This window comes from Ruegeria sp. N10 (assembly GCF_056531545.1).
This window is the reverse complement of record NZ_JBQFLY010000005.1, coordinates 1-57,671: the sequence shown is the minus strand read 5'-3', so window position 1 is coordinate 57,671 and position 57,671 is coordinate 1. Positions and strand designations below refer to the sequence as shown.

Annotated in this window: 51 protein-coding genes and 1 pseudogene (1 of these 52 running past the window's edge); 36 read left to right on the top strand and 16 right to left on the bottom strand. The window is 59.3% G+C overall.

Features of this window, described 5'->3' with window-relative positions:
- Positions 1-1,820, top strand: partial view of a GcvT family protein gene (locus ACR0JI_RS09120; protein ID WP_480494091.1) — the 3' portion only. 601 nt of this gene lie to the left of the window's left edge; 1,820 of the gene's 2,421 nt are visible here — the last part of the coding sequence; the start codon falls outside the window, past its left edge; it ends in the stop codon at positions 1,818-1,820.
- Here the strand turns inward: ACR0JI_RS09120 and ACR0JI_RS09115 are convergent.
- From ACR0JI_RS09115 to ACR0JI_RS09105, 3 genes are all read right to left on the bottom strand, one after another.
- Positions 1,817-3,061: a molybdopterin molybdotransferase MoeA gene (locus tag ACR0JI_RS09115; protein ID WP_480494089.1), complete on the bottom strand. Its 1,245-nt coding sequence runs from the start codon at positions 3,059-3,061 to the stop codon at positions 1,817-1,819. The two genes, ACR0JI_RS09120 and ACR0JI_RS09115, sit on opposite strands and share 4 nt — an antisense overlap.
- 184 nt (positions 3,062-3,245) lie before the next feature.
- Positions 3,246-4,256, bottom strand: a complete 1,011-nt coding sequence (locus ACR0JI_RS09110) for a D-cysteine desulfhydrase family protein (RefSeq protein ID WP_480494087.1) — start codon at positions 4,254-4,256, stop codon at positions 3,246-3,248.
- A 139-nt stretch (positions 4,257-4,395) separates the two neighbouring features.
- Positions 4,396-5,088 carry a Crp/Fnr family transcriptional regulator gene (locus ACR0JI_RS09105; RefSeq protein WP_267365173.1) on the bottom strand — a complete coding sequence of 231 codons (693 nt, stop codon included), beginning with the start codon at positions 5,086-5,088 and terminating at the stop codon, positions 4,396-4,398.
- Positions 5,089-5,273: 185 nt separating this feature from the next.
- On the opposite strand from ACR0JI_RS09105, the gene hemA reads away from it, so the two are divergent.
- On the top strand, positions 5,274-6,497 hold the full coding sequence (gene hemA, locus ACR0JI_RS09100; RefSeq protein ID WP_480488712.1) for a 5-aminolevulinate synthase: 1,224 nt from the start codon (positions 5,274-5,276) through the stop codon (positions 6,495-6,497).
- Positions 6,498-6,549: 52 nt separating this feature from the next.
- Here the strand turns inward: hemA and ACR0JI_RS09095 are convergent, their stop codons facing one another.
- Genes ACR0JI_RS09095 through ACR0JI_RS09070 form a run of 6 tightly spaced genes read right to left on the bottom strand, consistent with a single transcriptional unit; the run spans position 6,550 to position 11,968 of the window.
- On the bottom strand, positions 6,550-6,837 hold the full coding sequence (locus ACR0JI_RS09095; RefSeq protein WP_480477353.1) for a cytochrome C oxidase subunit IV family protein: 288 nt from the start codon (positions 6,835-6,837) through the stop codon (positions 6,550-6,552).
- 5 nt (positions 6,838-6,842) lie between these two features.
- Complete coding sequence (locus ACR0JI_RS09090) at positions 6,843-7,391, bottom strand: cytochrome c oxidase subunit 3 (RefSeq protein WP_480477355.1); 549 nt, start codon at positions 7,389-7,391, stop codon at positions 6,843-6,845.
- Positions 7,388-9,310, bottom strand: a complete 1,923-nt coding sequence (locus ACR0JI_RS09085) for a nitric oxide reductase activation protein NorD (RefSeq protein ID WP_480477357.1) — start codon at positions 9,308-9,310, stop codon at positions 7,388-7,390. Before ACR0JI_RS09085 ends, ACR0JI_RS09090 begins: the two co-directional genes overlap by 4 nt.
- Positions 9,311-9,319: 9 nt before the next feature.
- Positions 9,320-10,129 carry an AAA family ATPase gene (locus ACR0JI_RS09080; RefSeq protein WP_480477359.1) on the bottom strand — a complete coding sequence of 270 codons (810 nt, stop codon included), beginning with the start codon at positions 10,127-10,129 and terminating at the stop codon, positions 9,320-9,322.
- A 5-nt stretch (positions 10,130-10,134) separates the two neighbouring features.
- A complete protein-coding gene (locus ACR0JI_RS09075; protein WP_480477361.1) occupies positions 10,135-11,502 on the bottom strand; it encodes a cbb3-type cytochrome c oxidase subunit I in 1,368 nt (455 codons plus the stop codon).
- A 16-nt stretch (positions 11,503-11,518) separates the two neighbouring features.
- A complete protein-coding gene (locus ACR0JI_RS09070) occupies positions 11,519-11,968 on the bottom strand; it encodes a c-type cytochrome (RefSeq protein WP_209597154.1) in 450 nt (149 codons plus the stop codon).
- A gap of 266 nt (positions 11,969-12,234) precedes the next feature.
- On the opposite strand from ACR0JI_RS09070, the gene ACR0JI_RS09065 reads away from it, so the two are divergent.
- Complete coding sequence (locus ACR0JI_RS09065; RefSeq protein ID WP_480477363.1) at positions 12,235-13,341, top strand: Hint domain-containing protein; 1,107 nt, start codon at positions 12,235-12,237, stop codon at positions 13,339-13,341.
- A gap of 27 nt (positions 13,342-13,368) precedes the next feature.
- On the opposite strand, the gene ACR0JI_RS09060 is transcribed toward ACR0JI_RS09065, so the two are convergent.
- On the bottom strand, positions 13,369-14,565 hold the full coding sequence (locus tag ACR0JI_RS09060) for an NnrS family protein (RefSeq protein WP_480477365.1): 1,197 nt from the start codon (positions 14,563-14,565) through the stop codon (positions 13,369-13,371).
- A 242-nt stretch (positions 14,566-14,807) separates the two neighbouring features.
- Between ACR0JI_RS09060 and ACR0JI_RS09055 the strand changes: the two genes are divergently transcribed.
- From ACR0JI_RS09055 to ACR0JI_RS08900, 32 genes are all read left to right on the top strand, one after another.
- Complete coding sequence (locus ACR0JI_RS09055) at positions 14,808-16,484, top strand: cytochrome D1 domain-containing protein (RefSeq protein ID WP_480477367.1); 1,677 nt, start codon at positions 14,808-14,810, stop codon at positions 16,482-16,484.
- Positions 16,485-16,608: 124 nt separating this feature from the next.
- Positions 16,609-18,396, top strand: coding sequence for a NapC/NirT family cytochrome c (locus tag ACR0JI_RS09050; protein WP_480494084.1), 1,788 nt, complete (start codon positions 16,609-16,611; stop codon positions 18,394-18,396).
- Positions 18,397-18,450: 54 nt separating this feature from the next.
- Positions 18,451-18,852 (top strand): cupredoxin domain-containing protein, encoded by a 402-nt coding sequence (locus ACR0JI_RS09045; protein WP_480477371.1) that lies wholly within the window; start codon positions 18,451-18,453, stop codon positions 18,850-18,852.
- 200 nt (positions 18,853-19,052) lie between these two features.
- Positions 19,053-19,814: a uroporphyrinogen-III C-methyltransferase gene (gene cobA, locus ACR0JI_RS09040; protein ID WP_480477373.1), complete on the top strand. Its 762-nt coding sequence runs from the start codon at positions 19,053-19,055 to the stop codon at positions 19,812-19,814.
- Positions 19,815-19,860: 46 nt separating this feature from the next.
- Positions 19,861-20,190: a c-type cytochrome gene (locus ACR0JI_RS09035; RefSeq protein ID WP_480477375.1), complete on the top strand. Its 330-nt coding sequence runs from the start codon at positions 19,861-19,863 to the stop codon at positions 20,188-20,190.
- Complete coding sequence (locus ACR0JI_RS09030) at positions 20,187-21,332, top strand: cytochrome D1 domain-containing protein (protein ID WP_480477377.1); 1,146 nt, start codon at positions 20,187-20,189, stop codon at positions 21,330-21,332. The genes ACR0JI_RS09035 and ACR0JI_RS09030 overlap by 4 nt, the downstream gene beginning before the upstream one ends.
- Before the next feature lie 3 nt (positions 21,333-21,335).
- Entirely contained in the window at positions 21,336-22,325 is a 990-nt protein-coding gene (ahbB, locus tag ACR0JI_RS09025) for a siroheme decarboxylase subunit beta (RefSeq protein WP_480494082.1), read from the top strand.
- Positions 22,322-22,771 carry an Lrp/AsnC family transcriptional regulator gene (locus ACR0JI_RS09020; RefSeq protein WP_480494080.1) on the top strand — a complete coding sequence of 150 codons (450 nt, stop codon included), beginning with the start codon at positions 22,322-22,324 and terminating at the stop codon, positions 22,769-22,771. Before ahbB (ACR0JI_RS09025) ends, ACR0JI_RS09020 begins: the two co-directional genes overlap by 4 nt.
- Positions 22,768-23,250 (top strand): siroheme decarboxylase subunit beta, encoded by a 483-nt coding sequence (ahbB, locus tag ACR0JI_RS09015; RefSeq protein WP_480494078.1) that lies wholly within the window; start codon positions 22,768-22,770, stop codon positions 23,248-23,250. The genes ACR0JI_RS09020 and ahbB (ACR0JI_RS09015) overlap by 4 nt, the downstream gene beginning before the upstream one ends.
- A 4-nt stretch (positions 23,251-23,254) precedes the next feature.
- A complete protein-coding gene (gene nirJ / locus ACR0JI_RS09010; RefSeq protein ID WP_480494076.1) occupies positions 23,255-24,469 on the top strand; it encodes a heme d1 biosynthesis radical SAM protein NirJ in 1,215 nt (404 codons plus the stop codon).
- Positions 24,470-24,560: 91 nt separating this feature from the next.
- On the top strand, positions 24,561-26,069 hold the full coding sequence (locus ACR0JI_RS09005; RefSeq protein ID WP_480494074.1) for a cytochrome D1 domain-containing protein: 1,509 nt from the start codon (positions 24,561-24,563) through the stop codon (positions 26,067-26,069).
- Positions 26,026-26,289 (top strand): hypothetical protein, encoded by a 264-nt coding sequence (locus ACR0JI_RS09000; protein ID WP_480494072.1) that lies wholly within the window; start codon positions 26,026-26,028, stop codon positions 26,287-26,289. Before ACR0JI_RS09005 ends, ACR0JI_RS09000 begins: the two co-directional genes overlap by 44 nt.
- Positions 26,290-26,833: 544 nt before the next feature.
- On the top strand, positions 26,834-29,011 hold the full coding sequence (locus ACR0JI_RS08995; RefSeq protein ID WP_480494070.1) for a 4Fe-4S binding protein: 2,178 nt from the start codon (positions 26,834-26,836) through the stop codon (positions 29,009-29,011).
- A gap of 14 nt (positions 29,012-29,025) precedes the next feature.
- Complete coding sequence (gene nosZ / locus ACR0JI_RS08990) at positions 29,026-30,933, top strand: TAT-dependent nitrous-oxide reductase (protein ID WP_480484303.1); 1,908 nt, start codon at positions 29,026-29,028, stop codon at positions 30,931-30,933.
- 2 nt (positions 30,934-30,935) lie between these two features.
- Positions 30,936-32,192 (top strand): nitrous oxide reductase family maturation protein NosD, encoded by a 1,257-nt coding sequence (locus ACR0JI_RS08985; RefSeq protein ID WP_480477393.1) that lies wholly within the window; start codon positions 30,936-30,938, stop codon positions 32,190-32,192.
- A complete protein-coding gene (locus tag ACR0JI_RS08980; protein WP_480477395.1) occupies positions 32,182-33,075 on the top strand; it encodes an ABC transporter ATP-binding protein in 894 nt (297 codons plus the stop codon). Before ACR0JI_RS08985 ends, ACR0JI_RS08980 begins: the two co-directional genes overlap by 11 nt.
- Positions 33,072-33,893, top strand: coding sequence for an ABC transporter permease (locus ACR0JI_RS08975; RefSeq protein ID WP_480477397.1), 822 nt, complete (start codon positions 33,072-33,074; stop codon positions 33,891-33,893). The genes ACR0JI_RS08980 and ACR0JI_RS08975 overlap by 4 nt, the downstream gene beginning before the upstream one ends.
- Positions 33,890-34,405, top strand: coding sequence for a nitrous oxide reductase accessory protein NosL (locus tag ACR0JI_RS08970; RefSeq protein ID WP_480477399.1), 516 nt, complete (start codon positions 33,890-33,892; stop codon positions 34,403-34,405). The genes ACR0JI_RS08975 and ACR0JI_RS08970 overlap by 4 nt, the downstream gene beginning before the upstream one ends.
- Complete coding sequence (locus ACR0JI_RS08965; RefSeq protein WP_480477401.1) at positions 34,402-35,295, top strand: FAD:protein FMN transferase; 894 nt, start codon at positions 34,402-34,404, stop codon at positions 35,293-35,295. Before ACR0JI_RS08970 ends, ACR0JI_RS08965 begins: the two co-directional genes overlap by 4 nt.
- A gap of 148 nt (positions 35,296-35,443) precedes the next feature.
- Positions 35,444-35,959 (top strand): ferredoxin-type protein NapF, encoded by a 516-nt coding sequence (napF, locus tag ACR0JI_RS08960; protein ID WP_480494067.1) that lies wholly within the window; start codon positions 35,444-35,446, stop codon positions 35,957-35,959.
- Positions 35,956-36,249: a chaperone NapD gene (locus tag ACR0JI_RS08955; RefSeq protein WP_480477405.1), complete on the top strand. Its 294-nt coding sequence runs from the start codon at positions 35,956-35,958 to the stop codon at positions 36,247-36,249. The genes napF and ACR0JI_RS08955 overlap by 4 nt, the downstream gene beginning before the upstream one ends.
- Positions 36,246-38,738, top strand: coding sequence for a nitrate reductase catalytic subunit NapA (gene napA / locus ACR0JI_RS08950; protein ID WP_480494065.1), 2,493 nt, complete (start codon positions 36,246-36,248; stop codon positions 38,736-38,738). The genes ACR0JI_RS08955 and napA overlap by 4 nt, the downstream gene beginning before the upstream one ends.
- 28 nt (positions 38,739-38,766) lie before the next feature.
- Positions 38,767-39,585 carry a ferredoxin-type protein NapG gene (napG, locus tag ACR0JI_RS08945; RefSeq protein WP_480494063.1) on the top strand — a complete coding sequence of 273 codons (819 nt, stop codon included), beginning with the start codon at positions 38,767-38,769 and terminating at the stop codon, positions 39,583-39,585.
- Positions 39,582-40,499, top strand: coding sequence for a quinol dehydrogenase ferredoxin subunit NapH (gene napH / locus ACR0JI_RS08940; RefSeq protein WP_480494062.1), 918 nt, complete (start codon positions 39,582-39,584; stop codon positions 40,497-40,499). The genes napG and napH overlap by 4 nt, the downstream gene beginning before the upstream one ends.
- Before the next feature lie 12 nt (positions 40,500-40,511).
- Complete coding sequence (locus ACR0JI_RS08935; protein ID WP_480477413.1) at positions 40,512-40,949, top strand: nitrate reductase cytochrome c-type subunit; 438 nt, start codon at positions 40,512-40,514, stop codon at positions 40,947-40,949.
- A 29-nt stretch (positions 40,950-40,978) separates the two neighbouring features.
- Positions 40,979-41,671, top strand: a complete 693-nt coding sequence (locus tag ACR0JI_RS08930; protein ID WP_480477415.1) for a NapC/NirT family cytochrome c — start codon at positions 40,979-40,981, stop codon at positions 41,669-41,671.
- Positions 41,672-41,684: 13 nt separating this feature from the next.
- Entirely contained in the window at positions 41,685-41,942 is a 258-nt protein-coding gene (locus ACR0JI_RS08925) for a hypothetical protein (protein ID WP_480477417.1), read from the top strand.
- A gap of 485 nt (positions 41,943-42,427) precedes the next feature.
- Positions 42,428-45,628, top strand: coding sequence for an adenylate/guanylate cyclase domain-containing protein (locus ACR0JI_RS08920; protein ID WP_480494061.1), 3,201 nt, complete (start codon positions 42,428-42,430; stop codon positions 45,626-45,628).
- Positions 45,629-45,680: 52 nt separating this feature from the next.
- Positions 45,681-46,565, top strand: coding sequence for an encapsulin (locus tag ACR0JI_RS08915; RefSeq protein WP_480494060.1), 885 nt, complete (start codon positions 45,681-45,683; stop codon positions 46,563-46,565).
- Positions 46,566-46,579: 14 nt separating this feature from the next.
- Positions 46,580-47,404, top strand: coding sequence for a DUF3237 domain-containing protein (locus tag ACR0JI_RS08910; protein WP_480494059.1), 825 nt, complete (start codon positions 46,580-46,582; stop codon positions 47,402-47,404).
- Complete coding sequence (locus tag ACR0JI_RS08905; protein ID WP_480494058.1) at positions 47,397-49,520, top strand: hydroxysqualene dehydroxylase; 2,124 nt, start codon at positions 47,397-47,399, stop codon at positions 49,518-49,520. The genes ACR0JI_RS08910 and ACR0JI_RS08905 overlap by 8 nt, the downstream gene beginning before the upstream one ends.
- A 4-nt stretch (positions 49,521-49,524) precedes the next feature.
- Positions 49,525-50,595, top strand: a complete 1,071-nt coding sequence (locus ACR0JI_RS08900; RefSeq protein ID WP_480494057.1) for a polyprenyl synthetase family protein — start codon at positions 49,525-49,527, stop codon at positions 50,593-50,595.
- Here ACR0JI_RS08900 and ACR0JI_RS08895 read toward each other — a convergent pair.
- The 4 genes from ACR0JI_RS08895 to ACR0JI_RS08880 all read right to left on the bottom strand — a co-directional run bounded on the left by ACR0JI_RS08895 (position 50,586) and on the right by ACR0JI_RS08880 (position 55,093).
- Positions 50,586-51,056, bottom strand: coding sequence for a hypothetical protein (locus tag ACR0JI_RS08895; protein ID WP_480494056.1), 471 nt, complete (start codon positions 51,054-51,056; stop codon positions 50,586-50,588). The genes ACR0JI_RS08900 and ACR0JI_RS08895 overlap by 10 nt on opposite strands.
- A gap of 75 nt (positions 51,057-51,131) precedes the next feature.
- Positions 51,132-51,911 carry a carnitinyl-CoA dehydratase gene (locus ACR0JI_RS08890; RefSeq protein ID WP_209597100.1) on the bottom strand — a complete coding sequence of 260 codons (780 nt, stop codon included), beginning with the start codon at positions 51,909-51,911 and terminating at the stop codon, positions 51,132-51,134.
- 3 nt (positions 51,912-51,914) lie between these two features.
- Positions 51,915-53,930 carry an acetate--CoA ligase family protein gene (locus ACR0JI_RS08885; RefSeq protein ID WP_480494055.1) on the bottom strand — a complete coding sequence of 672 codons (2,016 nt, stop codon included), beginning with the start codon at positions 53,928-53,930 and terminating at the stop codon, positions 51,915-51,917.
- A gap of 2 nt (positions 53,931-53,932) precedes the next feature.
- On the bottom strand, positions 53,933-55,093 hold the full coding sequence (locus ACR0JI_RS08880; protein WP_480477435.1) for an acyl-CoA dehydrogenase family protein: 1,161 nt from the start codon (positions 55,091-55,093) through the stop codon (positions 53,933-53,935).
- 80 nt (positions 55,094-55,173) lie between these two features.
- On the opposite strand from ACR0JI_RS08880, the gene ACR0JI_RS08875 reads away from it, so the two are divergent.
- Entirely contained in the window at positions 55,174-56,121 is a 948-nt protein-coding gene (locus ACR0JI_RS08875; protein WP_480494054.1) for a GlxA family transcriptional regulator, read from the top strand.
- 235 nt (positions 56,122-56,356) lie between these two features.
- On the opposite strand, the gene ACR0JI_RS08870 is transcribed toward ACR0JI_RS08875, so the two are convergent.
- Positions 56,357-57,334 carry an HpcH/HpaI aldolase/citrate lyase family protein gene (locus tag ACR0JI_RS08870; RefSeq protein WP_480494053.1) on the bottom strand — a complete coding sequence of 326 codons (978 nt, stop codon included), beginning with the start codon at positions 57,332-57,334 and terminating at the stop codon, positions 56,357-56,359.
- A 17-nt stretch (positions 57,335-57,351) separates the two neighbouring features.
- Positions 57,352-57,671: pseudogene (gene glyA, locus ACR0JI_RS08865) on the bottom strand (serine hydroxymethyltransferase); the annotation flags it as partial.

Genomic DNA, 57,671 nt, shown 5'->3' with positions numbered 1-57,671 from the left:
ACGCAGCGGGCCTGTGGGGGCGCGAGGTTGCGGCACTGGCCGGAATCGAACTGCCGCTGCAACCTACAGAGCACCAGTATTTCGTAACCGAATCCATGGCTGATGTGAAAAGCCACGGCACCCGTCTGCCATCTGTGTCAGACCGGGATGGCGAGTATTACCTGCGTCAGGAAGGCAACGGCCTGCTGGTCGGCGCTTATGAGAAAGATATGAGGTTCTGGGCCGAAGAAGGCACGCCGCTGGATTTTGCCCACGATCTGTTCCCTGATGATCTGGAACGGATCGAAGAGAACATGATGAACGCCATCGAACGCCTGCCTGCGGTTGGTGAAGCCGGGATCAAGCGTGTCATCAACGGCCCGATGATCTGGTCGCCGGATTCAAATGTTCTGATGGGGCCGGTGCCTGAGGTCGACGGCTATTTCTGCTGCAACGGGATCATCCCCGGCTTCTCGCAATCGGGCGGCATGGGCCTGATGGCGGCGCAGTGGATCATCGAGGGTGAAATGGAATACGACATGTTCGCCTGGGATCTGGCGCGTTTTGACAGCTGGGCCACCAAGGCGTTCACCAAAGCGCGCGTGGCAGATCAATACAGTCATAGGTTCGCGATCCATTTCCCCAATGAAGAACGCAGCGCCGGTCGTCCGGCACGGGTTCGCCCGATCTATGAGGCGCAGAAAGCCATGGGTGCGGTTTTTGGCCTGAACGCCGGTTGGGAACATCCGCTGTGGTTTGCCGCAACGCCCGGCACCAAAGACACCAACGGCTTTACCCGTCAGAACTGGTGGGGACCGGTAGGTGAAGAATGCAGGATGCTGCGCGGCCGTGCCGGGATCATCGATATCTCGAACTTCGCCAAATATGTCTGCAAGGGTCCGGGTGCAGCAGACTGGCTGAATGCCGTCTTTGCAAACACCATGCCGAAAACCGTTGGTCGGTCCTGTCTGACCCCACTGATTTCAAAACGCGGCGGTATTGCAGGCGACTTTACCGTCACCCGCGTGGCTGATGACGAGTTCTGGGTGATTGGTTCGGGCATGGCAGAACGGTATCACAAACGCTTTTTCAAACAGGTTCCGCTACCTGAAGGCACCACTTTCGAAAGCAAAACCGAAGCGATGTGCGGCTTTAACGTGGCCGGCCCCAGGTCCCGCGACATCCTGCAACGTCTGACCAACACATCGCTCGCAACCGAAGATTTCCCGTTCATGCGGTCCGCCAAGATTGAGCTGGCGGGAGTTCAGGTTCTTGCCCTGCGCGTCTCCTTTACTGGCGACCTGGGGTGGGAGCTGCATTGCGCCACCCAAGATCAGGCACGGCTGTACAATGCCTTGCTTGAGGCAGGCAAAGAGTTCGGGGCTGGCCCTGTTGGCAGCCGGGCACTGATGTCTATGCGGGTCGAAAAGGGCTATGGGTCTTGGAGCCGCGAATACAGCCCGGAATATTGGCCGCATGAAGTGGGTCTTGATCGCCTCTGCAAATTCGAAAAGGACTTCCTCAACAAGGCGGCTGCGCAGAAAGTGTTACAGAACCCGGCCCGGGAACACCTGGTGATCCTGCGCCTGAACGAAGCGGATGTGACAGTATCCAACGCGGATGCAACAGGTGGCGAGCCGATCTTCAAGAACGGTGAAGGGATCGGCCGGGTGACCTCGGGCACCTATGGCTACACTGTCGGAATGTCGTTGGCCTTGGGATATGTGAAAAATGCCCAGCTCGGTGATGAGGTCGAGGTTATGGTTCTGGGGCGCCCACACAGGGCCACAATCCTGCATGAACCGCCCTTTGATGCCGCGGGAAAAGCGCTTAGGGCTTAAAACTGCAATAGCTCAAGGCGTTGCCCTTCGGGATATTCCGTCACTTCTGCCGGGATGATCGCCAATCCATCCGCTTGCGCAAGCAAAGCAACACGACCACTGTAGGACGGCTCCATCAGACGCAATCGGGGCTGTCCGTCCGGTGTGTAACCGTCAATCTGAACTGGGCGATATTCCTGTCGGCCTGCGGTACGGTACAAAGGTTCCGACAGAACTGCTTGTACGGCTGCGTGCGGTGTGTGGTGCAGACCGGCGCGGCGCGCCATCATCTGCGATCCGATTATCTGCCAGGTCACAAAAGCAGAAACCGGGTTGCCCGGCAGGCCAATGTAAAGAGCACCGCCACGCCGACCGAACATGATGGGCTTACCCGGTTTCATTGCGACTTTCATCACATCCGTCACGCCACCGATCTCGGTGAACAGACGCGGCATATGATCTTCATCGCCGACAGAAACACCACCGGTCGTGATGATCAGGTCAGAGGTTTCAGTCGCGTCCAGCAAGACCTGTTTCAAAAGCGCGGGGTCATCTTCAACCGGCCCCCGGTCCGTGAGTTCAATCCAGGGCTTCTGCAACAGCGCAAGCAGCATGTAACGGTTCGAGTTATAGATCTGCCCCGGGCCAAGGGGCTCACCCGGTTGGCGCAACTCACTGCCGGTTGAAAAGATCGCAACCTTCAGCTTGCGGAGAACCACGACCTCGCCATACCCGGCGGATGCAAGGGCTGCCACCTCGCGCGGGCCAATCTCGCAGCCGCGCCGCAGGATCGACGCTCCGGCATGAAGGTCTTCACCGGCACGCCGGATATGTTGCCCGGGCTTTGGACGGCGGCTGAAGCGAATTTGCCCCTCTACAACATCACAATCTTCCTGCATGACGATGGCGTCGTAATCAGAAGGAACAGGCGCTCCGGTAAAAATCCTCACCGCGCTGCCGACAGGTGCAGCATGAGACCCGCTGTCCCCCGCTGCGATGCGACCCTCCACCGGCATCTGGAACAGGTCGTCATCGCCAAGATCTGCGGTTCGAACCGCATAACCATCCATTGCCGAATTGTCGAAAGCGGGCATATCGACCTTGCTGAAACAGTCGCGGGCCAATATTCGCCCTATTGCAGCGGCCAAAGGCAGCGTTTCCGTTTCTGTGATCGGATCAGCAGCGGACAGGCCACGGTGCAGGGCCTCATCCACGCTCAGATACATATGCGCGTGTCGATCACAGCCGCATCCATCAGCCATATCCAGCCTCCAACTCTGCGAACATATCTTCCACCCATTCTAAGGTGGGCTAGGTTCGCTCAACCGACACGACATCCGCGGTACTGTCATTGACATAGGTCACGTGTCACCGTGTGGCGCGCTTCGAAACCACGGGTTGGCTGGCTAATCGCGACTTAGTATACAGTGGCTTCTCGGATGGCTCTCAGGCCGGGATCAGCTCTTCCTGATATGCAAACAGCGCCGGTTGCCCACCCGTATGCAACAGCACAACCTTCTGACCCTGTTGAATGGTGCCGTTTTCACGTAATTCCAACAAACCCGCAAATGTTTTGGCCGAGTAGACCGGATCCAGAAAAATACCCTCGGCGCGCGCCATCAGTGCAAGCGCCTTCCGTGTGGACGGGCCTATCCGCCCATATCCAGGAGGTAATGCGCCGTCCCATGTGAGGATGTCTTTCATGACCAGAGCCGGGTCAAACTCCATCATACCCGCCAACCGTTCCAATACCTTTTGCAACCGCGCATGTTGCTGGCGACGGTCGCGGCGAACGCAGATGCCGTAAACAGGTGCCGTGTTGCCAGTCAGACGCAGCCCGGCCAGAAACCCGCCGTGGGTCGAACCGCTGCCGGATGGCACCACTGCGACGTCGAAATCGGCGATCTGATCCAGTAGTTCGGCAGCCCCGGCCACATAACCCAACGCCCCCAAGGGCGGATGATCGATGCCCAAGTGAATTACATATGGCTTTCGGCCTTCAGCGATCAGCTGATCTGCCCGCACGTGAAGGGCATTGTCGGCCCCGGCCTCGTCTTCTCCGGTACCGTAGTGCATGTGCTCGGCACCCAGAAGCCGGGCCAGAAGTACATTTCCCGAGGAATAATAATGGTCTCCCATATCCGGCACACGCTCTTCCAATTGAAGCACGGCCTCCATCCCAAGCTTCGATGCAGCCATGGCAGCCGTGCGCACGAAATTGGATTGCACAGCGCCGGTGATCAGAATGGTATCTGCCCCCTGTTTTTGTGCCTCGCCCATATAGAATTCAAGCTGCCGGGTCTTGTTGCCGCCAAAGCTCAACCCTGTCAGATCATCCCGCTTGATCCACAGATCCAGACCAAGCTGGTCGGACAGACGATCGAGCCGTTCGACCGGCGTAGCAGCTGTCATCAGTCTCGCGCGGGGAAAACCGGCCAGTAGCTGTTCAATCGTCATGTCTGTGTTCCATCAACTCACCCACTCAGGATCGCGCCCGATAGGGCATATCCAGCAAGAATAGGAAGGATAGTGATTGCCGGAAAGATCGCAGACCGGGAATGGCCAGTTTACTGCACAGAGCAACGGCCACGCGGCTCTATTTCTCGCTCGGGTCGCTTTCCGCGTAATTCCGCAATACATCCATATCTGCAATTTCCGCGTGGTTTCGGTTGATCTTAACCCCGACTGGTTTCAACCTCGAAAAAGCGCGGCTCAGGCTTTCGGGTTTCATCCCCAGACGCCCGGCGATCAGCATCTTGTCATACGGCAGTTCAACTTCGCACTGGCCGGCATCGCAATCACACAGGTTCAGCAGGAATTCCGCGACACGCTGCGCGCCCGTCTGGGCTTTGAGCTGTTCGAGTTGCGCCACCAGGGAATGCAAATGCGTGAATGTGGCCGCCAGGATCGATACGCAGATTTCCGGGTCTTGCTTCATCAGCGACAGCAGCACTGGACTTGGGATGTGCATGATCTCGCAGGGAGATACCGCCTCGGCCGAAACGGGATAGCGCACATTGCGCAGCGCAACGGCTTCGCCAAAGCTTTCACCGCGCGTGAAAACGCTCACCACGGCTTCGGCACCGGTCGGGGAAATGCGAAACAGCTTGACCCAACCAGCCAGTACAACATGTACGGCCTTGGCCTCTTCCTCTTGCAGAAAGATCGTCTCGCCCCGGTCGTATTGCCGCCAGACGGCCTGACGCAGCAGAGTATCGACATGTTGCTCTGGCAGGCTTCGCAAGAGCAGTGACTGCCGCGCAATTATCTTTTGTGCCTCGTGTGACAAGAAGGCAGCCCCTTATTCGTCCGCTCCGGGAACACCCCCGGATGATCAACCCCGAGACATGCTATGCCAAAGCCAGCGCGGGGGTGCCACCCTTTTCTCGGTCTCCAACTTGACTATTGTCATGTAAGGGCGGGCGCCACTGGCATAGGTTCAACGAAATTTCAGTTATCCGGGGAGCACGCCAGATGGACTTCGAGCAATTTTTCAGCCAGAGCCTCGACACTTTGAAAGACGAAGGCAACTACCGGATTTTCATCGACCTGCAACGCCGTCGTGGCGCGTTTCCGAACGCGCGTCAAACCGACGGGCCGGTTCAGCGGGATGTGCGGATCTGGTGCTCAAATGACTATCTGGGCATGGGTCAGCACCCTTCGGTGATCTCTGCCATGCACGACGCACTGGATCGCTGCGGAGCAGGCGCTGGCGGTACGCGCAATATCTCGGGCACCACGCATGATCACGTTCTGCTTGAGGCTGAGCTGGCTGATCTGCATGGGAAAGAAGCCGCGTTGCTGTTCACCTCGGGATATGTGTCGAACTGGGCTGCTTTGGGGACATTGGCCGCGCGAATTCCCGGGCTGATCGTGTTTTCTGATGCACTCAACCACGCCTCGATGATCGAAGGTATCCGGCATTCGCGTGCCCAGAAGGTGATTTGGAAACATAACGACTTGGCGGATTTGGACGCCAAATTGGCCGCAGCGGATCCCGACGCACCCAAAATGATCGCATTTGAATCGGTTTACTCCATGGACGGCGATATCGCCCCCATCAAGGAAATCTGCGATCTGGCTGACAAATACGGCGCGATGACCTATCTGGACGAGGTTCATGCCGTCGGCCTTTACGGCCCGCGTGGTGGCGGGATTGCTGAACGCGATGGATTGATGGATCGCCTGACGGTCATCGAAGGTACATTGGGCAAAGCGTTCGGCGTGGTTGGTGGGTATATCGCGGCCTCAGCCGCGCTGTGTGATTTTGTCCGCAGCTTTGCCAGTGGCTTCATCTTCACGACTGCCCTACCCCCATCGATTGCAGCCGGCGCTGCCGCATCGATCCGGCATTTGAAGCATTCAAGTGCAGAGCGTGACTTGCAAAAGACCCGCGTGGCGCAGGTACGCGCCCGATTGGATGCCGAGGGCATTCCGCATTTGCCCAACCCCAGCCATATCATCCCGGTGATGGTTGGCGACCCTGTGAAGTGTAAATTCATTTCGGACACCCTGCTTGAGGAGTTTGGCATCTACATTCAGCCGATCAACTATCCCACGGTTCCAAAAGGAACCGAGCGCCTGCGGATCACGCCGTCACCCGTTCATACGGATGAGGATATCGATCATCTGGTGGGCGCCCTGTCGGCGCTGTGGCAGCGCTGTCAGATCGCGCGGATGCCAATGGCCGCACAATAACCTAAGCGTCCCTTTGCTTGGTAACCTGCCGCCCCTTTTGGGGCGGCTTTTTTCAGATCAGGTAAAGTGCGAAGATCACGGCAGAGAACCCCGTCAAAACTATGGTGAAACCCCGCAGCCAGCCCGGGCTTTCAGCCAGGTCCAGATATCGGGCCAGGATCACACGGGCTTTGATCAAGGCAAGGAGCAGGATACCACCTGCAATGAGTTCGCCAGGCGTTTTCATCAGGGTTAAAAGCGTTGAGGCCAGACTGAGTGCCAGAAGCACCAGCCATGCGCTGGTGAGCGAGTTCGGACGCCTCCGGCGGGAGTATTTTGCAAAAGATGAAATTGCCGACATCTTGGTTATCCCAGAAGATAAATAACGGGAAACAGCAGGATCCAGACCAGGTCAACCATGTGCCAGAACTGTGCGCCCGCCTCGATGTTACGAGGATCATCGCGCCACGCGACCAGCAGCAGAATGCCCACCCCGGCCAGAACATGCGCCGCGTGAAACCCCGTCAACAGGTAGTAGAACATGAAAAACGGGTGGGTTTCATAGGTAATGCCTTGCCCCGCCTTCCCAGCGTATTCCACGCTTTTGACAACCAGGAATGCAATCCCAAGTACAGCCGCACCTGTCAGGGCCAGCCTGGCCTTGAACCGGAATGCTGCGCGGCGCCAGTTCAGGGCCTGTGCGGCCAGATAACCAGATGTGACCAGTATTGCAGTATTGAAGGCTGCCCCTGTTCGATAAAGATGCGATTGCGCCTCGGCAAAGCCTGCGGGGTCGGTCAGGCGAACGCCCATGAACGCGATCAGCCCGGCACCAAAAACCAGCAGCTCACTGATAATCAGAACCCACATCAGCAATTCGCCCGGAAGCTCGTCGATGAAAGAAGTTTCGCTCATGCTCCGACCAGTTGGCGGTAGATCTGCGGTAGGGCCATGGTCAAGCGGTGTGGGTCAGGAATAACCGCAAACCCACCCTGTCCGAACATGCGCGGGAACCAGCTTTTGCCGGTTTTGTCGATGGTGACGCCAAAAACCGATTGCCCGGCGCGGCGTGCCTCGCGCACGGCCATGCAGGTGTCTTCAATACCGTGGCGCCCTTCGTAATGGTCAAGGTCATTGGGTTTGCCATCGGTGATCACCAGCAACAGGCGGCGTTTGCGGGTCTGACTTGCCAGATCCTTTGAACAGTGGCGGATCGCGGCCCCAAGCCGTGTGTAATGACCGGGTCGCAGCGATGCGATACGTTGTTCAACTTTGGCACCCATCGGCTCATCAAACCGCTTGCATCGCTGGATATAGACGCGCTGGCGTTTCAGCGAACTGAAGGCATGAATGGCGAAATCGTCGCCGCAGGCGTTCAGGCCCCAGGCCAAAGCGGCCAGAGCTTCACGTTCAATGTCGATCACGGCGCGACCGGTTACGGCACTTTCAGTGGAACGGCTGACATCCAGCAGGATCGAGACTGCCAGGTCGCGCGCCTCGGGGCGGGATTGTTGCCAAATGCGGTCGTTGCTTTCGCCACTGGCCATGCGGTCAGTTTCGGCGCGCACGGCGGCTTCGATATCCAGCTGGTCACCATCCAGATGGCCGCGTGTCATCACACGACCGGGGCGCAGCGCCTCGAACTGGCGTTTGACCGCGCGGATGCGGCGAGCGGTGGCTGGGTCCTTGCCAAACGCGGCAGCATCGTCGCGGATATCTGCATCCGACAGCAGGACGTTGACGTGATCTGGCAGATACCGGCCCGAGCGCACGTCCCATTCGGGATAGAGGATGCGGCCGGACAGACGCTCGCGATTCACATCCTCGGGTGCCAGATCAAGGTGCAGCTTCAGCCGCGTTGGGGGGGCTTTTGATATCTGACCAAGGCCAATCTCTTCCTGATCATCGGCCGCTTTCTTGGCGTTGTCGGGATCGTCATCGTCGATGCGGCGGTTGATGTTCAGGAACTCGGCCCAGCTGAGGATGGCTTCGAACTTGTGCAGGATGAAACTGTCGCTGCGCTCGGCTTGATCCGATTTGCGACGGCGGGCGCGGTGGGTTTTCTCACCGGATTCCTCGGGCAGACCTTCGGTTTCGGGGTTTTCCACCTCGTTATGTTCGGAAAAGCCAACCGCGCGCAGTTCGGGCCATAGGGGAACCGGGCGCATAGGCTGATAGCCGCGGGGGGCGATCAGGTCCTCGTCCAGTGTCAGAAGCTGCTCGGCTTTCGCCGACAGCGGTTGAGGGTCACACAGCCTATGTTGGATAAGTTCTTCGACTGCCGCCTCAACCGGTGGCAGGTTGGGGATATCGCGCTGATGCAGCACGCCCTTGCAAAGCTCGGTGTAAAGCGGACGCAGGCCGGGGGCGTCGTCCAGGGTCGCATCAACCATGCTCTGTGCGGCGATCAGTGCGCGCAAGTCGGCGCGCAGCGGATCGTCTTCATCAATTCGCGTTCCGGCATGGGCAGCCGCAGCGGCCAGCCAGACATACAGCGCGCCGTTTGCTTCGCGGGCTGGAAAAACCGCCAGCCGGTCCGGTAGGCGCAGAACTTCACCGTCGAACGAGGCGCGTGGCATCAGTTCTGCCTCTGTCACCAGACGACGACGCCAACCCAGACGGTGGTGTGAAACCTCGGGCGAGACCGGGCGCAACTCTACGCCCGGACCACCGCCCAGCCCTCGGAAGAGGACGGCCAGCCGCCCCGCGACCTCAGAGAGGTCGACCGCGGCTCCAACGTGCACCAGGGGTGCATCGAGGCGGCTGGCAAGGGTGTGCCACAGTTTCCCGATCGTTTCTTCGGGTTCCCATGGCTCAAAATCGATCTTGACCATCGGCCGGCCTCACCCAAAGACAGCCGTAACAAGATCGAGGAGCCCGCGTTTGATATCCTCGTCATCTGTCAGAGGTTCGATCATGGCGGCAAGGATGGCGCGGTCGGTGGACATGCCTTGTGCGATCAGTGTCGCGGCATAAACAACCAGTCGGGTGGAAACGCCTTCCTCAAGATCCTGACCCTTGAGCCCGCGCAGCTTACCCGCCAGCCGCACCAGCGGCTTGCAACGTTCCAGCGGCAGACCGCTTTCCTGTGCAACCACTTCGGCTTCCATCTGCGCGGACGGGAAATCGAACTCCAAAGAGATGAAGCGTTGCCGAGTCGAAGGTTTCAGGGTTTTCAGGATATTCTGGTAACCGGGGTTGTACGACGCCACCAGCATGAAGCCAGGTGCGGCCTCAAGCTCTTCGCCGGTGCGGTCGATTGGCAGGATGCGCCGGTCATCGGTCAGCGGGTGCAGAACGACAGTGACGTCTTTACGGGCCTCAACCACCTCGTCGAGGTAGCAAATCGCCCCTTCACGCACTGCGCGGGTGAGGGGGCCATCGACCCAGACGGTTTCCCCGCCTTTCAGCAGATAACGGCCAATCAGGTCGGCAGCCGCCAGATCATCATGGCAGGCGACGGTATAAAGCGGGCGGCCAAGTTTTGCGGCCATGTGGGCCACAAAGCGGGTCTTTCCGCAGCCCGTCGGACCTTTCAGCAGAACTGGCAAGTCGTTGTTATAAGCCGCGGTGAACACATCGCATTCATCGCCTTGGGGCAGGTAGAAGGGGGCGTTTGCCGCCCCCTCTTTCAGTTTTATGGAGCCATCCATATCCATTACTCCGCGGGGGTTTCAGCGGCGCCGGGTTCAATAACTTCTTTCCGGGGAACCCAGATCGAATAGATGAACAGCAGCGCACCAAGGACCACGACGATACCGGAACCCAGACGCATCCAGTAGAAGATTGCGATCTGGTCTTGTACGTCCATGAAGTAATCTCCGACCACACGTTGCATGTGCGTCTGCACGGTTCCGCCGAAGGTCAGCACGAAGGTCATAAAGACCATACCGCTGGTCATCAGCCAGAACGATCCCATGTTCAGCACCTGATTGTAAGGATCACGGTTCTTGAGGATCGGCATCGCATAGCTGAAGATCGCCAGGTTGAGGCAGACATAGGCACCGTAGAAGGCCAGGTGACCGTGGGCCGCAGTGATCTGTGTGCCGTGGGTATAATAGTTCACCCCGTGCAGCGTATGCAGGAAGCCCCAGACGCCGGCACCAAAGAAGGCAAGCGTTGCACATCCCAGAGACCATAGCAGAGCGGCCTTGTTGGGATGGTCACGACGGCCCTTCCAGACCATGACGAAGGCAAAGGCCATCATTGCGAAGAACGGGATCACCTCGAGGCTTGAGAAGATCGACCCAATCCACTGCCAGTAACCGGGGGTACCGATCCAATAGTAGTGGTGACCTGTTCCAAGAATGCCCGAGAACAGCGCGGCGGCGACAATGACATAGAGCCATTTTTCAACCACCTCACGGTCCACACCAGTCAGCTTCAGCATCAGGTAGGCCAGAATTGAGGCCATGATCAGTTCCCACACACCTTCGACCCACAGGTGGACAACATACCACCAGTATTGCTTGTCCAGGGACAGGTTGCCCGGGTTGTAGAAGGCAAACAGGAACAGCAGCGCCAGACCCCACAGGCCCAACAACAGGATATTGGTGATTGCAGTCTTCTTGCCCTTCAGAACGGTCATCGACACGTTGTAAAGGAACATCAGCGCGGCGACGACGATACCGGCCTTGACCCATTTGGGTTGCTCAAGGAACTCGCGCCCTTCTTTGCCCAGCAGCCAGTTGCCTTCGAACAGGTTGAAGACATAGGTCAGAACCACGCCCAACGTACCGACCACAAGGATGATCAGCTGCAGATACGCCAACTTGGGCGAATGGATTTCACGCTCGGCTTCTTCCGGAATAAGGAAGTAGGCTGCACCGAAGAAGCCCAGTATCAACCAGACGATCAGCGCGTTGGTGTGCAGCATCCGCACGATGTTGAACGGCAGAAGCTCGCTCAGGAAGTTCGGGAATACATAGATGAAGCCGGCCAGCAGGCCGCCGATCACCTGTATCGCGAACAGTGCCATGGCTACCGCAAAGTAGGCATAGGCGATTTTTTGGGATTCGTATTTCATTGCTCCATTCCCCTTCTCAGCCAGCCTCGTTGGGCGGCCAGTCCTGAGCGTCGATATTGTCCGTCCAGATCAGGAAGTTGGTCAGATCCCGGATCTCTTCGTCGCTGAGGTTGAATTGCGGCATCTGCCGACGACCGGGAATGCCGGTGGGTTGTGCCTCCATCCAGCCCTTGAGAGATTCAAAGGCCGATTCCGGGTCGTCCAACACGCCCCAACGTGTCATCACATTGCCGACCTCAGGGGCAAAGTACGCCCCTTCGCCAAGGATCGTGTGGCAGTTGATACAGGCGTGTTTTTCCCAAACATGTTTACCCCGAACCACACTTTCGTCGAGCTTCGCGGCATTTTCAGAATTGACGATATACAGGTGTGAATGGGCTGATAGAGCCAGAAAGATGAGGATGAAGAACAGTGACCCGCCATAGAAAATATTGCGAGCCATGCTCTTTGTCATGACTTCTCGCATCGCGCTCTCCTTTGCGCAGATTAGCTAGTGCAGGCAACATGACGTGCAGGTCACAGGGCTGCCTTAACGAAAGTCAAGACTTCTAAAGTATCCTCAGGAACGAGATCAGACATCCGCAAACAGCGAAAATAACGAAATGACCTTGGGATTGCCTTTAAATCTGAGGCAATTGTGAACACTTTCGCGTCGACTTTTTGACATGAAGGACGTATTCAACCACCTGAGAAAAAGGTGAAAAATTCCGTTTCAAAGATTGATGGGTGAAAATGGCGAACTATTCCTATATCGGTTATACCCCTGGTGTAATCACGGTGAATACGATTGGGCCGGACACGGTTACGTTGGATGTCAATTTTGATCCCGACACGGATCGTCGTTTGTTTAGTGTGACTGACGCAGCCGGTGGTTTTATTCAAAACGGAGGTGGAGCACCTGTTGTCGATACAGGGGATGTTTTCAACGGTGACCGCTTTGACGACGAAGACGGCGATGACCTGACGCAGACCGGTACTATCACCACCCTCGATGGTTCGACCACCTTTTTAAGCGGCCCAATATACTTAGAAGAATCGTACGTGCTGTCCAAACCAGGCGGAGGCACAATTACTGTATATCGCGTCGAAGTTGACGGCATATTGGGCGGCTATATTACCTCTGAACCTCTTGTGCCCGGCACGACCTACTCGATGAACATCGTGAATGTCACGCCGACCAATGCCCCCGACACAACTGACCCTGCTGCCATCATTGACGTGCCGTGCTTTGCTGCTGGAACACTTATCATGACGCCAGAAGGTCCGATACCCATCGAGGATCTGAAGGTGGGTGACATGGTCGTCACTGCCGACAATGGACCGCAACACATACGTTGGATCGGAACGCGAAACCTATCGCATGAAGAGCTGGTGAAAAAACCCAAGCTGCTACCAATCCTCATCAAGGCCGGGGCCTTGGGGAGTGACTTGCCAAAACGCGACCTGCTTGTTTCGCCACAGCACCGCATACTGGTTCGATCCCGAATCGCCGTCAGAATGTTCGACGCAGAGGAAATCCTGGTCCCCGCTCGTATTCTTGTCGCCAGCCCTGGTATCAGCGTTGCAGATGACACCGTGTCAGTCACATATCTCCATCTTTTGTTCGACCGCCATGAAATCATCTACGCAGAAGGTGCCCCGTCAGAAAGCCTTTTTGTCGGCGCACAGGCTCTGTCCAGCGTTCCCCCAGAAGCAAGGGCGGAAATCTTCGACCTGTTTCCGGAACTAGAGACCCCAATGTACGTTCCTCAAGCTGTGCGGCACATACCTGAAAACGGAAGACGCGCTCGTGCGCTCGTGTCCCGCCATGTAAAGAACGAACGCCCCTTGATATTCTGAATAGTAATACGCGGTTAAGGTTCCGTGTCAGCCGTGCTTCGCTGCGCGCGGGCCTGTCAGCGCGGGCCACATGGCAAACAGGTACAACCCGATTGCGGCAATCCATAACCCGTCAGCCGTCAGCATGGCCGTCATATATCCACCTGCCAGCCCGGACCCCAACCAGCGGACCAAAGCCGCCGCCGCCATCAGCCCGTATCCGACCGCCATTGGCGACGGTGCAACAAGGGGCCGGCCGCTGTGGCCAAGGGCGGCGCGGCTCATGACGGCAAGGGTCATGCCACCAACGCACCCGATCCCCAAAATGTGAAGCGCGCCGATCTCATTACCATATCCGATGACGGCAGACCCCCACAGCAACAACCCAAGGGCCAGCATCATCAGGCCCAGGTGCAAAGCAATCAGGATCGGCTGCCGCAGCGCCCAACCCGCTCTCCACCGTGCCATGCGCATCAGTTGGGCGCCGCCCAGCAGCAACGCGCAGATACCCGCCAAGGAAACACTGCCCAAGGTCAGCACCAACAACGGCAGCATAAGGGCAAGCGCCATCACGGCCTTTTCCAGCACCGCGTTTGAAACCGGCCACAAGGCTTCGGGCACACCGTCGCGTTTCATTGCATTGCGCGTAAAGGCCGGTGTGATACGCCCCCCCAGTATCGCTATCATTGAACACAAGGTCAGTAGCCCTGCACGAACTCCGGTATTCAGCGTGTCTGTGGTGAGTCCAATCCATTCCAGATGAACCATCAGGTTGGCCAACCATACCAAACTCAGAAGATACAGAAATATCATGTTCTGTGGCTTGGGCCTGCGTACCAGCTGGCTGGCAATTTTCAGGACAAGAATTGGAACAAAGCTCAGATCGATAATTGCGACGGTAGTCGGAGAGAGCGACCCTGATAACCACACAGCCAGCCGCCCCGCCATCCAGATCAGCGCTACGACTGTGACAAAACGCGCCCGCACTTCGGGCGTCCCGGTCCAGTTCGGAACTGCCGTCAGAAAGAACCCACCCAGCGCTGCTGTTGCATAGCCAAAAATCATCTCATGGGCATGCCACATGACCGGGGGCATTCCATAACTTTGCTCGTCATAAGGTAAAAGCCCATCCAGTGAGGCCAGCCAAATACCCCAGGCGACACCAGCAAATACGCCATAAAGACCGGCGGAAAGGAAAAATACCCGAAATCCTTCGCTGAAAATGCGCGATATTGCAGATGACATGCCTGCTCTCCATGGCCCATCTCGTCATTCAACAAGCAGTACCGTCCGACGGGATTGAGGCACTTAACCGAAATCAAGACGTAAAAACATGTGCGAAAAAAACAGGTTTTATTGCTGAAATCTGCACCTGGTTTTTGTCCAAAGAGCGAAGTTAGCGCCGCGCCCGTTGACTTTGGTCAAGGATGACAATCCCGTGATGGATCAGTCTCCGCATTGCCTCACCACGCAAATGGAGAGTGATCATGTCACTTGGAATCAGCTACAACAAGACCGGCCGCGCTTTTGGGGTCGGATTGGCAATGTTGTTGGGCAGCGTCGCTGCTCCAGCTTTTGCCGACGAGCCAACACTTAGCGACGAAGCCTTTGAAGCTTCGAAACAACTGTACTTTGAACAATGTGCAGGCTGCCACGGGGTTTTGCGCAAAGGCGCTACCGGTAAAAACCTGGAACCGCATTGGAAGAAGACCGCAGCCGACGGCACCGTAACCGAAGGCGGCACCCTGAAACTGGGTCAGGAACGCCTTGAGAAAATCATCGCCTGGGGAACTGAAGGCGGGATGAACAACTTCTCGGACATCATGTCTGAGCAGGAAATCAAGGATATGGCGACATACATCATGATGGAGGCCCCAAAGCCGCCTGAAATGTCGCTGGAACAGATGAAGGCAACCCGCAAGGTCTACGTCGAAGAAGCGGACTATCCGACCGAACCGCTGCACGGCCGCAACTGGGAAAACTTCTTTGTCGTCATCGAACGTGACGTCGGCAAGGTTGCAGTCATTGACGGCGACACGAAAGAAGTGCTGACGCATATTCCGACCGGCTATGCCGTGCACGTCCTGAAGGCTTCGGAGCATCACAACATCACCGAACCCGAAACGCCGGGCCGTTTCTGGTATACAATGGGCCGTGACGGCAAGATGACCAAGATTGACCTCTGGCAAACGCCGGACAAGATGCTGGTTTCGGAAGTCAAGATCGCCTATGACGCGCGCGATGTCGCCGTGTCCGGTGACGGCAAATACGTCATCGGCGGTGGGTACTGGCCGCCTCACTTTGCGATCGTTGACGCGCAGACCATGGAGCCGGTCAAAGTCGTATCGACCCGTGGCACCAACGTAGATGGCGAGTATGTGGAAGAAGCCCGTGTGGCCGCTATCTACACCACGCCGAACGAACCCACCTGGATCGTTGCCGTGAAAGAGCTGGGGCAGCTCTGGCAGGTTGACTACACAGACCTCGACAACTTGCGGATCGACAAGATCAACTCGGCCAAGTTCCTGCATGACGGGTTCTTCGACCCGACAGGCCGGTACTTCCAAATCGCGGCTAACGCATCGAACAAGATGGTCGTTGTCGATACTGAAACGCACAAGCTTGAGGCGATGATCGACACCGCTGCTCTGCCGCACCCCGGTCCGGGCGCCAACTGGATTGACCCGAATTGCGGACCTGTGGCGGGTACAACCCACCTGGGTGTCGGTACCGTGACAGTCTGGGGCAACGACCCAGAAGGTCACCCGGATCAGGCCTGGAAAACCTGTTACGAGGTGGAAACCGACGGCCCCGGCCTGTTTGTCCGCACCCACCCGAACTCGGATTACATCTGGGCTGATCAGACCAAACACCCCGAGCCGGAAATTCAGCAATCGGTTCAGGTCATCTCGAAAGAGACCGGCGAGATCGTGAAAACCATCCAGATCACCGAAGACGAAGGCAGTGCCGCTGTTCACTTCGAATTCAACGCCGATGGTACCGAGGTCTGGGTTTCCAAGTGGAACCTGTCGGACTCGAAGGAACCCAACGGTCAGATAGTGATCTTCGACGCCAAGACATTGGAAGAGATCGGTCGGATTGACGGACTTTACGCCCCGACCGGCAAATTCAATGTCTACAACCGGTCGAACCACGTCACCTGACGGGTTCGCAACCTAAACCGGAAAGGGCGGGCCCCTCGCCCGCCCTTTCCTCGTTTGACAGATCCGCCAAACTCACCGGCCTGCCACCTAAGGCCAGACAAGACAGCCAAAACGGAGCCCGGATATGACTTCCGAACCGGATAAGAAAAAACCGATCTGGCGCCGGTATTTCCTGTGGGGAATGCCCGTGGCCGGTATTGCTGCGGCTTTCGCCGCCGGCATCATCTTCTGGGGTGGGTTCAACACCGCCATGGAAGCCACGAATACCAAGGAATTCTGTGTCTCGTGCCACGAGATGCGAGATTTTGTTTATGCGGAATACCAGGGCACGATCCACGACGTGAACCGGTCAGGCGTTGGTGCGGTCTGCTCGGACTGTCACGTGCCCAAGGACTGGACCCACAAAATCATCCGCAAAATAAAAGCCTCGAAAGAGCTTTATGGAAAGATGGTCGGCACCATCAACACCCGCGAGAAATTCGAAGCCAAGCGCATTCATCTTGCCATGAATGAGTGGGAGAGGATGAAATCGACGGACTCGCGTGAATGTCGAAACTGCCATGACTTTGAATCGATGATGCCCGAATTCCAGCGTCCCCGTGCGCGTCAGCAGCACCTGAACGCAATGGAAACCGGTCAGACCTGTATCGACTGCCACAAGGGCATTGCCCACTCGAACATCCGAGATCGCGCAACCGACGAGTATCTGGAGGAGCTTGAGGCGCCAAATCCGGCTTTCATCCGACAAATACCGCCAGAATACCTTGCCAGTCTTGAGCGGATCGAAGCCAAGGAAGCTGCCGAGGCCGAAGCTGAGAAAGCTGCAAAGAAAGCCCAGCAGGAGGCCGTTCAGGCCCAGATTGCAGCAGCAGTTGACGCGGCTGTCGCGGAAGAGCGGGCAACGGCTGCAACCGATGGTTCGACAACACCTGCCGGCAGTGAAAGCGGCGATGTCGGTGGCAACATCGACTGGAATGCGGTGGCCAGTGCGGAACTGAAACTGTTCTATCCGGGCCAGGCGTCATTTGAATGGGTGCAGAACGGAAAAACCCATGGCGGGGCCCGTCCGCTGACCAAAGGTGGCGATCAATGTTCGACCTGTCATGCCAAGGAACTGGATGCGATTGGTAACAAGATCGTTGCCGGTGGCGAACTGGAACCCACTCCGATCCCCGGCAAACGCGGTGTGATCGACGCAACCGTTCAGGCGGCACATGATGACGAAAACCTGTACATCCGTCTGCAATGGCCGGATTCAGGGCACAACCCTGCTCCGTTTGTTGATGGCGGCAAAATGGACCCCAAAAACCAAATCAAGGTCGCAATGATGATCACCGGAACCGGCATCGAGCTGGGCGATCAGGTCGGGTGCTGGGCGTCGTGCCACGCCGACAACACCTACATGCCCTTTGCGCCTGAGGCGGATGCAATTGCCGCAAACGGGGATGTTTCCGGTCGCCTGACCGCTCAGGACACCGTGACCAAGTACCTCAGCGAAAGCCGCACCGAGATCGAAATCAAAGGCAGGGGCGGCAAGGCTTTGGGCGGTTGGGACAAGTTGCAGGCCGCAGAACAGATCGAACAGTATCTGGCTGATGGCACCTATCTTGACCTGATGCGTGTCTACGCGGACGGCAGCGCCACAAATGGCTATCTGCTGGAACAGCGTGTAGTCAATGATGGTGAGATCGCGGCCTCGGCAAACCTGTCAGGTGGCGTGTGGACTGTTGTCTTCACACGTCCGCTGAACTCGGGCGCGCCGGGCGACATTCCACTGGAGGCTGGCCGGACCTATACCGTCGGTTTTGCCATTCATGACGATTTCGCCAACGCAAGGTTCCATCACGTGACGCTGAACACCAGCCTTGCGCTGGATGATGACAGCGCGCTTATCAACGTGGTCAAGCAATAACAGTTTGGGGCCGGTTCACCCGGCCCCAAACACCTTGGAAAGGAGACATGGACCATGAAACCCCACCGCCTTCTTCCCGCGCTGCTGCTCCTTGCCGCGCCAGCCTGGTCAGATGAAACCGCCGAAATCTGTGCTGAAGCCGAAGAGCGTTATGTCGAGCTGTTCGGACACCCCTCGGCCTCGGTCGAGGACGCCAAGGTGGTTTTGATGTACAACTACAATTTCTGCCCGGTCGAACTGACCGTAAAGGCAGGTACAACTGTCCGATGGGTGAACGTCGACAAGCGCACCAGCCACAGTGTGTTGCTGAAAGACGGTAGCGAACCCGAAAGCGACCGGCTGTTCCCGGAAGAAACGGTTGAAATAACCTTCCTGACACCGGGCCCTCAGGATTATCTCTGCGGGCCCCATTGGGAGACACAGAACATGATCGGGATGATCACTGTCGAGCCCTGATCTGAGCTATTCCTACAGACTGAAAACGGAGCGCGGGCGCAAATCCCGCGCTCCTTAACTTATGTCAAGGAGGTTGGTTTTCGATTGCGCCAATCTGCCCTCATGACACGCCCGGCCTACCCAGCAACGTCCCGCAAAAGCATTGGACTCGCGCAGGAAACCCCGGGTTTCGAAGACATTCAGACCCAGCGAGTTTGAACATGAGCGGTAAGGTTTTTCTGATAGGTGCAGGCCCCGGCGACCCTGAACTAATGACGCTGCGTGCCCTGCGAATGCTGCAGGAAGCAGATGTGGTGGTCTATGACAGACTGGTGTCTGCCGACATCCTGAATCTGCACGCCGAAGGCGCGCGGCTGATCCCTGTTGGGAAAGCGCCCAAATGCCACACCGTCCCACAGGACCGGATCAACGAAATCCTTCTGGAAGAGGCCAGCGCAGGTCACACGGTCGCCCGTCTGAAAGGTGGCGATCCGATGATCTTTGGCCGCGGCTCGGAAGAAGCCGCTTATCTGATGGCCCATGGCGTGGCGGTCGAATACGCACCGGGGATAACGGCGGCGCAGGGCGCGTCCTGCTCGACCGGCGTGCCGCTGACCCATCGCGGTCTGGCCACCTCGGTTCAATATGTCACCGGACACCGGCAGGCAGACAAAGTGCTGGATCTGGACTGGAAACGCCTGGCCGACCCGGACACGACCTTGGTGGTCTATATGGGTGTGGCCAACATCGGCCAGATCGCCATGGGGCTGATGACCGAAAACCTGCCGGGATCGACGCCGGTTCTGGCCATCGGAAATGCAACGACACCTAATGAAAGCCGCCTGGTTTCACGGCTGGACCAATTGGCCAACGACGTGCGCACCTCCGGGCTGAAGGCGCCAACGCTTTTCATCATCGGCAAGGTTGTTTCACTTTATGCCGAACAGCCCGTGGCGGACATTCTGGAACGGGCCCATGGCTAAGCTGGGGTGCAGAAAACATGTGCCGTGCCCCGCGCCGAACAGAAATGTGCCTGGCCGCACGGGGTGGGTCGCCCGAACCTTTCTGACAACTGCGGTTCTGGCTGCAACGTCCGCCTTTGCTGCCGATGTTATTGATCCCAACGCACTGAAAAGACTTGTGCATCAGGATTGCGGTTCGTGCCATGGGCTGTCGCTGAAAGGCGGCCTGGGGCCCGATCTGCGCTCGAAAACACTGGAGCATTATGACGCCGAGGTTTTGACCGGCGTCATCCTTGACGGCATCCCCGATACGGCGATGCCCCCGTGGCGGCCTCTGATCAGCGAAGAAGAGGCCGAATGGATTGCCCGATACCTGCTGGAACAGGAGGCACGATGAAATACCTTATCCTCAGCCTTGCGGCGACATTGATGATGACCGCGGCCCAGGCCGAGCCGATGGCGACAGGAGACCTTGGGCTGGTGATCGAACGTGCCAGCGGATCGGTCCTGTTGGTGGACCAGTCCGACCGTGCCGCTCTGGCCCGGATAGAAGGATTGGGCGACCTGTCCCACGCCTCGTTGGTCTATTCACCGGATGAACGTTTTGCCTTTGTCTTTGGCCGCGACGGTGGATTGACCAAGGTTGACATTGTCACCCGCCAGATCGTGAACCGCGTTGTGCAGTCCGGAAACGCCATTGGCGGCGCGATCTCGGACGATGGTACGCTTGTGGCGGTATCGAATTACGAACCCGGCGGTGTGCGCGTGTTTGATGCGCAAACGCTGGAGATGGTGGCTGACATTCCCACTGGCAGCAAAACGATTGGTTTGGTCGACGCGCCGGGCCGCCGCTTCGTTTTCACCATGTGGGACACGGGCGAAACATGGATCGCGGATTTTGCACGGGGGGCGCCCGAGATCACCAGGATCACCGATATCGGCAAGAACCCCTATGACGCGCTAATCACTGCCAATGGCCGCACCTATATCGCCGGCCTGTTTGGCGAGGATGGCCTGACCGCGCTTGACCTGTGGTCCGACAACCCGGAACCGATCCGCGTTCTGCCCGGCTATGGCCGTGGTCAGGAGGAAATGCCGGTCTACAAGATGCCCCATCTGGAAGGTTGGGCGCTGACAGGGTCCGAATTCGTCTTGCCCGCCGTTGGCCACCATGAGGTTTTGTGGGTAGACGCCGCCACTCTGACCGAGACCGGACGCACACAAACCCACGGACAGCCGGTCTTTGCCATGGCCCGCCCGGACGGGCGACAGGTCTGGGTTAACTTTGCCCACCCGCTGAACGATACCATTCAGGTCATCGATACTGTCAGCAAACAAATTATTCACGAATTCAAGCCCGGCCCGGCCGTTTTGCACATGGAGTTCACACCACGCGGGCACGAAGTCTGGATCAGTGTGCGCGATGCGAACAAGGTCATGGTTTATGACACGCGTAGTTTCGAAAAACTGCGTGAGATCGAGGCCGAAAGCCCGTCAGGCATCTTCTTTACCGCGCGTGCGCACAAAACGGGTCTGTAAGTCATGCAACACATTACAGACCCGATCGACCGCCGCTTGCTGGATGAATTTCAGCGCGATTTCCCGGTAATCGAACGCCCGTTTCAGGTTCTTGGAAACGCAGTTGGGCTTGACGAAAGCGAAGTCATCCACCGCCTGACCAGAATGCGCACCACGGGCCGTATCACGCGGGTTGGCGCAACCATTACACCCGGCGTGGTGACGGCCAGTACTCTGGCGGCAGTCTCCGTCCCGGAGGAGCGGCTGGAGGAGGTCGCCGCCCTGATCGACGCCGAACCGGGTGTAAACCACAATTATCAGCGCGAGGACGCCTGGAACCTCTGGTTCGTCGCAACCGGCCCTGATCGGGCACATGTGAATGATACCCTCACACGGATCAGCCGGGTCACCGGGCTGCGTGTTCTGGATTTGCGGCTGGTGCGCCCTTTCAACGTTGATCTCGGGTTCCGCATGATCGGCGGGGTCAAAACCGTGCCCACAGCACGTCAGGTGGATGCGTCTGCGATGCGCGAGGGTGATCGGTGTCTGCTGCAGACGCTGAGCTCGGGTTTGTCTCTGGTCGCCGAACCCTATGCAGATTTGGCACATTCACTGAACCGGGACGTTGATGAAGTGATGGCGCGAGTCATCGCGTTGCATACTGCCGGTATCATTTCGCGGCTGGGCGTCATCGTACGTCACCGGGCTCTTGGCTGGTCCGCCAATGCGATGGTTGTCTGGGACTTGCCAGCAGAGCAGATCGACACAGCCGGCCCCGCTTTGGCGGCTTTCCCCGGTGTGACATTGTGTTACGAGCGCAACCCGGTGCCCGGTGTGTGGCCATATCGCCTGTATTCCATGATCCACGCGCGGTCCCGCAGCGAAGCATTGGACGTACTGGCCCGTGCGACGGCCTTGCCCGAACTGACGGGTGCACGGAACAAGGTTCTGTTCTCAACCCGCTGCTTCAAGCAGACTGGTGCGCTGATTCAAACCAAGGAGGTCGCCGCATGACGCTGGACCAAACCGACCGTGCGATTCTGAACCGTATGCAGGACGATCTGCCACTGGTTTCAAATCCTTACGCAACAGTCGCCAAAGAACTTGGCCTGACCGAGGCCGAATTACTGGCACGCCTGACACGCATGAAAGAGTCCCGTGTCATCACACGTTTTGGGCCGTTTTTTGACGCCGCGGCGATGGGCGGTGCCTTTTGCCTCTGTGCGATGGCCGTTCCGGCTGGGGAATTCGAAGCGGTCCTGACCAAAGTCAATGCACATCCCGAGGTCGCCCATAATTATGAACGCACGCACCGGCTGAACATGTGGTTCGTTTTGGCCACGGAAACGCCCGAAGGGATCGAGGCCGCGGCCGTTGCAATCGAACGGGAAACGGGGATCGAGGTTCTTTGTTTCCCCAAACTTCAGGAATTCTACATCGGCTTTCGGGTGGCGGCATGATCGACGCAACAGACAGACAGATTATCCAAGCACTGCAGGGCGGATTGCCGCTGGTTACCGCCCCATATGCTCAGGTTGCTGATGATCTGGGGATGCAGGAAGCCGACCTGCTTGAGAGGCTGTCAGCCCTCAAAGCACGCGGCGTAATCCGCCGCATCGCAGCCGCCCCTAACCACTACAAGCTGGGAATGACCTCGAACGGCATGACTGTCTGGGATGTCGAAGATGACCGCATCGCCGAATTGGGCGCTCAGATCGGTGCTCTACCCTTTGTCACCCATTGCTATGAACGCCCGCGCGCCTTGCCCGACTGGCCCTATAACCTGTTTGCCATGGTTCACGGTTCGGATCGGGATGAAGTCGAGGAAAAACGCGCCCAGATCACTGCGATCCTGGGTGACGCCTGCCGGGCCAAGGATATCCTCTATTCCACGCGCATCCTGAAAAAGACCGGTTTGCGCCTGAAAAAGAAAGGCTGAGACGATGTTTCGCCTGACCGAATACATGCACCAGCTGGTCAAACCGACCCCGGTGCGAAAACGCCGCCCCGGCCCTGTGAAGCCGGTGGTGATCTGGAACCTGACGCGGCGCTGCAATCTGAAGTGCCGTCATTGCTATACCGTCTCGGCGGATGTTGCGTTCCCGGGCGAGCTCAGCCACGAGCAAGCCATGGTAACCCTTGAGGATCTGGGCCAGTTTCGCGTCCCGGCCCTGATCCTCTCGGGTGGGGAACCACTGGACAGGTTCGATTTCTTCGACATTGCCAAACGTGCCCGCGACCTTGTGCCGATGCTGGCGCTGTCGACCAACGGGACACGAATTCATGATGAGACCGCCGACATGATTGCCGATGTCGGATTCAACTATGTTGGCATCTCGTTGGATGGGATCGGGGCCACGAATGACTGGTTCCGCGGTGTTGAAGGGGCTTTTGCAGACGCCCTGCGCGGTGTGCGCGAGTGCAAGAGGCGCGGCATCAAGGTTGGCTTGCGGTTTTGCCTGACCGAAGGCACGCAGCATCACCTGCCGGACCTGCTTCAGCTATGCGACGACGAGGGCGTCGACAAGTTCTACCTTTCGCATCTGGTTTATGCCGGGCGCGGTGACAAGAACCGCGGCGAGGATGCCGAACATCAGCGCACCCGCAAGGGAATGGATCTGCTGTTGGAGCGCGCGTGGGAGGCTGCCTCGGGCGGTCGCCCGCTGGATATCGTGACCGGCAACAATGACGCAGATGCGGGTTATTTCCTGAACTGGATTCGTACGCATTTCGACGCCGAGAAAGCCGCGCATGTCCGCGAGCATCTGGCCGCTTGGGGAGGAAATTCCAGCGGTTTGGGCGTGGCCAATATCGATAATCTGGGCCGGGTCCATCCTGACACGTACTGGTCCGATTACACAGTAGGCAACGTTAAGACGACATCGTTTTCCGAGCTTTGGACCAGCGATGATCCGATGCTGGCCATGCTGCGCACGCGTCCGCGCCCCCTTAAGGGGCGCTGTGGGGCCTGCGAGCTAAAGGATGTCTGCGGTGGCAACACCCGCATCCGAGCCTTGCAACTGACCGGTGATCCCTGGGCCGAAGATCCGGCCTGTTACCTGACAAACGAAGAAATCGGTGTTGACGACGCAGGCGAGCGTCTGCGGGTTACGCCGTTCCGGGGGAAAAGCCATGATCCGGCGCATCAGTTCTTTTGATCCTGTCTGCTTTGAGCCTTCGACATGGGCGCTAGAGACACGTAACGGAGCCTCCGGCGGGAGTATTTTTGAAAAGATGAAGGTCGTGTTGATGTGTTCTGTACTGGGCGCCGGTGGTGCCTGGGCGGATGCACCAACGGATTATGCCGAGCATTGTGCGTCCTGCCACGGTGAAAACCGCTTGGGCGGCGTCGGCCCGGCCTTGATCCCCGAGACGCTCCAGCGCATGCGCGGGCCCCGCATCGCAGCGGTGATAGCCGAAGGGCGCGCGGCGACGCAAATGCCTGCTTTCTCGCACGAACTCGATGCTTTGCAGATTGAAGAGCTGGCCGGCTGGTTGAAATCACCGCTGGAAACCGACCCCGAATGGGGCGAGGCCCATATCATGGACAGCCGCACGCTGGATGACGGTTATTTCCCGGTTGATGCGCCAGTGTGGTCAAGTGACCCGATGAACATCACCCTGGTGGTCGAAACCGGGGATCATCATGTCAGCGTGCTGGATGGTGACACGTTTGAGGTTTTGGACCGGTTCGAGACACCCTTCGCGGTTCACGGCGGGCCGAAGTTCAGCCCGGATGGGCGTTACGTTTTCATCATGTCCCGGGATGGCTGGGTTCAGAAATACGACATCTGGGCCCTGCAACAGGTGGGGCGCGTACGGGCGGGGCTTAACAGCCGAAACATCGCAATGTCCGGTGACGGCAAGTGGCTGGCCGTTGCGAATTATCTGCCAAACAGTCTGACCCTGCTGTCGACCGAAGACCTGTCGGTGGCAAAAGTCATTGCGATCAAAGGAAAAGCGGGGAAATCCAGCCGCGTATCCGCAGTGTATCAGGCCCCCCCGCGCGAGAGCTTTGTTCTGGCGCTCAAGGATGTTCCCGAGATCTGGGAGGTCTTTTACGGAGCCAACCCGCCGCAATCCGGGTTGGGTCACGACTTCCGCATCGAAGGGCAGTTCAAGAACCCTGACCCCTTCCCGGTGCGCAAGATCACCACGCCCGACTATCTGGACGATTTCTTTTTCGATCAAAGCTATGAATACGTCATGGGTGCCGCGCGCGATGGCAAGGGCGGACAGGTGATCGACCTTGTTATTGGGCACAAGGTGGCCGATCTGGACTTGCCGGGGATGCCGCATCTGGGCTCGGGAATTACGTGGAAACATGGCGATACGACCGTTATGGCCACACCGCATCTGACCGACGGCACGGTATCGGTGATCGACATGGGGACTTGGGAAACCGTCAAGCGGATCAAGACCGAAGGGCCGGGATTCTTCATGCGGAGCCACGAGAATTCGCCTTACGTCTGGGCCGATGTCTTCTTTGGCCCCAACAAGGATGCCATGCATGTGATCGACAAACAAAGCCTTGAAATCATAAAGACTTTGCGCCCTGCCCCGGGCAAGACCGTGGCACATGTAGAGTTCACAAAGGATGGCCGCCACGCGCTTGTGTCGATCTGGGAAGATGACGGCGCGGTGATCGTTTATGACGCACAGACGCTGGAAGAAGTGCGCCGCCTGCCGATGCGTAAACCATCTGGGAAGTACAATGTCTGGAACAAAATCACCTTCTCGGAAGGCACCAGCCACTGAGGGCAAATGGCCGGTCTGGAAACTGGCCATTCTGCTTTATCCAGCCACCATGTTGACCGTGGCTATCAACCTGTTTCTGGCCGGGCTGATCCTGCACAGTGCCGGATTCTCAGCGATAAAACCGGTTCCGGCGATCCTGTGGTCAATCCCGTTGGGCATTCCGGCGACATGGTTGGCTGGGCGCTGGGTTCGAGGGTTGATGGATGAAGCTGACGGGTAGCTGCAAATTCGCGAGCACCTGATCTAAGTCAAGTCTCCGCCTAACAGAATCCCATAGGGTTCGGGAAAGAACGCCGAGTTGGATTCTCAATGCCCACCTTCCACCCCTCGCATAGCTTGTTTGATCGCGTGTCCCGTGCGGTGTGTGGTTTGGTGGGCATTTTCCTGTTGCTTTTGCAAATGCTTGGTCCGGTGCTGGCGAGTCCCGGTGAGAGCATGTGGGTGGAGATCTGCTCGGAGGCGGGCGCGGTCTGGGTCCAAGTTGACCTTGAAGAAGGGGACGACGATCCAACCGCGCCCTGCCCAAAATGCGCGGACTGTGCGCTTTGTGCGGTGACGACGTCAGCACCTATGCCGGGCGCTTTGCTGTCCGCAAGCGTCGGAAATGTTCAAAATGTACGCTTTGAACATGGGGGGCAGTGCATTTTGTACAGCCCCAAACACCTGTGGCCCGAAACCCGGGGACCCCCGTTCACGACCCAAGAAGAATCTGAACGCGCCCCGCGCGCGTCCATGGCGTCCACCCAATTGATCGGAGGTGCGCCGTGGTCATAAGTCGCGCAATCCATTTCCTTCTGGCCCTCGTTCTGTCCTTCGGTGTTGCAATCAGTGCACGCGCCGACAGTCTTGCCAGCTTTCTTCCTGATATCGATCCGGCTGACCTGGCCCCAGGCGCCGACGCGTTTGGCCCGGTACGCAGCGACGTGAAGGTTGCCCCTGTCCTTCGGGGTGGCGAGACGATCGCATGGGCTTTTCTGACTTCGGACTTTGTCGGCACGACCGGCTATTCCGGCAAACCCATTCACGTGGTTGCCGCCATTGATGCGGACGCTGTTCTGACCGGCGTTCAGCTGGTCAAGCATTCCGAACCCATCGTGTTGATCGGCATTCCCAATTCCCGCATGGTCGAACTGACCGAAGGCTATGCGGGCCTTGACCTGAAACGAGAGGCCGAGACCGGGGGTGAGGGGCATGACCTCGACATTATCTCGGGCGCGACCGTGACGATCATGGTGATCGATGACAGCCTTGTGCGCGGCGGGATCAAAGTGGCCCGCGCGCTGGGGCTGGGTGGATTGTCTCCGGTACAAGCTGGAGGTCCGCAGCGCGAAGTCGACATGGCGCAGGATGCCATGTACGACTGGACCACATTGTCGGGAGACGGCTCGGTCCGGCGGATGACGCTGGATGTCGGGCAGGTCAATGCCGCCTTTGAAGCCACAGGGGATCAGCGCGCGATCAAGCGACCCGAACCGGGCGAGCCGGATGACACCTTCATCGACATGCACATGGCGCTTGTTTCGGTCCCGTCGATCGGCAAGTCACTGCTGGGTGAGGCTGAATACCGGAACCTGACCAACTGGCTGGATGAGGGCGAACAGGCCATTCTGGTTCTGGGCCGGGGGGCCTATAGCTTCAAGGGATCGGGCTATGTCCGGGGTGGAATCTTTGACCGGATTCAGCTGATCCAGGGCGACAGCTCGGTGCGGTTCTTTGACAAGCAGCAGCGCCGTCTGGGTGAGGTTGCCGCGCCAGATGCCCCCAGCTTTACCGAACTGGATATCTTCAAGATCCCCGCTGATGCCGAGTTTGACCCGGCCGAGCCGTTCCGCCTGCAATTGCTGGTGCAGCGTGCCGTCGGGGCGGTTGAAAAGACCTTTCTGACCTTCGATCTGGGATACAAGCTGCCGGAACAGTACCTGTTGCCAGTCACCACCCCATCGGTTGTGGATGATGCAACCGGCGAAGCGGCCGCCAAGGCGGCCCTGTGGCAGCGCATCTGGAAGGATCGCACCGTCGAGATCGCCGGGCTTGGTGTCATGCTGCTGGTGCTGACGGCCACGTTCTTCTTCCAGTTCCACGCCACGATGAATGCGCGCGTCTTTTACTGGTTCCGCATCGGGTACCTGACGATGACCCTGTTCTTCATCGGCTGGTATGCCAATGCACAGCTGAGCGTGGTGAACCTGATGGCGCTGGCGGGCAGTTTGCGCACGGGGTTCTCGTGGGACGCGTTCCTGCTGGATCCGCTGGTCTTTATCCAGTGGTTTGCCGTGGCCGCCGCCCTGTTGTTCTGGGGTCGCGGAGCCTATTGCGGCTGGCTGTGCCCGTTTGGCGCGCTTCAGGAGCTGACCAATAAGATCGCACGGGCGTTTAAAGTGCCGCAATGGACTTTGCCCTGGGGTCTGAACGAGCGGCTCTGGCCTGCGAAATACATGATCTTTTTGGGTCTTTTTGGTCTGAGTTTCGTGTCGATCCCGCTGGCCGAGCAATATGCCGAGATCGAGCCGTTCAAGACCGCGATCATTCTGAAATTCATGCGCGACTGGCCGTTTGTGGTCTTTGCGCTGGTCCTGCTGGGGATCGGGCTGTTCATCGAACGGTTCTATTGCCGCTATCTTTGCCCGCTGGGCGGAGCGCTGGCGATCCCTGCCCGTATCCGCATGTTCGACTGGCTGCGCCGCTACAACGATTGTGGCACGCCCTGTCAGACCTGCGCCAATGAATGCCCCGTTCAGGCGATCCACCCCACCGGTGAGATCAATCCGAACGAGTGCGTCACCTGCCTGCATTGTCAGGTGCTCTATCAGTCCGAGGACAAATGTCCCGTCGTTATCCGCCAACTGAAACGGCGGGCCAAGACCGGGTCGGTCACACCTAAGACCCCCCTCGGGCAACCACCGGCGAACCATCCAAACGCCAAACCGAAAACCGTTTCCTAAAAGGAGGAACGACCATGTCGGACCAAGAAAACAAACTGAACATCACGCGCCGCGGTATGCTGGGGGCCACTGCCACCGGTGCCGTCATCGCCGGGACCGGTCTGGGATCGACCCTGATGACCGCGAAAGAGGCCAGCGCTGCCGCCAAGCAGCATCTGGAGCCGGGCGAGCTGGACGAATATTACGGCTTCTGGTCGTCGGGCCAGACCGGCGAACTGCGCATTCTAGGCGTGCCGTCCATGCGCGAGCTGATGCGGGTGCCGGTGTTCAACCGCTGCTCGGCCACGGGCTGGGGCCAGACCAACGAGTCGCTGAAGGTTCTGACCGAGGGCCTGCTGCCTGAAACCAAGGAGTTCCTGGCTGCAAACGGCAAGGTCACCTATGACAACGGCGACCTGCACCACCCGCATATGTCGTTCACCGACGGCACCTATGATGGCCGTTATCTGTTCATGAACGACAAGGCCAACACCCGCGTGGCCCGTGTGCGCTGTGACGTGATGAAATGCGACAAGATCATCGAGATCCCGAACGCGCATGACATCCACGGCCTGCGTCCGCAGAAATTCCCGCGCACCGGCTATGTCTTTGCCAACGGTGAGCACGAGGCCCCGCTGGTCAATGACGGCCAGATCCTTGATGATCCGTCACAATATGTGAACATCTTTACTGCCATCGACGGCGACACCATGGAAGTTGCATGGCAGGTGATGGTGTCGGGTAACCTCGATAACACCGACTGCGACTATCAGGGCAAATACGCCTTCTCGACCTCGTATAACTCGGAAATGGGTATGAACCTGGCCGAGATGACCGAGAACGAGCTGGACCATGTGGTCGTGTTCAACCTCAAAGGTATCGAAGAGGCCGTAGCGGCCGGGAACTATCAGGAACTGAACGGCGTCAAGGTCGTGGACGGGCGTAAAGAGGCGGGTGGAAACCTGACCCGGTACATCCCGATCCCGAACTCGCCACACGGTGTGAACGCAGCGCCTGACAAGAAACACATCATGATCAACGGCAAGCTGTCGCCGACCGTGTCCGTGATCGATGTGGAAAAGGTCGATGCGCTGTTCAGCGAAAACGCCGATCCGCGTTCCGCTGTTGTCGCCGAGCCGCAGCTGGGTCTTGGCCCGCTTCACACGGCCTTCGACGGCAAGGGCAACGCTTATACCACCCTGTTCCTGGACAGCCAGGTGGTGAAGTGGGACATCGCCAAGGCGATCGAGGCCTATGCGGGTGCTGATGTTGACCCGATCGTCGACAAGGTCGACGTGCATTACCAGCCGGGCCACAACTCGACCTCGATGGGTGAAACTGCCGAAGCCGATGGCAAGTGGCTGATTTCGATGAATAAATTCTCGAAAGACCGCTTCCTGAACGTAGGCCCGCTGAAGCCCGAAAATGAGCAGCTGATCGATATTTCCGGCGACAAGATGAAGGTGGTCCATGACGGCCCGACCTTTGCCGAGCCGCATGACTCGATCATTGTTCACCGGTCCAAGGTGAACCCGGTGAATGTCTGGGACCGCAACGACCCAATGTGGGAAGAGGCGCGCGCGCAGGCTGCCGCTGACGGCGTCGATCTGGACGAAGGTGCCGAGGAACCGATCCGGGACGGCAACAAGGTGCGGGTCTACATGACCTCGACCGCGCCCGTGTTCAGCATGGAGAAGTTCACCGTCAAACAGGGTGACGAAGTGACCGTTTATGTCACCAACCTGGATGACGTGGACGATGTGACCCACGGCTTCTGCCTGTCGAACTTCGGTATCGCGATGGAAGTTGCACCGCAGGCCACGGCCTCGGTCACGTTCATTGCCGACCGTCCGGGCGTGCACTGGTTCTATTGCCAGTGGTTCTGCCACGCGCTGCACATGGAGATGCGCGGCCGGATGTTTGTTGAGCCGCGGAGCGCATAAACATGCGTTGGCCCCTGCTCATACCGCTCCTGCTCGGCTCGCCCCTTTGGGCGGCGGACTGGGATGTGCCCAACCGGGCGGGGGCCATCAACGAGATACTGGCGCAGGCGGCGGATGGGGACACCCTTCGCCTGAGCCCCGGCGATTACGTCGAGCAGTTGGTTCTGGACCGGCCCGTGACCCTCGACGGGCTGGGACAGGCCACCATCGACGGACAAGGCCAAGGCAGCGTGATCACAGTGACCGGGCCGGGCGTGACCCTGCGCGGGCTTACGGTGATCGGATCAGGCTCGGATCATGACGGGATCGACAGCGGCATCCAGCTGACCAAGACGGCGCGCGCGCCGGTGGTCGAGGATAACGTGCTGCTGGGCAATCTTTACGGCATCGACATACACGGTGCGAAGGACAGCATCGTACGACGCAACCGGATTGAAGGGCGGCAGGATCGCCACATGAACGCGCGTGGCAATGGTGTCTATGTCTGGAACGCGCCGGGTGCGGTGGTTGAAGGCAATGACATCCGCTATGGCCGCGACGGGATCTTTGTGAACTCGTCCAAGAAGAACACCTTTACCGGCAACCTGTTCCGCGATCTGCGGTTTGCCGTTCACTACATGTATGCCGATGACTCGGTCGTCAGCGACAACGTCTCGATCGGCAACGATCTGGGCTATGCGGTGATGTTCACGACCAACGTGCGGGTCGCCAACAATGTCTCGATCGGGGACCGCGAACATGGCGTGATGCTGAATTACGCCAACAAGAGCGTCATCACCGGCAATGTGGTGAAAGGTGCCAAGGAAAAATGCACCTTCCTCTATAACTCGAACAAGAACGAATTCACCGACAACTGGTTTGAGGGATGCGGCATCGGTATCCACTTTACCGCTGGCAGTGAACGCAACCGCATCGTTGGCAATTCATTCATCGGCAACCGGACGCAGGTGAAATACGTCTCGACCAAGTGGGTCGAGTGGTCCGAAGACGGCCGCGGCAACTACTGGTCCGATTTTGCCGCCTATGATGTGGATGGCAACGGCATCGCCGATGTCCCCTATCGACCCAATGACAGTATGGACCATGTGCTGTGGACCCAACCCGCAGCCAAATTGCTGCTCGGCTCGCCTGCCGTACAGCTGGTACGCTGGTCGCAATCGGCCTTCCCGGCACTGTTGCCGGGGGGTGTGATGGACAGCAACCCATTGATGCAAGCCCCTGAACCCCCAGCTATGAAAAAGGTGCCTCATGACGGATAAGGCCCTGTCAATTGACCATGTCAGCAAGAACCGGGGGAAAACCTGCGTTCTTGACGATATCACCCTATCCCTTGCCCCCGGTCAGCGCGTGGCGCTGCTGGGCCATAACGGCGCGGGAAAGTCGACCCTGATCAAGTCCATCCTTGGCCTGACGCCCATTCGGGACGGGGCCATTCGGATCGGGGACGCCACCCCTGGCAGCGCGCAGGCGCGACGGGATACGGCGTATCTGCCCGAGGCGGTCTCGTTTCACCCGGCGTTGACCGGGCGCGAGCAGCTGACACTGTTTGCGAAACTGTCCGGGTCAAAAGCCGATGTGCCCGGCCTGTTGGAGCGCGTTGGTCTGAGCGACGCATTGGATCGCCGGATCGGGGCTTATTCCAAGGGGATGCGGCAACGTCTGGGGCTGGCGCAGGTGCTGCTGGGACAGCCGAAAGTGGCGCTGCTGGATGAGCCGACATCCGGCCTGGACCCGATCTCGCGGCAGGACCTTTATGCCATCATTGATGAATTGGCCGCGCAGGGTACCGCCGTGCTGATTGCCAGCCATGCTTTGACCGAGGTTGAGGCGCGCACCGACCGGATCGCCATCATGCGCAAGGGTCGGATGGTCGCCGATGACACGCTGAACAACCTCTCGGCGCTGGCCGGGCTGCCGATCCGGCTGAAGGTGCGTGCCAGCGCCAATGCGGATGCCCTGGCCGCCGAACTGGGCGGCAACCGGATCAACGGCGCGTCCGTCGAGCTGCTCTGCACACCCGAAGACAAGATGGAGGCCCTGCGCCGGATCGCCGGGTTAGGCGATGCGGTGGCGGATGTGGAAATGACACCGCCCAAGCTGGAGGATCTTTATCGCCACTATGCACAGGAGGAGAGGACATGACCCGCTTCCTTGCCATCACCCGAACTGAAATGCTGATCCTGCGTCGCAACCGCTGGCTGTTGGTTGCCACGCTGATCATGGTGCTGTTCGCCTTGGCGCTGACCTTTGCGGGCAGTGCGCCCACCGGTACATTGGGTGTCGATATGCTGACCGTATCGGTCGCGTCGATGACCACGTTGTCGGTCTATCTTGCGCCTTTGCTGGCGCTGATGATTTCCTTCGATGCCATCGCGGGCGATGTGGACCGGGGCAGCCTGTCGCTGCTGCTGTCCTATCCGGCCGGGCGCGGGGAAATCCTGTTGGGCAAGTTCTGCGCCCATCTGGCCGCGCTGGCCTTTGCCATGACCGTCGGTTTTGGCACCGCAGGTGCGGTAGCCGCGTACTTTGGTGGTGCGGGGCCGGAAAGCCTGATGGCGCTGGTGCGACTTGTCCTGACCTCGATCCTGCTGGGCGCCGTGTTTCTGGCGCTTGGATACCTGCTGTCCGCTTTGGCGAGGGGCGCCACGGCGGCGGCGGGTCTGTCGGCCGGGCTTTGGCTGGTTTTTGTCGTCCTTTATGATCTGGGCCTGTTGGGGGCCGTCGTCATGGACAAGGGCGGCGCCTTCACCCAATCCGTCTTTCCATGGGTGATGGTGGCCAACCCGGCCGACGCTTTCCGTTTGTGGAACATCGCCGCGACCGAGGGTGTTGCTATGGCTTCGGGCATGACCGGGGCCGCACAGGCCCTGCCGGTCTGGGCCGCGCCCGCGTCGCTGCTGATCTGGCCGGTGCTGGGCTTTGCCCTTGCAAGGTTGGCTTTCCGGAGGGTTGAGCCATGAGACGTCTTGCCCTGATCGCATTGCTCGCACTGGCGGCCTGCAAGGAAGAGCTGGCCGAGACCCCCGATCCGGTCGACCTGACACCCGATGCGCTGAGCTATTTCTGCCAGATGAATGTCGCCGAGCATGGCGGCCCCAAGGGGCAGGTTCATCTGGAAGGCTATCCGGCCCCGCTTTTCTTTGCACAGGTGCGGGACATGGTGGCCTATCTGAAAAGCCCCGAGCGCGATGCGGATATCACGGCCATCTATGTCAGCGATATGGGCGTTGCGCCAAGCTGGCGGCAGCCGGGGATTTCGAACTGGATCGCTGCGGATGGTGCGACTTTTGTCGTCGGCGCTGACGTGGCCGGCGGCATGGGCGCGCGCGAAGTGGTGCCTTTTGCCGATCCTGCCGATGCCCAGGTTTTCGCGGATACCTATGGCGGGACCGCGATGCGCCTGCCCGACATTCCTGATGCCGAAGTGCTTGGCCCGGTCGATCTTGATCTGAAGTTGGAGACCCCCGTATGATCGCCCTGTCCCGTCGCCGATTTCTGATCATTTCGGCCGCCTGTGCGGCCTCCCCGGCCATGGCCTTTGACACGCACTGGCGCGGCACCGCCCTTGGGGCTGCGGCCAGCCTGCGGCTGGTTGGGCTGACGGATGCCGAGGCCGCACCGATCATCACCGCCGTCGAGGGTGAGGTGACCCGGCTGGAGGATATCTTCAGCCTGTACCGTCCGCAGTCACAGCTGAGCCGCCTGAACCGCGACGGTGTTTTGACCGAACCCGCGCCTGAGCTATTGAATGTGCTGAGCCTGAGCAGTGCGCTGCATCAGGCATCCGGCGGCGCATTCGACCCCAGCATTCAGCCCCTGTGGTATGCCTTGGCAACAGGCGCTGGCCCCGAAGATCTGGCTGCCGCCCGCGCTGCTGTGGGCTGGGAACGGGTGTCTTTCGATGCCGCGTCGGTGCAACTGCCGGTGCCGGGTCAGTCGGCCCTGACGCTGAACGGTATCGCCCAGGGAGCGATCACGGATCGGATCGCTGCGCTGCTGCGTGGCTTTGGCCTGCGGGATGTTCTGGTCGACATGGGAGAGGTTGCCGCCTTGGGTGTGCGTGGCGACGGCACGCCCTGGAAAGCCGGGTTGGCCGCGCCGGACCAGCGGGTTTTGAAACGGGTCGCGCTGCGTGACCGCGCGGTCGCGACATCATCGTCGCTGGGGACGCAGCTGGGACAGGGTTTGGGCCACATCATCACCCCGGACGGGCCTGCAAACCGGGACAGAACGGTTTCGGTTTCTGCCCCTGACGCGGTGATCGCAGATGGGCTGTCTACTGCGATATGCGCGGCGCCCGAAAGCCAAGTAGCTGAAATCTTGAGATATTTTATCGGAGCCCGTGTCGAGCTGAATGTATGACGCATGGTCGCAAATCTCAGGTGGGTCAGGAAAATTCACCAAGAACATGATATTCGCGAAAAACATGATATAGGTCAATTCGTGCGCTGCTTCGCGCAGTTAGGAAGTAAGGACGCGAACCAATCTATCCACACTCGAGTCGCCAGCCATGAGCCAGTTGACCAGCAGACGCGCTTTTCTGAGCGCACGTATCCTACGGGAGGATCCTGATGCGATCCGACCGCCGGGCGCGGGCGTGACAGGCTTTGCCGATCTGTGCACAGGCTGTGAAGACTGCGCCGGGGCTTGCCCGGAAGACATCATCACATTCGACGACAGCGGCTTTCCGGTTCTGGATCTTTCCGCAGGCGGCTGCACCTTATGCGGTGCATGTGCTGAGGTTTGCCCGACCCCGGCGCTGTTGCCCGAGCGTGTGGCCGAGTGGCCGTGGCGCGCACGGATCGAGGCCGCAAGCTGTCTGTCGATGAACGGGGTGAGCTGCCGCCTGTGCCAGGACACTTGCGAACAGGAAGCCATCCGCTTTCGCCTGCAACTGGGCGGGCGGGCTGAACCGGCGCTTGAAACCGAAACCTGTATCGGATGCGGCACATGTTCTGCCGCGTGCCCTGCCGGGGCCATCACGATGCACCGCCCCGCCCCTTTGCACCCGGAGGTGACCCAATGAATATCTGTGGCTGTCTTGTCCACATCGCCCCCGATCACACCGACGCCGCGCGCGCGGCGATAACCGGCACCGATGGCGTCGAGCTTCATGCGGAGGCCGAGGATGGCCGGTTCGTCGTGGTTGTCGAGGATACAGCCGACCGGCTGGCCTCGGAAACCATCATGGATCTGCACCAGATCCCCGGCGTGATCTCATTGTCGCTGACCTATCACCATTTCGAAGATCCCGCGGAGGCTGCTCCGCGTCCTGATGCTCCAAGCCAACCGTCCAGCAGGAGGCCCATGCAATGACCATCTCTGAATCCCGTCGTACATTCCTGAAAGCGTCCGCAGCGGCTGCCACGGCCTCGGCTGCCGGCATCCCACTGGCCGCTGGTTCGGCCAGCGCTCAGGCCGCCGCGCCTGATATCCGCTGGGACAAGGCCGCCTGCCGGTTCTGCGGTACGGGCTGTTCGGTTCTGGTGGGCACCAAGGATGGCCGCGTAGTCGCAACGCAGGGCGACCCGGATGCGCCGGTCAACCGGGGTCTGAACTGTATCAAGGGCTATTTCCTGTCCAAAATCATGTATGGCAAGGACCGCCTGACCACGCCGCTTTTGCGCAAAACCAACGGCGAATATGACAAGAATGGCGAGTTTGAACCGGTCAGCTGGGACGAAGCCTTTGACGTCATGGCTGCCAAGTGGAAAGAGGCGCTGGCCAAGAAAGGCCCGACCAGCGTGGGCATGTTCGGTTCCGGTCAGTGGACCGTCTGGGAAGGTTATGCGGCGGCCAAGATGATGAAGGCCGGGTTCCGGTCGAACAACATCGACCCCAACGCGCGTCACTGCATGGCGTCGGCCGTGGTCGGCTTTATCCGCACCTTCGGCATCGACGAGCCTATGGGCTGCTATGACGACCTTGAGCACGCGGATACGTTTGTTCTGTGGGGGTCGAACATGGCCGAGATGCACCCGATCCTGTGGTCGCGCCTGACCGATACGCGCCTGACCAAGCCGGGATGCGAAGTGCATGTTCTGTCGACCTTCGAGCACCGTTCGTTCGAGCTGGCCGACAATGGCATGGTGTTCAACCCGCAGACCGATCTGGCGATCCTGAACTACATTGCCAATTACATCATCCAGAACGGCGCGGTGAACGAAGAGTTCGTCAAGAACCACGTCAACATCACCAAGACCGCCACCGATATCGGTTATGGCCTGCGCGACAATCATCCGCTGCAACAAGAGGCCGCGAACCCCAATGTCGGCAAGATGGAGCCGATCAGCTTTGAGGAATATGCCGAGGCGGTATCGGAATACACGCTGGAATACACTTCGGAACTGTCCGGTGTTCCGGCGGACAAGCTGGAGCGTCTGGCCCAGCAATATGCCGACCCGAACCGCAAGGTCATGAGCCTGTGGACCATGGGGTTCAACCAGCATACCCGCGGGTCGTGGGTGAACTCGTTGATGTACAACGTGCACCTGCTGGTGGGCAAGATTTCCGAGCCCGGAAACTCGCCCTTCTCGCTGACCGGTCAGCCGTCGGCCTGCGGGACCGCGCGTGAGGTTGGCACCTTTGCCCACCGTCTGCCTGCCGACATGGTTGTCATGAATGACGAGCACCGCAAGATTTGTGAAACCGCCTGGAACGTGCCTGCGGGTACCATTCCGGCCAAGCCCGGCTTTCACGCCGTGCTGCAGCACCGCAAGCTGAAGGATGGTGATCTGAACGCCTATTGGGTGCAGTGCAACAACAACATGCAGGCCGCACCGAATATCAACGAAGAAGGTTATCCCGGATATCGCAACCCCGAGAACTTCATCACTGTATCAGACCCCTACCCGACCGTCACGGCCGTGTCCGCCGACCTGATCCTGCCTACCGCCATGTGGGTCGAGAAGGAAGGTGCCTATGGCAACGCGGAACGCCGTACCCAGTTCTGGCGGCAGCAGGTCAAGGCACCCGGCGAGGCCAAGTCGGACATGTGGCAGGTGATGGAATTCTCGAAACGCTTTACAGTCGAAGAGGTTTGGGGCGAAGAGTTGCTGGCCACCATGCCAGAGCATCGCGGCAAGACCATGTACGAGGTTCTGTTCGCCAATGGCAGCGTCGACAAGTTCCCGCTGTCGGAAACGGCCGAGGGCTTTGACAACGACGAATCCGAGCATTTCGGGTTCTACGTTCAGAAGGGTCTGTTCGAGGAATATGCCAACTTCGGGCGCGGCCACGCGCACGATCTGGCGCCTTTCGAAATGTACCACCAGGCGCGCGGTATGCGCTGGCCGGTCGTGGATGGCAAGGAAACGCTGTATCGTTTCCGCGAAGGCTATGACCCTTATGTGCCCGAAGGTGCGGGCGTGAAGTTCTATGGCAAGAAGGATGGCAAGGCGAGCATCATCTTTGCGCCTTACGAACCTGCGGCCGAGGAACCGGATGCCGAATATGATCTGTGGCTGTGCACCGGTCGCGTGCTGGAACACTGGCATTCGGGGTCGATGACACGCCGTGTGCCAGAACTGCACCGCGCCTATCCCGCTGCTGTGGTTTACATGCATCCGCAGGACGCCAAGGATCGGGATCTGCGCCGGGGTCAGGAGATTGTTCTGTCCACCCGTCGAGGCGAGGTCACCAGCCGGGTCGAGACCCGTGGGCGCAACAAGGTGCCGCGCGGTCTGGTGTTCATGCCGTGGTTTGATGAAGGCCAGCTGACCAACAAGCTGACGCTGGACGCGACCTGCCCGCTGTCGAAAGAGACCGACTTCAAGAAATGCGCCTGCAAGGTCGAGCGCGCATAGGCAACAAGGATCGTACGGGTAAATCCTCATGTCTTTTGCCGACAAACCCCTTTCGCCGCAGCGGCGCCGGTTCCTGCAGGATTCGGCGCGGGCGGCGGGCGGCTGCGTGGTCGCCGGGACGGTGCTGGCCTATCTGGCCCGCGACGCCCGCGCCCTGCCAGCCGAGGCTTTGCGCCCGCCCGGCGCGCTGCCGGAAAAGGAGTTTCTGTCGGCCTGCATCCGCTGTGGATTATGCGTGCGGGATTGCCCATACGATACGCTGAAACTGGCCGAGTTGGGCTTGGACGCGGTGGCGACGGGAACACCCTTTTTCACCGCCCGGGATATTCCCTGCGAGATGTGCGACGACATCCCTTGTGTCGCCGCATGTCCGACCGGGGCACTGGACCCCGCGTTGGACAATATCGACGATGCGAAGATGGGGGTCGCGGTTCTGGTCGATCAGGAGAACTGCCTGAACTTCCTCGGGTTGCGCTGCGATGTCTGTTACCGCGTCTGCCCCGTCATCGACGAGGCGATCACGCTGGACACCACGCACAACACGCGGTCGGGCCATCACGCGATGTTCATCCCGACCGTCCACGCCGACCGCTGCACCGGCTGCGGCATGTGCGAGAAAAGCTGTGTTCTGCCCGAGGCCGCCATCAAGGTGCTGCCTGCCCGGCTAGCGCGGGGCAGTTCGGCAGAGCACTACCGCAAGGGCTGGGAAGAAAAGGCCGCGAAAGGCGCGCCGGTGGTCGAGGGGATCATCGATCTGCCGGACCGTTTGCCCGGACCGGGCACGGACAATCTGGTCACGCCCGGCGGCTTTGCTCCGGGATATGATCTGCCGGGGGTGGGACAATGAGCGCCCGCACAGATATGCCCACAGGTCACGAGGCCATCGCCAGCAAGGGCTGGATCGGCGCGCATCGCTATCTGCTGCTGCGCCGTGCAAGCCAGCTGTTCTTTCTGGTTCTGTTTCTGCTGGGCCCATGGTTCGGCATCTGGATCGTTCAGGGCACGCTGGCCGGGTCGCTGACGCTGGGCGTGCTGCCTTTGACCGATCCGTTCATCCTGTTGCAGAGCATGGTTGCAGGCCACTGGCCCGAGGTGACGGCACTGATCGGCGGGGCGATCGTTCTGGTGATCTACGCGCTGATCGGCGGGCGGGTCTATTGTTCCTGGGTCTGCCCGATCAATCCGGTGACGGATGCGGCCAACTGGCTGCATCGCAAGCTGGACCTGCCGAAGGGCTGGCAACCAAAGCGCGGCACGCGCCTGTGGATTCTGGCAACCGTCCTGCTTGTTTCGGGTCTGAGCGGCATGATCGCGTGGGAACTGATCAACCCGATCACCATGCTGCATCGCGGGCTGGTCTTTGGAATGGGCTTTGTCTGGGCCTTGATCGCCGCCATCTTTGTCTTTGACGTCTTCGTCTCGCGCCACGGATGGTGCGGGCACCTGTGCCCGGTGGGCGCGTTCTATGGCCTGATCGGAGCAAAAAGCCTGCTGCGGATCAGCGCCGCAAACCGCGCCGCCTGCGATGACTGCATGGATTGTTACGCGATCTGCCCGGAAAATCAGGTGATCTCGCCCGCGCTGAAGGGCAAACCGGGAAGTACCCCGCTGATCCTGTCACCCGACTGCACGAATTGTGGCCGCTGCATCGATGTCTGCGCGGTCGACGTCTTTACCTTTACTCACCGGTTCGACGACCACGTCGTCCAACCTTTCGATCCAGTTGCCGCGCCCGAGCCGCGCGCCGCCAGACCTATCTAGGGGAGTGCCAAGATGAAAAAATCGATCGTTACAGGCGGAATTGCCCTTCTACCCGTATTATTGCTGAGCGGTTGGGCCGTCGCGCAATCTGCTCAGGTTGAATCCCTGCGTGGTGCGGACGTGGATGAGCCGGTGCCGCTGGACCAGATCCACCGCAATGTCGAAGGGCGGCAGCAGCGCAATTACCGACAGCAGCCGCCATTGATCCCGCATTCGGTCGAACAGTACCAGATCGACATCCGTACCAACCAGTGCCTGTCCTGCCATGACTGGACCAAAGCCGGTGACCGCAACGCACCAACGCTGTCGATGACCCATTATCTGGACCGCGAAGGCCGCGAACTGGATCGGATCGCCGGAACCCGGTATTTCTGCAACCAGTGCCACGTACCGCAGGCCGACGCCCCGCCGCTGGTCGACAACGTGTTCCAGCCCTCCGCCGGCAATTGATCCAACGCAAGACTGAAAGGAGCACCGACATGGCCGACTCCCCTGAAAACCGCGGCTTGCTTGGTCGCCTCTGGAACGCGATCTGGACGCCGACGGTGCTGTTCAGTTCAGGCTTTCTGGTCCTGGCCGGATTTCTGGCCGGTATCCTGTTCTGGGGTGGATTTCACTGGACCCTTGAGCTGACGAATACCGAAGAATTCTGTACTTCGTGCCACACGATGGAAACGAACCTGGGCGAATATCGCGAAACGGTCCATTACAACAACCATTCCGGCGTTCGTGCGATCTGTTCCGACTGCCACGTGCCGGATGAATGGAGCCACAAGATCAAAGCCAAGATCATGGCCGTCAAAGACGTCTATCATGAGCTGGCCGGAACCATCAGCACACCCGAGCAATACGAGGCGCATCGCCTGAGCATGGCTTCGGCCGTGTGGAAGAAGATGAAGGAATCGGACAGCCGTGAATGCCGCAACTGTCATAACTTCGACTACATGGACTTTACCATTCAGGAAACACGGGCCGCGTCGGAACACCAGCGCGCCATTGACACCGGCATGACATGTATCGACTGCCATCAGGGCATCGCGCATAATCTGCCCGCAAACTATCTGGAACAGTACCAGAAAATAAGCGAGGCCGTGGAGGGCGAGGTTCTGCAGGAACATGCATCCGCCTCTGGCGACGACATTCGCGCGTTTCTGAACAACAGCTCGAATTGATGTGGGGACGGACATGCTAGACTTACTTGGAACAATCGGCGCCAATGTCCTGGGCCTGCCCGGCATACTAGGGCTGGCGCTTGGAATGATGACCCGCAAGCTGTGGTTGGGCGCGGCACTGGGGGCCGTTGTCGGCATGCTGGAAACGCTGGTTTTTGCGGGCTTTCAGTTTGCTCATGTGGAAGCGGTGGAACTGGGCATCTCGATTCTGGTCGGGCTTTGCGCGGGCAGCCTTGGCACTGCCATCCGCCTGAAAGGCGCAACCGTCTGAAGAAGACACCGGTTCTGCCCATTTGGTGGAACCGGTATCCTGCCGGGTCACGTTTCCAGCGCCAAAGCGGGTGCTTGTGTCGCACGCGACGCGACTATTGACGTAGGGGAAGCGCTTAAGGCGCGCGTCAGTGTCGAAAATCGGCAGGGTCTGATTTTCGCATTTCCACAACTTCGATAAAAGCGCACGAGGCCCTAGCGCCTATGGGAAAACACCCTTCCCCATTACGCGCGGCAAGGCAGTATGCCGGGCCCAGTTTTGCGCGTGAAAAATCAATATGAAACTGAAAGCCAATGATTTGACACGAAAAACTCAAAGTGGAGTGGAATTTCAACGCTACATCTGCCACAGCAGATAACAAGTTAACAATGGTGTCCCTGCGTCATGTGGATTGAACGTAAATTCCTCTCTATTTTTGCTTATACAAATACAATATGTTTTGAGGGGAGTAAGGGGAGAAGGAAAATGGGCGGGGGCGCAGAACGATGACGGGGGTCCTTGAGGCATCGCCGCGTATCTCAAGAGTTCTTCGACTGGCTGATCTGGAAAACCATGCCACCCTGTTTCGGCAGGAAGGCGTGGATGATGATATTCTGGACGAGTTGACAGATCCCGAACTGCGCGATCTGGGGCTAACGGTTGGCGAAAGAAAGCGGTTTCGCAAGGCGCAGGCCCGTCTGAAATCTGAGGAGGCATCGACCCGGCAGGAGCTTAGGTCCGAAGCCGAGCGGCGACAGCTTACGCTGGTTTTCTGCGATCTCGTAGGGTCCACGCAGCTGGCCCAGCGGTATGACCCGGAAGACCTGATGCAGATCATGAACCTGTATCTGGATACGGCGATCGGCACCCTGAAACAGCATGGCTGTCACCTGGCCTACAGGCAGGGTGACGGGATCATGGTCTATTTCGGATATCCCAAAGCCATGGAGGACGATGCCGAACGCGCCGTTCGCGCCGTGCTGGAGACCATTGAAGCCGTACAAAACCTTGAAAACAGGTTTGGCGAAAAGCTGGATCTGCGGGCGGGAATTGCAACCGGTATGGTCGTTGTGGGGGTGGTCTCGTCAACAAGTCTTGGGTCGCAGGACTTTCTGGTCGGTGAAACCGCGAACCTCGCATCCCGCCTGCAAGGTCTGGCCGAGCCGGGCGAGGTGGTCGTCTCCGCAGAGACGTGGCGGTTGACACAGGGCGCCTTCGAGTTCGAGCCCCGTGGCAGCCACAACCTGAAAGGATTTGACAATCAGCGCACGGTCTATCGCGCCATTTCCGAAAGCGTCGCGACCAGCCGGTTCGATGCGCGTGTCGGACAGTCAGCTGTTGATCTTGTCGCCCGGGGCGACGATCTTTCAGTCCTAACGCAGCTTTGGAAAGATGCACAGGCGGGGTCCGGCAGGTTCGCGTTTGTCGGCGGCGCTGCAGGCATTGGCAAGTCGCGGCTGATCAAGTCCCTGTCTGAAACAATTGGCGTCAAACCCTTTACCTTGCAGTGTATTCCGCATCTGGCCAGCCTTCCGCTTCATCCGATCGTGGGAGAGTTGAGGCGGGTTTCAGGAGACAAGTCCGATGATAGCATCCGAGGCGCGATTTCCGACTTTGTTCAGGCCGCCTCTCGTCTGAGCGACACGGATTTGCCTGTTCTTCTGGATATGGCCGGGGTCGAAACGGGCGCAGCGCCGGATCCCGACCCCCTGAAGAAGGCCCGCAAGTCGCTGGACGTGTTGTTGCGCAGCATTGGCAGCCTGTGCGACAGGCGCGGCACCTTGCTGCTGGTGGTGGAAGATGTTCACTGGGCTGACGCAACCACGCTGGACGTGCTGGAGGCGCTGGCATCAGGACTGGACGGGTTCCCGATACTTGTGGTCCTGTCGCATCGCCCTGAATATGAGCCGCCAGAGCATTACGAAGGCCGCGCGGCCCGCATCGATCTGACGCCTCTGGCCAGCAGTGAAGCCTCGGAACTGGTCCGGCGCGTGGCCGAGCCATACAGTTTACCGGTCATCCTGATCAGGCAGATTGTCGAGAAAGCCGATGGCGTGCCGCTTTACATCGAAGAGATGACCAAGGCGGTTCTGGACCAGCTGCCGCAAGATGCGCCGATCAACGCCGAGGTTCTGGATGCCCTGAGTATCCCCGCAACCCTTCAGGATTCGTTGATGTCGCGTCTTGACCGGATGGAAAACGCCAAGCCTATTGCGCAGCTTGGGTCTGTTATCGGGCGCAGTTTCACCTCGGCGATGATCCAGGCGGTGGCGCAGGAAGACATGGATGTGGAAAGCGCGCTGATGCAGCTGATGGCGGCTGGCGTTGTGCTGATCACGGGCGAAGCCGGAACGGCCACCTATACGTTCAACCACGCGCTGGTTCAGGATACGGCCTATAACTCGCTGCTGCGCGAAGACCGGCAGAAGGTTCACCTGAAAATCGCACGGGCCTTGCTGGCCGGACATAACGCATTCGGAAGCCCCGCCCCCGATACCGTGGCGCATCACTGCGACCATGGCGGGTTGAAGGATGAGGCGGTGTCCAACTGGTTTACGGCAGGCGAACAAGCCCTGTCGCGGTTGGCGAACCTGCCTGCGATCTCGGCCTTTCGCGCGGCCCTGCGCAATATCGGAACGATGCCCGCCAATGCCGAGCGTGACGGGTTCGAGCTTCGGGTGCAGATGAATATCCTGCCGGCTTACATGGCGATTTATGGATGGTCCTCCGATCAGGTCGGAGAGACAGCCGCCCGCGCGATGGAGCTTGCCCATGCCTTGGGCGATGGCGAAACCCTTTTTGCGGCCACCTTCTGCCGCTGGACCAATTTCTTTGTCGCGGGCCAGATGAACCGCGCAATGGAGATGGGACAAGCCCTGGACGCGATGGCCGGTATGAGCGGCGACACTGTTCCCAACGTGCTGGCAGCCCGCGCGCTGAGCTTTACGCATTACTTCCGTGGGGAATTTGCGGATTGCGAGCAGCAGCTTGACCGTGCCTTTGCCCTGATCACGCCCGAGCTGGACATGGCCATGATGCCGATGACCCAGTCCTCGACCACGGCGTCATTGCTGGCCATTCAGGGGTGCCTTCTGTGGCAGCAGGGCAAGTTCGATGAGGCGGAGGCCGCGCGCTTGAAAGCCATCGACGTCAGCCGGGCACTGAACCACGCGCCCAACCTTGTCTACATCATGGGCGCGTGCAGCATGTTCCTGCCCTACGCAGGCGAATGGGACCGGCTGGACGTGACCATGAAGGAAGCCCGCAAGATCGCCGACGAGGAAGGGTTCCTGTATCTTCACGCCATGCAGGATATCTACATGGGTCTTGCGCAGGCGGGAAAAGGCGACATCGAGGGCGTTCCGGCCCATATCGAAGCGTGCATGAACCTGATCTCAAAGTCTGGTGGAAACTTTACTTTTCCGCAGAATCAGATTGTTCTGTCTGAGTTGATGATCGATCACGGGGATATTGATCAGGCCCTGGACCGGCTTGAAACCGTGTGTACCCCCGGTTGGGAACGAGGAGAAACGCTGAACAAACCGGAATATCACCGCGTGCGGGCCAAGGCCTTTGCTGCCAAGGGTGATCGGGACAGCGCGATTGCCGAGGTTGAACTGGCATTGGCGCTTGCCCGCGAATGTGGTGCCGTTGTTCAGGAACAACGCGCCGGGGCACTACTGGACAGTTTGACGAAAGCCGAATGAACGAGACGGACTGCCCGGCCAAACAGGGCAGCATCACCAAGAGGGATTTACAATGACCGATGCATTGGATTGGAACACCGAACAGTGGAATGCCGTTAACAAGGCCGTCCATGATGAGGCGCTGCGCGCGCGGGTGGCTGCGAGCTTCCTGCCGCTTTATGGGCCGCTGCCTGCGGACACGCAATCTGTTCCCCTGAACAAGCTGGGTCTGGTCGACAACGCGTCAGGCGCGGCCAAACGTCTGGAAGTGAACGATTATGACACCCTGCGGCTGACGACGGTTTCCGTCAACGTCTACCTGAAAGGTGCGCAGGTGGCTGATCCGGAACTGGCCGCGGCCATGATCATGTTCCGCCGGGCCGCCGCCGTCGTGGCCAAGGTTGAGGATGACATCATTTTCAACGGCCAGCCGGGCACCGGCGAAGCCCCCAGACATGCCGGTGGCGCACCTGCCGATCTGCCGCCGATCTACACAGTCAGCGGGGGCGGTAAATATCCGGGGCTGCTGGAGGCTGGTGAAGGTCAGTCCATATCGATCAACGGGAAGAAAAAGCCCTGTTCCGGCCCCGAGGTTTTCGAGGCCGTGGTCGCGGGCATCAATAAACTGGAAGCTCACGGATACCTTGGGCCTTTTGCCTGCGTGATGGGCAATGGGCTGTTTCAGGCCGTGACCACGCCGATTGAGAACTCGATGGTGCTGCCGCGTGACAGTATTCTTCCGTTCCTTGACGGCCCGCTGCTGCGATCGGGCACCCTGCCCGCAAACAAGGCTGCACTTGTATCGCTGCAAGGTGCGCCGGTCGAGATTGTCGTGCCTTCGGATATCGCGGTGAAATATCTGCAAACCTCGTCTGACGGCGAACATATCTTCCGCGTGCAGCAGAAATTCCATCTGAGGATCAAGGAAGCACAGGCGATCTGCACCATCACGTGCTGACCGGAGATCTGGTCATGGGGGAGTTTACAGACCGGGGCGTGACATTGCGTTGGTCCGAACTGATCAACGAAAATGGGCTTAATCGGGTGCTGATCGAAGCCGGACCCGCCGTGTCTTCGCATGACGTGGTGCGCGTGATCTGTTCCGAAGATGGCGGCCCAGAGCGCGCCATTCGCGGCTGGCCCTTGCAATGCGACCCCAAGACCGGGTTTCAGCAGTTTGCAGCCATGCTGCCATCTGTGACCCAGGAAAAGACATTGACCTGGCGACCGGTGCTGACGACCGGTGGTCGCGAATATGATCCCGGCCGCGGAAAGGCCCCCGAACCTGCGCCGCCACGCCCGGCAAAGCCAATCACGCAAGTGCCCGCGCTGGAACATGTGGGCAGGTTTGTGGTGCCGTTCAACGACGAGTTCTATCCTTCGGGTGAAACGCCCGACGGTATCTGGCTGCATTTCGGGATCAAAAACGGCGGAACGGTTGATGGGCCTCATCTGAAGGGGACGATCGATCCGCTGGGGGGCGATTGGATGCGCGTGCGGTCCGACGGTGTGGGACTTTTGCACGCCCGAGCGCTTATTCAACCGGTTGAAGGGGGCGCGCCGATCCTGTTTGAAGATACCGGCGTGTGTGACTTTGGGCCGGATGGGTATGCCGGGCTGGCGAAGGGCAATCTGCCCGCCTCGGCCCCGGTCCGGCTGGCACCGCGATACCTGACATCAAACCCGAATTATGCCTGGATGAACAGGTTGCAGGGGTTCGGCGTCGGGGAAGCAAGCCTGTCCGATATCACCCTGCGCTTTGACGTCTATTCCGCGAAAGGAACATCTGATGGCTGAAAAGGTTGTCATACTGGGCGGTGGCGTGGCCGGAATGAGCGCGGCGCATGAGCTGATCGAGCGTGGATACGAGGTCGAGATTCACGAGCGCCAGCTGATCCCCGGCGGCAAGGCACGCAGCATCCCCGTGATGAAGGGCGAAGGCGATCACGGGTCCAAGGCGAAACACATCAAGGCGCTTGAAAAATGGGCCGAGATGGACGGTGCCAGTTATCCCCCCGGTGTGAAACGCCCCTGGCTGCCCGGCGAGCACGGGTTCCGGTTCTTTCCGAATTTCTACCGCCATATCACCGATACGATGGCGCGCACGCCCTATTACGGCAAAGGCACCTGTTACGATAATCTGGTGTCCACCACTCAGGTTCTGGTCAGCCAGTTCGATGACCCAGGCATCATCGTTCCCGAACGGTTTCCCCGCACGCTGAAAGACGTGGCCGACGTGCTCAAGACGGTTGCATTCACGCTCTCGCCACGGGACCAGATCGCCTATGAGGATGTCGAACATTTCATCGCCTGCATGTGGCGCATCGCGACATCCTGCAAGGAGCGCCGGTTCGATGAATATGAACGCATCGGGTGGTGGGATTTCATCGGTGCCGAGCAGCGCTCGGAAGCGTATCAGAAGTTTCTGGCCATTGGCCTGACCCGTTCGCTGGTGGCCGCGAAGGCGACAACTGCCAGTACAAAGACCGTGGGCGACATTGCGGTTCAACTTCAGCTGGGTATCGCGACGCCCGAGCCACATGGCAACCGGTTGTTGAACGGCCCCACCAACCTTGTCTGGATACAGCCGTGGCTGGATTACCTCAAAAGCAAGGGGGTCGTGTACAAGTTCAACTCAAAGGTCACGGGCATCGACTGCCAGGATGGCCGCATCGTCAGCGCGACGGTTGAACAGGATGGCGAAGAAAAGCAGGTCACCGGGGATTGGTTCATCAGTGCGATGCCGATCGAACGGATCGCGCCCCTCATCACCCCTGCGATGACGGCAATCGACCCGTCTCTGGCCAAGCTGCCCCTGCTGGCCGAAGACGTGCAATGGATGAACGGAATTCAGTTCTACCTGACCAAGGATGTTGAACTGACCCACGGCCACGTCATTTTCATTGACAGCCCCTGGGCCCTGACCGCGGTTTCACAAAAGCAGTTCTGGTCGGCCATCAACTTTGAAAACTGGGCAGAAGGCAAGACCAAGGGCCTGCTTTCAATAGATATCTCGGAATGGGACAAGCCGGGGTTGAACGGAAAAACCGCGCGTGATTGTAGCCGCGAAGAGATTGCGCACGAGGTTTGGGAACAGCTCAAGCGCAGCGTCAACGTGGATGGCCAGACCGTCCTGCGCGACGAGGACATGCATTACTGGTTCCTTGATCCTGATATTGTGCAGGATCCCAACGACCCCAAGCGCCAAACCAATGTGGAGCCGCTGTTGGTCAACCGCATCAACAGCTGGCGGTTGCGCCCTGAGGCGGCCACGTTGATCCCGAACTTCATGCTGGCGTCGGATTATGTGCGCACCTACACCGACCTTGCCACCATGGAAGGGGCAAACGAAGCGGCACGTCGGGCGGTCAATGCCATCCTGCAACGCGGCGGATCAAAAGCAGAGCCCTGCCAAATCTGGGATCTGCACGAGCCGGATATCCTGAAACCGCTGCGCGCCTATGATTTTGCCCGCTATCAGGCCGGCCTACCCTGGGACAACCGGTTTGCGGTTGCGGTCGAAGCCGCGCTGAGGATGGGACAGGATTCCGTGGGTGTTGAGCGTGGCGGCGAAGGGCCGCTTGCCGTCATTGCAAAACCGGCTACGGAATACTCAAAACCCGGCGGGATTACCGAAGACCCTGCGATTGCGGACGCGTTGCGCATGATCTGCCCTCCGAAAGAGCTGCTTGACCTAATCGTGGCCTACGAGCCGACGGCTGATCTTCCGATCCCCGGAGAGGAGATTGCAGAGGATGTTGCCTTTGATCTGGGCCGGGACAGCGGCCAGTCGGGGGTGTTGTCCAAAGCCTTGCCGCTGACGGATGCACCTTTTTCGGCGGCAGGACCCAACCTTGCCGAGACGGGCAGGAACGAGACCAAAACCCGTGTGATCATCACCCAGAAGGGATGACCCTGTGGCCACTGGCACAGCACATCTGGATCCTGCGGCACAGCAGGATTTTCTGAAAACGCTGACCTCTTACGGGGATCGGGCCCGTGAGACGCTTTTGCAGCTGTTGCCGACGGGCGAGCCGCAGGCCTATTTGTACGGGCCGATGCGGGATTACATTGAAACCTCGGGCAAGGGGTTGCGGCCCGCACTGTTGCTAGCCACCTGCGAGGCTTTCGGCGGTGACAGCGAGACCGCGAGGGTGTCAGCCGCTGTTCTTGAACTGCTGCACAACGCGTTTCTGATCCATGACGATATCGAGGATCAAAGCGATTTCAGGCGAGGGCGCGCGTGTATGCACAAGCGTCTTGGGGTCCCTTTGGCCATCAATACCGGTGACGGGATGCAATCGCTGGCCCTGCGCCTGTTGCGCCAGAACCTTGGGCCGCTTGGCCCTGAAACCGGCATGCGCGTGGTGGACGAGTTTGATCATCTGTTGCAACAGTCCATTGAAGGTCAGGCACTGGAGCTTGGCTGGATACGGGACAACCGGCTGAACGTGGACGCATCGGATTATCTGACGATGTGTCTGAAAAAGACCTGCTGGTACAGCTTCATTCACCCCATGCGCATCGGGGCGCTGATTGCCCGGCCAAATGATGTGGCGTCTGGCGCGTTGAACCTGGACGATTTTAACGCGTTTGGGTTTTTTCTGGGGGCCGCGTTTCAGATACAGGATGATGTTCTGAACCTCGTGGGCTCGCAGGACAAATATGGCAAAGAGATCGGCGGGGACATCTACGAAGGCAAACGCACGCTGATGCTAGGGCGGCTTAGCTTGCAGGCGGACGAGCCCGAAAAAGCACGCCTGTCGGATATGCTGTCAAACCCGCGCGACAGCCGCTCGACGCAGGATGTGGGCTGGGTTCTGGATCGCATGGATCACTATGGCTGCATCAGATATGCACAGGACGCGGCCAATGACTTGCTGGCCTCGGCCCGTCAGGAGTTTGCGCAGGTTTTTGCGGCCACCGAAGAAGTACCCCGCGCGTTTCTGGGCCATTTCATGGACTACCTCGTAACCCGTCAGGTTTGAGCGTTCGCCACCTCATACATCACGAGGATCGAAGTTTGCACTGTACCCGTGCAGGCAATCCGGCCGTGATATTCGCCGGGATCGGCAAGGTCCGGCACGGTTACAATGACGGCAACATCCGTTGACTCGCCGGGGTTTAGCTGGATTTGCCGGGGAACAACATTAACCCGGTTTGCTGGAAGAGTGTCGCCGTTCCGGTTGATCAGGTCACCCGGTTCGAACTGTAATGCGACAGGCCCGCCACCGTTTGGTGCGTCAAAGGACAGCAAAATGGTCGCGGTGCCGCCGGGGTGGCAAGTTTTGCGGCACGCAAATGGCCCCTCAAGCGGCTGTTTCGTGCCCCGTTCAGCCCCAAGCACGCGGCGTGCGATATCCGAGATCGGTTGCGCGTCCGGCTGCGGAGCGATCGGGCTGACCGGAAGCGGCGTGCTAACGTATGGTTTTCGTTCGAAATAAGGCATACCCAACTGTGCACCTGTGACGCGGATCAGTAAATGGGAAATTTACCGGATCCGCGCGACAAACACACCGCGTTATTATTTGCCTTTCCAGACCGGATCACGTTTTTCGGCAAATGCACGCGCGCCTTCAAGCTGGTCCTCACTGGAATAGAGGACATCCACGCTGCGCAGTTGCCGTTTGGTTATGCGGTTCATGGCGTCCTGAAACTTGGCGTCTTCGGCATCGCGCACGATTTCCTTGATGGCCGCGTAGACCAGCGGCGGCCCTGACGCCAGCAGGCGGGCAAGGTCCCACGCGCGGTCCATCAGCTGATCAGCGGCGACGATCTCGTTCACCAGACCCCAGCGGTTGGCTTCTTCGGCATCAAACCAGCGGCCTGTTAGCAGCAGCTCCATCGCGATGTGATAGGGGATGCGCTTGGGCAGTTTGACACTGGCGGCATCCGCAACGGTGCCCGAGCGGATTTCCGGCAAGGCAAAAGTGGCGTGGTCAGCTGCAAGGATCATATCTGCTGACAAGGCCAGCTCTAGCCCGCCGCCGCAGGCGATACCGTTGACGGCCGCAATCACGGGCTTGTTCAGGTCGCGCAGCTCTTGCAGGCCTCCGAACCCGCCGACGCCGTAATCTCCGTCCACCGCGTCGCCGTCGGCGGCAGCTTTCAGATCCCAGCCGGGGCAAAAGAATTTTTCGCCAGCGCCGGTCAGGATGGCCACGCGCAGGTCCGGGTCGTCGCGGAATTCAGCAAAGACCTCGCCCATTCTGCGGCTGGTGATCAGATCAATCGCGTTTGCCTTAGGGCGGTCCAACGTAACCTCAAGGATCGAACCATCGCGGCGGGTTTTGATCGGGTCCATATCTCAGGCCTTTCTTATCAGGGCGTCCACGGCAACGGCCTTGTCCGGCGTGCACAGGAGCGGGTTAATCTCGACCTCGCCAAGCGTGTCGGCATTTTGCATGACATAGGTCTGAACGGCCTCGACCGCGGCAACAACCGCATCCATATCAGCCGCCGGTTGGCCGCGATAGCCCGCCAGCAGCGGGGAGATCTTCAATTGGCTAAGGGCGGAGCGGATGTCTTCGGGCGGGCTGGGCACCAGCAAAGAAACCGTGTCGCGCAGCAGTTCGGTCAGCACGCCCCCTGCCCCAAGGGTCAGAACAAACCCATGGGCGGGATCACGCACCACGCCAATCAGAAGTTCGGCAACGGGTCCGGTGACCATCTCCTCGATCAGGATGTCTTCGGTGCCGATATCTGCCGCGACAGCCGCGACGTCCTGGGCCCGGATGCCCAGCCGAACGGCGCTGTGTTCGGATTTATGCGCAAGCCCGACACCCTTGACGGCAAAAGGGCCTTCCATCTGGTCCGCTGCGGCACGGGCAGCTTCCGCGCCCCGCACCGTCCGGTTTTGCGGGATGCGTAGGCCGCATTCCGCCAGCGCCGCCTTCGAGGCGCCTTCGGTCAGGATTTGGGTTGGTTCCATCATACCCGGCTGCAAAACGGGCGTTGCGGATGGGGCCTTGACCTGCCCTGCGGCGCGGGTCGCAGACAGCGCCTCGCGCAGGCCCATCAAGGGTACAACACCCCCGGCCATCAGCTGTTGTGCGATGTCTTCCGGTAAAAGCTCCGGCAAGGTGGCGACAATCGCGAACCGGGCGCCGGTTTCTGCCCGTACGTTCAACGCTGCCTGCGTTGCGCAGGCCCAATCGGTGGAGTCGGTGGTCGGGTAGTCGACGATCGAGAATGTCATGTCGATATCGTCGCCCGTCATGCCCGACCAAGCCCGCGTCATCGCCAGTTCGTCACGCCAGATATAGGTGTGATAATCCAGCGGGTTGTTCAGCGCGACCATGGGCCCGAGCGCGCTGCGCAGGCGGGTCAGCTTTTCACCGCTCAGCCGTGGAAATTGCAGCCCAGTGCCAACGGCCGTATCGGCAATCAGGCTCGCCTCGCCCCCCGAACAGCTGATCGAGGCGATGTTGCCCCCCGGCAGCGGCCCGTAGCAGTGCAACAGTTTGAGTGTTTCAAGGAAGTCAGGCAGCGCCGAAAGGCGTGGAATGCCAAGCCGGTCAAGCAGCGCCTGCGCCCCGGCATCGCTGCCCGCCAGTGACGCGGTATGGGAAACGGTTGCCGCCTGCGCCTGTTCCGATGCGCCGACCTTGAGGGCAACCAGCGGGACGCCTTTTGCATGGGCTTTGGCGGCCAGTGCTTCCCATTCGCGGATGTTCTTGAAGCCTTCGATATGCAGGCCCACTGCGGTCACGCGCGGGTCATCGATCAGGGCCGAGGCGATCTGCGCCTGACTGGTCTGAGCCATATTTCCGCAGGTCACCATATAGGCAATCGGCAGCCCGCGTTTCTGCATGGTCAGGTTGATCGAGATGTTCGAGCTTTGCGTCAGGATCGCCACGCCCTTGTCGACGGGCACAACCCCGTGCTGATCCGGCCACAGCAATGCCCCGTCCAGCGCGTTGATGAAGCCATAGCAGTTCGGGCCCAGAATGGGCATGTCACCGGCCGCGTTGATCAGTTGATCCTGCAAATCCCCGCCGGTGTCGTCCTCGGCCACGGCTTCGGAAAAGCCCGAGGCGAAGCAGACAGCGCCACCCGCACCCATGCTGGACAGGACTTGAACCGCTTCAACCGTGGCGTGGCGGTTGATGCCGATGAAAACCGCGTCAGGTGCGTCGGGCAGGTCTTCGATATGGCCATAAACCTTGTGGCCCGAAATGTCAGAAGCCTTGGGATGGACCGGCCAGATCTGACCAGCATATCCCATGCGTTCGGATTGCAGAATAACCTGTTGGCACCATGCACCGCCGCCAATGACAGCGATGGATTTCGGGCGCAACAGCCGGGTCAGGTCTTTGGTCATGGTCAGGCGCCCAGCGGACGCAGAAGATCGCGGCTGATGATGTGGCGCTGAATCTCGCTCGTGCCGTCCCAGATCCGTTCGACCCGGGCGTCGCGCCAAAACCGTTCGATCGGGAAATCATCCATCAGGCCCATGCCGCCGAAGATTTGCAGCGTCGTGTCGGTGACCCGCGCCAATGCCTCGGAGGCATAGAGCTTGGCCGAGGCGATCTCGCGGTTTGCGGGCAGGTTCTGATCCAGACGCCAAGCGGCGGCAAGGGTCAGCCAGTCGGCGGCGTCAATCTCGGTGATCATGTCGGCAATCTGAAAGCCCACACCCTGAAACTTGCCGATGGGCTGGCCGAATTGCTTGCGCTCGGCGGCGTAGTTCAGCGCATAATCAAAGCAGCGCCGAGCGCGCCCGACCGAGAAGGCCGCAACCGTCAGCCGGGTCGCGTAGAGCCATTCGTTCATCACGGCAAAGCCGCCATCGACCTCGCCCAGAACCTGCGCATCGGACAGTCGGCAATTATCGAAATACAGGATACAGTTTTTATAGCCCCTGTGGCTGACGGACCTGTAGCCGTCGCGCACTTCAAAGCCCGGTGTGCCGCGATCCACTAGGAAGGTGGTGATGCGTTTTTTGGGGCCTTTCGGGGTCTCATCCACGCCGGTGGCAACGAAGACAATGAAGAAATCCGCGTGTTCCGCGCCCGAGATGAAATGTTTCGAACCGTTGACGACCCAGTCGCCACCGTCGCGCACTGCCTGACATTTCATGCCGCGCACGTCCGATCCGGCATCCGGTTCAGTCATCGCCAGCGCGTCCATCTTTTCCCCGCGCACTGCGGGCAGCAGATAGCGTTCGCGCTGTTCGTCGTTGCAGGCCATGAGGATGTTCTGCGGGCGGCCAAAGAAATGCGTCAGCGCCATCGACCCACGGCCCAGTTCACGCTCGACCAGTGTAAAATCCAGATGCGACAGGCCCGCGCCGCCCACTTCTTCGGGGAAGTTGCAAGCATAGAACCCCAGATCGATACATTTCTGCTTGATCTCATTGCCAAGCTCCAGCGGGACCGTTCCGCTGCGTTCTACCGCGTCTTCATACGGGTAGATTTCTTTTTCTACAAAGCTGCGGACCGTCGAGACGATCATGTCCTGTTCTTCTGTCAGACCAAACTGCATGGCGCGGATTCCCTGGATCGGTGGTTGACCAACCAAACGCCATAGCTCATGGTCGCGGCATGCAGAGATAGATCAGTTTCATGCCAAATTCGAAAATATTATCGCAGCAGTACAATGTCCTGCTGTTCAACGGGTTCTCGAACCATTGCCTTGCGAACATGGTCGAACCGTTGCGGGCGGCGAACACCCTGTCGCGACAGGCGTTATATGCGTGGCGCTTCTGTTCGCTTGACGGCAACCCTGTTCAAAGCTCCAGCGGCCTTGTCGTCACCCCGAACGGGGCCATCGGCGATCAACAGGGGGATTTTCTTGTTGTCATGCCGTCATATGGATACCTGAAGCTGGATACGCGGTCGACCATGCGTGCCGTGCTGGCAGCGGCCAAGAAACACAAGCATCTGGCCGGGCTGGATACGGGAAGCTGGCTGCTTGCCAGTGCCGGATTGCTGGATGACCACAGGGCGACCATTCATTGGGACGAGTTTTCGCGGTTCGAGGAAAGGTTTCCGGCGGTGGAGGCCGTGCGGGAAAGGTTTGTCATTGATGGCAACCGGCTGACCTGTTCCGGGGCCATGGCAGCCTTCGATCTGGCCCTGACCTTGATCCGCCGGGATCACGGCCCGCTGCTGGCGATGGAGGTCGAGCACCTGTTCATGAGCCGGAACGGGCGTGGCCATTATGACCTGCCTCTGAAATCCGAGGACACGCTGGTCAATCGCGCTCTGACTGTCATGCAGGCGCATCTTGAAGCACCGCTTTCGGTCCGGAGTGTGGCCCGGAAAATCGGATGTTCACAGAAAAGGCTCGAAACGCATGTTCAGGCGGAACTGAAAACAACTCCGCAAGCGCTGTACCGGCGTCTGCGCCTGAACCGCGCGCGTAATCTGGCCGAGGATACGGAACAATCCATCGCCGAGATCGCGGGGCGCTGTGGATACGAAAACGCCAGTGCCATGACCCGTGCGTTCAAGGCCGAGTTCGGTCAGACGCCGACCGCATTTCGGAACGGAAACCTGTCGGGGCAGTGAACCGGGATTGGCAGGGTTCCGGTTTCAGGTGTCGAACTCGGAAACATCCCTTGCTTTTGTCGTAGCGATTTAAGGCAGCATCCGTTTGCTGGTCAAAATGTGACAAACGTTTTAGGGAGGCAATTTTCGCGAAACGCGGACAGCCGATTTATGTTAGCGCCGTAGTCCGCCCGTCAAAGCGCTGGAGAATATGCGTGGACAGTGCGCCCACGCAAGTCAGGTTTGGTGCGGGCGATCAGGCCGCAGCGATCTGGCTTGCCTTTTCAACCAGCACTTCGGCCTGACGGATCGAGGCATAGTCGATCAGACGGCCATCCAGTGACACGGCACCTTTCCCATCCGCCTCGGCCTCGGCCATGGCGACAAGGATACGCCGTGCCTTGGTAACTTCGGCATCCGAGGGCGACATCACCTCGTTGGCCAGCGCGATCTGGCTGGGGTGGATGGCCCATTTTCCTTCGCATCCCAAAACAGCGGCACGTTTGGCCGCGGCCTTATAGCCGTCGGGGTCCTGAAAATCACCGAACGGCCCGTCGATGGGACGCAATCCATTGGCGCGCGCCGCAACCACCATGCGGGCAAGTGCATAGTGCCACATGTCGCCCCAGTGGGTCAGGCGGCCTCCGTCGGCATCCGGGTCGGTCAGAACCGAATAGTCCGGGTTCACGCCCCCGATGATTGTGGTTCGCGCGCGCGTCGAGGCCGCATAATCCGCGACACCAAAATGAAGGCTTTCATTGCGCTTTGATGCCGCCGCGATCGCGCTGACATTCTGCATACCAAGCGCGGTTTCGATGATGTGTTCGAACCCGATCCGTTTCTTGTATCCCTTGGCGTCTTCGATCTGGGTCACCAGCATGTCGACCGCATACACATCTGCGGCTGTCCCGACTTTTGGGATCATGATCAGGTCCAGACGCTGGCCCGCCTGTTCGACGACATCCACGACATCCCGGTACATGTAATGGGTGTCCAGACCATTGATCCGGACCGACATGGTCTTGCTCCCCCAGTCGATATCGTTCAGCGCTTGAATGATGTTCCTGCGCGCCTGTTCCTTTTCATCGGGCGCGACGGCGTCTTCCAGATCGAGGAAGATGACATCCACGTCCGATTTCGCGGCCTTCTCAAACATTCCGGGCTGGCTGCCGGGCACGGCAAGCTCACTGCGGTTCAGGCGGGCGGGGGCTTGTTCAATTGGGTGAAAGCTCATGGTTGGGACCTTTCGGCTTACAGGTTCGGGTAGATGGGGAAGCGGTTGCAGAGGTCAGCGACCTGGGCTTTGACCTTGGCTTCGACTTCGGAGTTGCCGTCTTCGCCGTTGGCTGCCAGGCCGTCGACCACTTCGATGATCCAGTCGGCGATCTGGCGGAATTCGGTCTCGCCAAAGCCGCGGGTGGTGCCGGCGGGGCTGCCCAGGCGGATGCCCGACGTGATGGTCGGCTTTTCCGGGTCAAATGGCACGCCGTTCTTGTTGCAGGTGATATGCGCCCGGCCCAGGGCCTTTTCGGTGGCGTTGCCCTTGACGCCCTTGGGGCGCAGGTCGACCA

Coding starts and splice junctions, on each gene's coding strand:
- napH (WP_480494062.1), top strand. CDS start 39,582: ATGAGCGCCCGCACAGATATGCCCACAGGTCACGAGGCCATCGCCAGC.
- ACR0JI_RS09055 (WP_480477367.1), top strand. CDS start 14,808: ATGTCACTTGGAATCAGCTACAACAAGACCGGCCGCGCTTTTGGGGTC.
- ACR0JI_RS08885 (WP_480494055.1), bottom strand. CDS start 53,930: ATGACCAAAGACCTGACCCGGCTGTTGCGCCCGAAATCCATCGCTGTC.
- ACR0JI_RS09020 (WP_480494080.1), top strand. CDS start 22,322: ATGACGCTGGACCAAACCGACCGTGCGATTCTGAACCGTATGCAGGAC.
- ACR0JI_RS08935 (WP_480477413.1), top strand. CDS start 40,512: ATGAAAAAATCGATCGTTACAGGCGGAATTGCCCTTCTACCCGTATTA.
- ACR0JI_RS08915 (WP_480494060.1), top strand. CDS start 45,681: ATGACCGATGCATTGGATTGGAACACCGAACAGTGGAATGCCGTTAAC.
- ACR0JI_RS08985 (WP_480477393.1), top strand. CDS start 30,936: ATGCGTTGGCCCCTGCTCATACCGCTCCTGCTCGGCTCGCCCCTTTGG.
- ACR0JI_RS09080 (WP_480477359.1), bottom strand. CDS start 10,129: ATGGATGGCTCCATAAAACTGAAAGAGGGGGCGGCAAACGCCCCCTTC.
- ACR0JI_RS09085 (WP_480477357.1), bottom strand. CDS start 9,310: ATGGTCAAGATCGATTTTGAGCCATGGGAACCCGAAGAAACGATCGGG.
- nirJ (WP_480494076.1), top strand. CDS start 23,255: ATGTTTCGCCTGACCGAATACATGCACCAGCTGGTCAAACCGACCCCG.
- ACR0JI_RS08905 (WP_480494058.1), top strand. CDS start 47,397: ATGGCTGAAAAGGTTGTCATACTGGGCGGTGGCGTGGCCGGAATGAGC.
- ACR0JI_RS08880 (WP_480477435.1), bottom strand. CDS start 55,093: ATGCAGTTTGGTCTGACAGAAGAACAGGACATGATCGTCTCGACGGTC.
- ACR0JI_RS09065 (WP_480477363.1), top strand. CDS start 12,235: ATGGCGAACTATTCCTATATCGGTTATACCCCTGGTGTAATCACGGTG.
- nosZ (WP_480484303.1), top strand. CDS start 29,026: ATGTCGGACCAAGAAAACAAACTGAACATCACGCGCCGCGGTATGCTG.
- ACR0JI_RS08970 (WP_480477399.1), top strand. CDS start 33,890: ATGAGACGTCTTGCCCTGATCGCATTGCTCGCACTGGCGGCCTGCAAG.
- ACR0JI_RS09090 (WP_480477355.1), bottom strand. CDS start 7,391: ATGAGCGAAACTTCTTTCATCGACGAGCTTCCGGGCGAATTGCTGATG.
- hemA (WP_480488712.1), top strand. CDS start 5,274: ATGGACTTCGAGCAATTTTTCAGCCAGAGCCTCGACACTTTGAAAGAC.
- ACR0JI_RS09075 (WP_480477361.1), bottom strand. CDS start 11,502: ATGAAATACGAATCCCAAAAAATCGCCTATGCCTACTTTGCGGTAGCC.
- ACR0JI_RS09050 (WP_480494084.1), top strand. CDS start 16,609: ATGACTTCCGAACCGGATAAGAAAAAACCGATCTGGCGCCGGTATTTC.
- ACR0JI_RS08895 (WP_480494056.1), bottom strand. CDS start 51,056: ATGCCTTATTTCGAACGAAAACCATACGTTAGCACGCCGCTTCCGGTC.
- ACR0JI_RS08910 (WP_480494059.1), top strand. CDS start 46,580: ATGGGGGAGTTTACAGACCGGGGCGTGACATTGCGTTGGTCCGAACTG.
- ACR0JI_RS08925 (WP_480477417.1), top strand. CDS start 41,685: ATGCTAGACTTACTTGGAACAATCGGCGCCAATGTCCTGGGCCTGCCC.
- ACR0JI_RS08890 (WP_209597100.1), bottom strand. CDS start 51,911: ATGGACCCGATCAAAACCCGCCGCGATGGTTCGATCCTTGAGGTTACG.
- ACR0JI_RS08980 (WP_480477395.1), top strand. CDS start 32,182: ATGACGGATAAGGCCCTGTCAATTGACCATGTCAGCAAGAACCGGGGG.
- napF (WP_480494067.1), top strand. CDS start 35,444: ATGAGCCAGTTGACCAGCAGACGCGCTTTTCTGAGCGCACGTATCCTA.
- ACR0JI_RS09060 (WP_480477365.1), bottom strand. CDS start 14,565: ATGTCATCTGCAATATCGCGCATTTTCAGCGAAGGATTTCGGGTATTT.
- ACR0JI_RS09070 (WP_209597154.1), bottom strand. CDS start 11,968: ATGCGAGAAGTCATGACAAAGAGCATGGCTCGCAATATTTTCTATGGC.
- ACR0JI_RS08870 (WP_480494053.1), bottom strand. CDS start 57,334: ATGAGCTTTCACCCAATTGAACAAGCCCCCGCCCGCCTGAACCGCAGT.
- ACR0JI_RS08965 (WP_480477401.1), top strand. CDS start 34,402: ATGATCGCCCTGTCCCGTCGCCGATTTCTGATCATTTCGGCCGCCTGT.
- ACR0JI_RS08975 (WP_480477397.1), top strand. CDS start 33,072: ATGACCCGCTTCCTTGCCATCACCCGAACTGAAATGCTGATCCTGCGT.
- ACR0JI_RS08920 (WP_480494061.1), top strand. CDS start 42,428: ATGACGGGGGTCCTTGAGGCATCGCCGCGTATCTCAAGAGTTCTTCGA.
- napA (WP_480494065.1), top strand. CDS start 36,246: ATGACCATCTCTGAATCCCGTCGTACATTCCTGAAAGCGTCCGCAGCG.
- ACR0JI_RS09030 (WP_480477377.1), top strand. CDS start 20,187: ATGAAATACCTTATCCTCAGCCTTGCGGCGACATTGATGATGACCGCG.
- cobA (WP_480477373.1), top strand. CDS start 19,053: ATGAGCGGTAAGGTTTTTCTGATAGGTGCAGGCCCCGGCGACCCTGAA.
- ACR0JI_RS08955 (WP_480477405.1), top strand. CDS start 35,956: ATGAATATCTGTGGCTGTCTTGTCCACATCGCCCCCGATCACACCGAC.
- ACR0JI_RS08930 (WP_480477415.1), top strand. CDS start 40,979: ATGGCCGACTCCCCTGAAAACCGCGGCTTGCTTGGTCGCCTCTGGAAC.
- ACR0JI_RS09110 (WP_480494087.1), bottom strand. CDS start 4,256: ATGACGATTGAACAGCTACTGGCCGGTTTTCCCCGCGCGAGACTGATG.
- napG (WP_480494063.1), top strand. CDS start 38,767: ATGTCTTTTGCCGACAAACCCCTTTCGCCGCAGCGGCGCCGGTTCCTG.
- ACR0JI_RS08875 (WP_480494054.1), top strand. CDS start 55,174: ATGCCAAATTCGAAAATATTATCGCAGCAGTACAATGTCCTGCTGTTC.
- ahbB (WP_480494078.1), top strand. CDS start 22,768: ATGATCGACGCAACAGACAGACAGATTATCCAAGCACTGCAGGGCGGA.
- ACR0JI_RS09000 (WP_480494072.1), top strand. CDS start 26,026: ATGTCTGGAACAAAATCACCTTCTCGGAAGGCACCAGCCACTGAGGGC.
- ACR0JI_RS09045 (WP_480477371.1), top strand. CDS start 18,451: ATGAAACCCCACCGCCTTCTTCCCGCGCTGCTGCTCCTTGCCGCGCCA.
- ACR0JI_RS09115 (WP_480494089.1), bottom strand. CDS start 3,061: ATGGCTGATGGATGCGGCTGTGATCGACACGCGCATATGTATCTGAGC.
- ACR0JI_RS09005 (WP_480494074.1), top strand. CDS start 24,561: ATGTGTTCTGTACTGGGCGCCGGTGGTGCCTGGGCGGATGCACCAACG.
- ahbB (WP_480494082.1), top strand. CDS start 21,336: ATGCAACACATTACAGACCCGATCGACCGCCGCTTGCTGGATGAATTT.
- ACR0JI_RS09095 (WP_480477353.1), bottom strand. CDS start 6,837: ATGTCGGCAATTTCATCTTTTGCAAAATACTCCCGCCGGAGGCGTCCG.